General features: G+C 71.9%; 40 protein-coding genes and 1 pseudogene (2 of these 41 running past the window's edge). 18 read left to right on the forward strand and 23 right to left on the reverse strand.

All coding sequences use genetic code 11. From position 1 onward, the window contains the following. The 3 genes from ACTMS9_RS14795 to ACTMS9_RS14805 form a co-directional block, all read right to left on the reverse strand. Nucleotides 1-410, reverse strand: the 5' portion of a protein-coding gene (locus tag ACTMS9_RS14795) for a roadblock/LC7 domain-containing protein (protein ID WP_088961379.1). Its footprint begins 16 nt before the window's first position; the window shows 410 of its 426 coding nt (coding positions 1-410); its start codon is at nucleotides 408-410; its stop codon lies off the left edge, out of view. Then, a complete protein-coding gene (locus tag ACTMS9_RS14800) occupies nucleotides 407-2,950 on the reverse strand; it encodes a nitrate- and nitrite sensing domain-containing protein (protein ID WP_441165216.1) in 2,544 nt (847 codons plus the stop codon). Before ACTMS9_RS14800 ends, ACTMS9_RS14795 begins: the two co-directional genes overlap by 4 nt. A 97-nt stretch (nucleotides 2,951-3,047) precedes the next feature. Further along, the gene (locus ACTMS9_RS14805) at nucleotides 3,048-4,448 is read right to left on the reverse strand and encodes an FGGY family carbohydrate kinase (RefSeq protein ID WP_441146654.1); all 1,401 of its coding nucleotides are present in this window, start codon (nucleotides 4,446-4,448) and stop codon (nucleotides 3,048-3,050) included. Between the two features lie 270 nt (nucleotides 4,449-4,718). Here ACTMS9_RS14805 and ACTMS9_RS14810 point away from each other — a divergent pair, with 270 nt between their 5' ends. Beyond that, nucleotides 4,719-6,638, forward strand: a complete 1,920-nt coding sequence (locus ACTMS9_RS14810) for a chorismate-binding protein (protein WP_441146657.1) — start codon at nucleotides 4,719-4,721, stop codon at nucleotides 6,636-6,638. A 67-nt stretch (nucleotides 6,639-6,705) separates the two neighbouring features. Here the strand turns inward: ACTMS9_RS14810 and wrbA are convergent, their stop codons facing one another. Continuing rightward, complete coding sequence (wrbA, locus tag ACTMS9_RS14815; RefSeq protein ID WP_280838344.1) at nucleotides 6,706-7,326, reverse strand: NAD(P)H:quinone oxidoreductase; 621 nt, start codon at nucleotides 7,324-7,326, stop codon at nucleotides 6,706-6,708. 218 nt (nucleotides 7,327-7,544) lie between these two features. Between wrbA and ACTMS9_RS14820 the strand changes: the two genes are divergently transcribed. Both ACTMS9_RS14820 and ACTMS9_RS14825 read left to right on the forward strand, forming a co-directional pair. Then, nucleotides 7,545-8,435, forward strand: a complete 891-nt coding sequence (locus tag ACTMS9_RS14820) for an LLM class flavin-dependent oxidoreductase (protein WP_441146659.1) — start codon at nucleotides 7,545-7,547, stop codon at nucleotides 8,433-8,435. Between the two features lie 116 nt (nucleotides 8,436-8,551). Further along, nucleotides 8,552-9,439, forward strand: a complete 888-nt coding sequence (locus tag ACTMS9_RS14825) for an alpha/beta fold hydrolase (protein ID WP_441165217.1) — start codon at nucleotides 8,552-8,554, stop codon at nucleotides 9,437-9,439. Between the two features lie 213 nt (nucleotides 9,440-9,652). Here the strand turns inward: ACTMS9_RS14825 and ACTMS9_RS14830 are convergent, their stop codons facing one another. Then, complete coding sequence (locus ACTMS9_RS14830; RefSeq protein WP_357612643.1) at nucleotides 9,653-10,027, reverse strand: hypothetical protein; 375 nt, start codon at nucleotides 10,025-10,027, stop codon at nucleotides 9,653-9,655. A gap of 174 nt (nucleotides 10,028-10,201) precedes the next feature. Here ACTMS9_RS14830 and ACTMS9_RS14835 point away from each other — a divergent pair, with 174 nt between their 5' ends. Both ACTMS9_RS14835 and ACTMS9_RS14840 read left to right on the forward strand, forming a co-directional pair. Continuing rightward, nucleotides 10,202-10,924, forward strand: a complete 723-nt coding sequence (locus tag ACTMS9_RS14835) for a YsnF/AvaK domain-containing protein (protein ID WP_441165218.1) — start codon at nucleotides 10,202-10,204, stop codon at nucleotides 10,922-10,924. A gap of 168 nt (nucleotides 10,925-11,092) precedes the next feature. Beyond that, nucleotides 11,093-12,154: a winged helix DNA-binding domain-containing protein gene (locus ACTMS9_RS14840; RefSeq protein WP_441165263.1), complete on the forward strand. Its 1,062-nt coding sequence runs from the start codon at nucleotides 11,093-11,095 to the stop codon at nucleotides 12,152-12,154. Between the two features lie 380 nt (nucleotides 12,155-12,534). Here ACTMS9_RS14840 and ACTMS9_RS14845 read toward each other — a convergent pair whose 3' ends face one another. Genes ACTMS9_RS14845 through ACTMS9_RS14860 form a run of 4 tightly spaced genes read right to left on the reverse strand, consistent with a single transcriptional unit; the run spans nucleotide 12,535 to nucleotide 16,934 of the window. After that, nucleotides 12,535-13,743, reverse strand: a complete 1,209-nt coding sequence (locus tag ACTMS9_RS14845) for an ABC transporter ATP-binding protein (RefSeq protein WP_441165219.1) — start codon at nucleotides 13,741-13,743, stop codon at nucleotides 12,535-12,537. Nucleotides 13,744-13,752: 9 nt separating this feature from the next. After that, nucleotides 13,753-14,586: a carbohydrate ABC transporter permease gene (locus tag ACTMS9_RS14850; RefSeq protein WP_154936139.1), complete on the reverse strand. Its 834-nt coding sequence runs from the start codon at nucleotides 14,584-14,586 to the stop codon at nucleotides 13,753-13,755. A 1-nt stretch (nucleotide 14,587) separates the two neighbouring features. After that, nucleotides 14,588-15,583 (reverse strand): carbohydrate ABC transporter permease, encoded by a 996-nt coding sequence (locus tag ACTMS9_RS14855; RefSeq protein ID WP_154936138.1) that lies wholly within the window; start codon nucleotides 15,581-15,583, stop codon nucleotides 14,588-14,590. Nucleotides 15,584-15,641: 58 nt separating this feature from the next. Continuing rightward, complete coding sequence (locus ACTMS9_RS14860) at nucleotides 15,642-16,934, reverse strand: ABC transporter substrate-binding protein (RefSeq protein WP_441165220.1); 1,293 nt, start codon at nucleotides 16,932-16,934, stop codon at nucleotides 15,642-15,644. A gap of 230 nt (nucleotides 16,935-17,164) precedes the next feature. Here ACTMS9_RS14860 and ACTMS9_RS14865 point away from each other — a divergent pair, with 230 nt between their 5' ends. From ACTMS9_RS14865 to ACTMS9_RS14880, 4 genes are all read left to right on the forward strand, one after another. Next, a complete protein-coding gene (locus ACTMS9_RS14865) occupies nucleotides 17,165-17,743 on the forward strand; it encodes a mycothiol-dependent nitroreductase Rv2466c family protein (protein ID WP_441146668.1) in 579 nt (192 codons plus the stop codon). Nucleotides 17,744-18,044: 301 nt separating this feature from the next. After that, nucleotides 18,045-18,749, forward strand: coding sequence for a VOC family protein (locus tag ACTMS9_RS14870; protein WP_441165221.1), 705 nt, complete (start codon nucleotides 18,045-18,047; stop codon nucleotides 18,747-18,749). Between the two features lie 212 nt (nucleotides 18,750-18,961). After that, complete coding sequence (locus ACTMS9_RS14875) at nucleotides 18,962-19,393, forward strand: hypothetical protein (protein ID WP_210776490.1); 432 nt, start codon at nucleotides 18,962-18,964, stop codon at nucleotides 19,391-19,393. Nucleotides 19,394-19,440: 47 nt separating this feature from the next. Next, nucleotides 19,441-19,716, forward strand: coding sequence for a hypothetical protein (locus tag ACTMS9_RS14880; RefSeq protein ID WP_357618676.1), 276 nt, complete (start codon nucleotides 19,441-19,443; stop codon nucleotides 19,714-19,716). A gap of 149 nt (nucleotides 19,717-19,865) precedes the next feature. Here the strand turns inward: ACTMS9_RS14880 and ACTMS9_RS14885 are convergent, their stop codons facing one another. Then, complete coding sequence (locus tag ACTMS9_RS14885; protein ID WP_441165222.1) at nucleotides 19,866-21,755, reverse strand: BTAD domain-containing putative transcriptional regulator; 1,890 nt, start codon at nucleotides 21,753-21,755, stop codon at nucleotides 19,866-19,868. Nucleotides 21,756-22,354: 599 nt separating this feature from the next. Here ACTMS9_RS14885 and ACTMS9_RS14890 point away from each other — a divergent pair. Continuing rightward, nucleotides 22,355-23,014, forward strand: coding sequence for a hypothetical protein (locus ACTMS9_RS14890; protein ID WP_441146675.1), 660 nt, complete (start codon nucleotides 22,355-22,357; stop codon nucleotides 23,012-23,014). 79 nt (nucleotides 23,015-23,093) lie between these two features. Here ACTMS9_RS14890 and ACTMS9_RS14895 read toward each other — a convergent pair whose 3' ends face one another. From ACTMS9_RS14895 to ACTMS9_RS14940, 10 genes and pseudogenes are all read right to left on the reverse strand, one after another. Then, nucleotides 23,094-23,645, reverse strand: coding sequence for a hypothetical protein (locus ACTMS9_RS14895; protein WP_441146677.1), 552 nt, complete (start codon nucleotides 23,643-23,645; stop codon nucleotides 23,094-23,096). Between the two features lie 916 nt (nucleotides 23,646-24,561). Next, complete coding sequence (locus ACTMS9_RS14900) at nucleotides 24,562-25,110, reverse strand: hypothetical protein (protein ID WP_441146844.1); 549 nt, start codon at nucleotides 25,108-25,110, stop codon at nucleotides 24,562-24,564. A gap of 275 nt (nucleotides 25,111-25,385) precedes the next feature. Next, nucleotides 25,386-25,610: pseudogene (locus tag ACTMS9_RS14905) on the reverse strand (RHS repeat-associated core domain-containing protein); the annotation flags it as partial. Between the two features lie 135 nt (nucleotides 25,611-25,745). Continuing rightward, the gene (locus ACTMS9_RS14910; RefSeq protein ID WP_441146679.1) at nucleotides 25,746-26,201 is read right to left on the reverse strand and encodes an SUKH-3 domain-containing protein; all 456 of its coding nucleotides are present in this window, start codon (nucleotides 26,199-26,201) and stop codon (nucleotides 25,746-25,748) included. Further along, nucleotides 26,198-35,293, reverse strand: a complete 9,096-nt coding sequence (locus ACTMS9_RS14915; protein WP_441165223.1) for a golvesin C-terminal-like domain-containing protein — start codon at nucleotides 35,291-35,293, stop codon at nucleotides 26,198-26,200. The genes ACTMS9_RS14910 and ACTMS9_RS14915 overlap by 4 nt, the downstream gene beginning before the upstream one ends. Nucleotides 35,294-35,518: 225 nt before the next feature. After that, nucleotides 35,519-36,220 carry a L,D-transpeptidase family protein gene (locus ACTMS9_RS14920; RefSeq protein ID WP_210779498.1) on the reverse strand — a complete coding sequence of 234 codons (702 nt, stop codon included), beginning with the start codon at nucleotides 36,218-36,220 and terminating at the stop codon, nucleotides 35,519-35,521. 466 nt (nucleotides 36,221-36,686) lie between these two features. Next, nucleotides 36,687-37,478, reverse strand: coding sequence for a DUF4184 family protein (locus tag ACTMS9_RS14925; protein ID WP_441165224.1), 792 nt, complete (start codon nucleotides 37,476-37,478; stop codon nucleotides 36,687-36,689). Nucleotides 37,479-37,506: 28 nt separating this feature from the next. After that, entirely contained in the window at nucleotides 37,507-38,205 is a 699-nt protein-coding gene (locus tag ACTMS9_RS14930) for an HAD family hydrolase (RefSeq protein ID WP_441165225.1), read from the reverse strand. Between the two features lie 64 nt (nucleotides 38,206-38,269). Then, a complete protein-coding gene (locus ACTMS9_RS14935) occupies nucleotides 38,270-38,959 on the reverse strand; it encodes a WHG domain-containing protein (RefSeq protein WP_441165226.1) in 690 nt (229 codons plus the stop codon). A gap of 47 nt (nucleotides 38,960-39,006) precedes the next feature. Beyond that, nucleotides 39,007-41,715 carry an MGH1-like glycoside hydrolase domain-containing protein gene (locus ACTMS9_RS14940; RefSeq protein WP_441165227.1) on the reverse strand — a complete coding sequence of 903 codons (2,709 nt, stop codon included), beginning with the start codon at nucleotides 41,713-41,715 and terminating at the stop codon, nucleotides 39,007-39,009. 45 nt (nucleotides 41,716-41,760) lie between these two features. On the opposite strand from ACTMS9_RS14940, the gene ACTMS9_RS14945 reads away from it, so the two are divergent. From ACTMS9_RS14945 to ACTMS9_RS14970, 6 genes are all read left to right on the forward strand, one after another. Beyond that, nucleotides 41,761-43,701 (forward strand): amylo-alpha-1,6-glucosidase, encoded by a 1,941-nt coding sequence (locus ACTMS9_RS14945; RefSeq protein WP_441146691.1) that lies wholly within the window; start codon nucleotides 41,761-41,763, stop codon nucleotides 43,699-43,701. A gap of 142 nt (nucleotides 43,702-43,843) precedes the next feature. Then, complete coding sequence (locus tag ACTMS9_RS14950; RefSeq protein ID WP_441146692.1) at nucleotides 43,844-45,175, forward strand: glycosyltransferase family 4 protein; 1,332 nt, start codon at nucleotides 43,844-43,846, stop codon at nucleotides 45,173-45,175. Between the two features lie 78 nt (nucleotides 45,176-45,253). Beyond that, nucleotides 45,254-47,161, forward strand: a complete 1,908-nt coding sequence (locus ACTMS9_RS14955) for a serine/threonine-protein kinase (protein ID WP_441146693.1) — start codon at nucleotides 45,254-45,256, stop codon at nucleotides 47,159-47,161. An 87-nt stretch (nucleotides 47,162-47,248) separates the two neighbouring features. Then, nucleotides 47,249-48,946: a serine/threonine-protein kinase gene (locus ACTMS9_RS14960; protein WP_441165228.1), complete on the forward strand. Its 1,698-nt coding sequence runs from the start codon at nucleotides 47,249-47,251 to the stop codon at nucleotides 48,944-48,946. A gap of 101 nt (nucleotides 48,947-49,047) precedes the next feature. Next, entirely contained in the window at nucleotides 49,048-49,857 is an 810-nt protein-coding gene (locus tag ACTMS9_RS14965; protein ID WP_210779445.1) for a metal-dependent hydrolase, read from the forward strand. Beyond that, nucleotides 49,854-50,780 carry an amidohydrolase family protein gene (locus ACTMS9_RS14970; protein ID WP_441165229.1) on the forward strand — a complete coding sequence of 309 codons (927 nt, stop codon included), beginning with the start codon at nucleotides 49,854-49,856 and terminating at the stop codon, nucleotides 50,778-50,780. Before ACTMS9_RS14965 ends, ACTMS9_RS14970 begins: the two co-directional genes overlap by 4 nt. A 91-nt stretch (nucleotides 50,781-50,871) precedes the next feature. Here the strand turns inward: ACTMS9_RS14970 and ACTMS9_RS14975 are convergent, their stop codons facing one another. Together ACTMS9_RS14975 and ACTMS9_RS14980 are read right to left on the reverse strand one after the other, a co-directional pair. Next, the gene (locus ACTMS9_RS14975) at nucleotides 50,872-51,465 is read right to left on the reverse strand and encodes a nucleotidyltransferase family protein (protein ID WP_441146697.1); all 594 of its coding nucleotides are present in this window, start codon (nucleotides 51,463-51,465) and stop codon (nucleotides 50,872-50,874) included. A 133-nt stretch (nucleotides 51,466-51,598) separates the two neighbouring features. Continuing rightward, complete coding sequence (locus ACTMS9_RS14980) at nucleotides 51,599-53,308, reverse strand: bifunctional 3'-5' exonuclease/DNA polymerase (protein WP_441165230.1); 1,710 nt, start codon at nucleotides 53,306-53,308, stop codon at nucleotides 51,599-51,601. 202 nt (nucleotides 53,309-53,510) lie between these two features. Between ACTMS9_RS14980 and ACTMS9_RS14985 the strand changes: the two genes are divergently transcribed. After that, nucleotides 53,511-55,271 (forward strand): ABC transporter ATP-binding protein, encoded by a 1,761-nt coding sequence (locus ACTMS9_RS14985; protein WP_441165264.1) that lies wholly within the window; start codon nucleotides 53,511-53,513, stop codon nucleotides 55,269-55,271. Next, nucleotides 55,268-56,998, forward strand: a complete 1,731-nt coding sequence (locus ACTMS9_RS14990) for an ABC transporter ATP-binding protein (protein WP_441165231.1) — start codon at nucleotides 55,268-55,270, stop codon at nucleotides 56,996-56,998. Before ACTMS9_RS14985 ends, ACTMS9_RS14990 begins: the two co-directional genes overlap by 4 nt. A 96-nt stretch (nucleotides 56,999-57,094) precedes the next feature. Here ACTMS9_RS14990 and ACTMS9_RS14995 read toward each other — a convergent pair whose 3' ends face one another. Beyond that, nucleotides 57,095-57,671, reverse strand: partial view of a carbohydrate ABC transporter permease gene (locus tag ACTMS9_RS14995; RefSeq protein ID WP_441165232.1) — the 3' portion only. It continues 380 nt past the right edge of the window; only the last 577 of its 957 coding nucleotides appear in the window; its start codon lies off the right edge, out of view; the stop codon is at nucleotides 57,095-57,097.

Genomic DNA, 57,671 nt, shown 5'->3' on the forward strand with positions numbered 1-57,671 from the left:
TGCTGCAACTCGGCGCGCAGCGCCGGGGTGAGCATCTCACCGGCCTGCTTGGCGAGCCGGGCCATCTCGTAGCCGACCACGCCGATGTCGGCGTCCGAGGCGGCCAGCGTGGCGAGGATCGAGCCGTCGCGGATCTGCATCACCAGGAAGTAGCCGCGCCCCATCTCGACGACCGTCTGCTTGACGATGTCGCCGTCGAACATCTGGGCCGCTCCCGCGGTGATGCTCATCAGGCCGGAGGTCACCGCGGCGAGCTTGTCGGCGTGGTCGCGGGGCAGGTGCGCCGAGATCGCGACCAGCAGCCCGTCGGAGGAGACCACCACGGCGTGGGCCACCCCCGGCACCCGCTCCGCGAACGCGTTGACCAGCCAGCTAAGGTCCCGCGCCTCCTGGCTCAAGGTCGTCGTCACTGTCGTCCCCCTTCGCTGTGCCCACCCGACGGCGGCAAGATTATCTCCCGGGTCTCCTCGGCTTCGGCCCGGCGGACCCCGCTGTACAGCCGCGACAGCATGCCACCAACCGCCTCCGGGTCCGGGTCGTCCCGTGTGGTGGCAGCCTCCGGACGGGCCGGCTCGGTGACCGCGGAGAGCTGAGCCATCGGCACCCGCACCGGCAGGCCCCGTTCGTTGGTGCCCCCGATGACAGGCGTCGCGGGCGGCGCGGGCGTCACATCACCGGCCGGCACCGCGGCGGACGATGCCGGCCCCTGGCGGGACCACCAGCCGCCGCCGGCGGCCGGGGCGCCCGCGGCCGGCGACAGCACGTCCTCGGCGCGGACCGGCACCGGCCGCCCCTGCACGGGCACCACCGGAGCCGGGTCGGGACGACGGCCGGCCACCGGCAGCTCCGTCGGCGCCGGCGCACCGGCCGGCCGTCGCGGCCCGCCGGGCCGGGTCGCGCCGGCCACCGCCGTGGTCAGCATCCGCGGTGAGACCGGCCCGTCCAGCTCCGCCGGGGGCGCGGCGGCCAGCAGCGCGGTGGGCAGCTCGATCCGGGCGAGCAGGCCCTGGGCGCCGCCGCTGAGGCGGACCCGGATGCCGTGCCGGGCGGCGAGGTGGCTGACCACGAACAGGCCCATCCGCTCCGAGGCGGCCACGTCGGCGGCCGGCGGGGAGGCCAGCACGATGTTGGCCTGTTCCAGCGCCGCCGGGCTCATCCCCAACCCCTGGTCGACGATCTCCACCACCGCGCCGCCGCCCTCGGCCCGGGCGCCCACCCGGACCACGGTGTCGGGCCGGGAGAAGGCGGTGGCGTTCTCCAGCAGCTCGGCCAACAGGTGCACCAGTTCGCCGACGGCGTGCCCGACCACGTACAGGTCGGCCACCGACTCGCGGCGGACCCGCTGGTACTGCTCGATCTCGGCGCTGGCGGCCAGCAGCACCGCCCCGAGACCGACCGGGCGGTTCCACCGCCGGGTGGACTCGGTGCCGGCCAGCACCAGCAGGCTCTCGTCGTTACGGCGCATCCGGGCGGCCAGGTGGTCCAGCTTGAACAGGTTCTCCAGCTGGTCCGGGTCGGCCTCCTCCCGTTCCAGGTCGTCGAGCAGCTCCAGCTGCCGCTCCACCAGCACCTGGCTGCGTCGGGCCAGGTTGACGAACATCGCGTTGACGGTGCGCCGCGTCTCCGCCTGCTCCACCGCGACGCTGACCGCGCTGCGGTGCACCGCGACGAACGCCTCGGCCAGCTCGCCGATCTCGTCGGAGGAACGGACGACCGGGGGCGGCACGTCGATGGTGGGCACGCCGCCCTGCACCGAGCGGAGCCGGTCCAGCGCGTCCGGCAGCTCGACCTGGGCGATCCGCAGGGCCTGCCCACGCAGGCGCTGCATAGAGTTGGCGATGGACCGGCCGATGAGCAGGGCGAGCAGCACGGCGAGCCCGAGCACCACCACGATGCCGCCGACCACCAGCAGGGTGGTGCGCAGCCGGTCGCCGCTGACCGTGTCGGCCCGGGTCACCGCGTCGTCCAGCACCCGCGCCTCCAGCTGGCGCAGCAGCTCCTGGCGCTGCTCGCTGGCGGCCCACCACTGCGGCGCGGGCAGCACCTCCGCGCGGGCACCGCCGGTGGGCAGGCTCTTCTCCTCCAGCTTCATCGCCGCGACGAACGCCGGGTCGACCGAGGTCCGGTCGTAGAGCCGAACCTGATCGTTGGTGGCGGCGACCCGGAACGCGCCGAGCGCGGCCAGCTGCTGCGCCCGCAGGTCGGTGAGGGTCACCTGGTCGTCCAGGTCGTAGCGGCCGGCCCGGGCGGCGGCGTAGAGCTGCCCGCGGATCCGCGACGACAGCTCCTTGACCCGGGCGAGCTGCACGTACCGCAGCACGGCGTCGGTGAGCACGGGCTGCTGCTCCCCCGGCGAGGGCTCCGCCAGCAGGTTGAGCAGCGCCTCGATGGCCCGGTGGTAGTTGCTCAGGATGGTGTCGCTGTTGAGCACCGCCGGCGGCACCGCGGCCCGGATGTAGACCACCTGGTCGTACGCCTCCAGGGCCTCGCCGTACGCCACCCGCCAGGACGCGTCGGCGTCGGCCAGCGGCTGCGCGGCCCCGCGCAGCTCGCTGACGGCCTGGTCGGTGGCCGCCTGCAACGGCCGCAGCGCGCTGACCGCCGCGTCCCGGTCGGCCTCGCTCCCGGCCCGGCGCAGCTCGGCCAGCTCCCCCGCGGAGCGGTCCCGCTCCTGCTGGAGCCGGTCCACCACGGTGGCTATCTGCCGGCCGATGCCGACCTGCCGGGCGAAGTCGCTCAGCGCGGTGGTCTGCCCGACCAGCGCCGCGGTCTGCACGCCGGCCAGCACCAGGAAGGCCACCGACGGGATGACCAGCACGGTGGCGAGCTTGGTGCGCATCCGCCAGTCGCGCAGCCGGAACGGCGAGCGCCGCCGGTGGGGTACGACCCGGACGGTCCCCCGGCTCCGACCACCCCGCTCGCCCTGCCTCGGGTCGGGACCTGCGCCCACACCTGCCTCCTCGGTCCCCCGCCTCCCCCGCGTCAGGGAGCGGGGTCCATCCAACCAGGCCCGCGAGCTGTGTCAACGGGGCGTGGCACAGCTCCGGTCAGGAAGCGGCGCCGGAGCGCTCCGGAGCGCGTCCCTCGTCGGGCGGGTCGGTCATCGCCAGCCGCCCCGCCTCGGCCACCCGGCCCAGCGCCACCAGCGCCGCGCCGATCGCCCCGATCTCCGGCTCGGCACGGTGCCGCACCGGGCGGGGCGCCAGCGCCGTGGCGAACGCCGAGCGCCACCAGGCGGAGGCCGCCATCGCTCCCCCACCCAGCACCACCTCCATCGGCGTCTCGACGGTGGACTCCAGCACGGCCAGATCGTCGGCGACCATCCGGCACAGGCCGGCCATCAGTCCGGCCAGGATCTCCACCCCGGTGGTGGCGAAGCCGACCCCGCGCAGCTCGCCGGCACCGGCCGGAGCGAAGCCGGGTGGCCGGTCGCCGCCCAGGCGGGGGTCGGCCGTCACCTCGCCACCGTCCGGCGGCACCCGCGCCAGCGCGGCCGACAGCTCCGGGCCCTCGGGCAGCCGCAGCTCCCGCTTGGCCCAGGTGTAGAGGTTGCCGCCGCAGGAGTAGGCCGCCCCGGTCACCACGTACTCGTGGTCCACCCGGTAGCGCCAGAGTTCCTCGGGCAGCGGCGGCAGCGGCTCACCGGCCGGCAGCCGATGCAGCAGCCGGACCGCCGCGGAGGTGCCCACGGTCACCGCCGCGCGCCGCCCGTCCACACAACCGGAACCCACGTTGGAGGCGGCCCCGTCACCGACCGGGACGGACCAGGCCACGCCGGCCAGCTGCGGCCACCGACCGGCGTGCTCCGCGCGCAGTCGCCCGTTCCACCCCGTCGGCGCCAGCTCGGGCAGCTCGCCCGGGCGGACCCCGGCCAGCTCGCAGGCCTCGGCGTCCCAGGCCAGCGTGCGCAGGTCGAGCAGTCCCGTGCCGGAGGCCATGGAGACCGACATCGGCGCGGTGTCGAGCAGCTGGCCGAGGACGTACTCGGCCAGGCCGACGAACCGGGCGATCCGGCTGCCGCACCGCGCCCGCAGCCAGGGCAGCCGGAGCGGCCAGTAGCCGCGGTGCCACCACCCACCGGTCCGTTCGTGGTAGGCGTCCGGATCGGCCGGGCCGGCGTTGCCGGGGGCCGCCATGGCGCGGGTGTCCAGCCAGGTCAGGACCGGCCCGAGCGGCGCACCCGCGGGGTCGAGCGGCACCACCGAGTGCCACTGCGCCGAGACCGCGACCAGGTGCACGTCGCGCAGGTGCCCGGCGCCGGCGAGCTCGTCCAGGCACTCGACCAGGCAGGCCAGGTACTGCACGGGATCGAGGGTGCCCGAGCCGCGGTCGCCGATGCTCACGTGAACCTTGCGCCGCGCCAGCGCACCCGGCCGCGGGCCCGCGTCGGCGTCGAGCACGAGCCCGCGTACCGAGGAGGTGCCGAGGTCGAGAGCGAGAATGTTCATCGCCGGTCACGGTACCCGCCGACCGGCCCGGCGAAGCCTCGATCGCGGGCGGGCGCGCGACGCGTACCTCGGACGGCTTCCGCGCCCGGCGGGGGCCGCGTAGGGTGGTCGACATGCTCGCGCACCTGTCCTGCTGGTGGCCCGCCGACCCGGCGGCCACCTTCCGCGCGTAGCTTTCCACGCGGCCGCCCGACGAGGCGGCCGCCGGTCTCTCCCCCGGCTCCCGGGCCGCCCCGACGGGCGGCGCCGACGGCCCGGAGGAGACACCGAATGAACCGCCCGCACGACCTGCTCGCCGCCCTCGCGCACGACGCCGACCCCGGCCCGTTCGCGCTCGTCCGTCGCGAGGGCGCCGCGCACCTCGACCTCTTCACGGGTACGGTCCGCACCGCCGACCGGCTCGCCGACCTGCCGCTGCCGGACGGGGCGGCCGGCCCGCGCACGCTGGCCCTGGTGCCGTACCGGCAGATCGCCGAGCGGGGCTTCCAGTGCGTCGACGACGGCACGCCGCTGGAGTACCTGGAGATAGCCGGGCACGCACGGATCGCCCTGGCCGACGCGCTCGCCGCGCTCCCGCAGGCCCCGGTGGTCACCACGGGCGTCGCGTTCGACGTCGCCGACGAGGAGTACGCCGACACCGTCGAGCGGGTGCTGGCCCAGGAGATCGGCCGCGGCGAGGGCGCCAACTTCGTCATCCACCGCACCCTGCGGGCGACGGTGCAGGGGTCGCCGCTGCGGGCGGGACTGGTGGCGCTGCGCCGGCTGCTGCTCGGCGAGCGGGGCGCGTACTGGACGTTCCTGGTGCACACCGGGCACCGGATCCTGGTCGGCGCGAGCCCGGAGCGGCACGTCAGCGTCGACGACGGGCTGGTGATGATGAACCCGATCAGCGGCACCTTCCGGCACGCCGGTGCGACCCCGGACCGCGCCGCCCTGCTGCGCTTCCTCCGCGACCCCAAGGAGGTCGAGGAGCTGTACATGGTGCTCGACGAGGAGCTGAAGATGATGGCCACGGTCGCCGAGCACGGCGGCCAGGTGGTCGGGCCGTACCTGAAGGAGATGGCGCACCTCGCGCACACGGAGTACCTGCTCGCCGGGCGCGGCTCGAAGGACGTCCGGGAGGTGCTGCGGGAGACGATGTTCGCCCCGACGGTCACCGGCAGTCCGATGGAGAACGCCTGCCGGGTGATCGCCCGGCACGAGCGCTCCGGGCGGCGCTACTACTCCGGCGTGCTGGCCCTGCTCGGGCGCGACGGCGAGGGCCGGCAGACGCTGGACGCGCCGATCCTGATCCGGACGGCGGAGATCTCCCCCGCCGGTGAGCTGCGGGTGCCGGTCGGGGCGACCCTGGTGCGGCACTCCACCGCCGCCGGCGAGGTCGCCGAGACGCACGCCAAGGCGGCCGGAGTGCTCGCCGCCCTGGGGCTGGCTCCGCAGGCGGCGGCCGTCGACCCCGCCCGGGCGGTACGGCTCGCCGAGGACCCCGAGGTGCGGGCGGTGCTCGCCGCGCGGAACACGCCGCTGGCCCGGTTCTGGCTCGACCAACGGGTGCCCGGGGCGACCACGCTGGCGGGGCTGGCCGGTCGGCGGGCGCTGATCGTAGACGGCGAGGACACCTTCACCGGGATGCTCGCCCACCAGCTCGGGGCCCTGGGTCTCGCCGTGGACGTCCGGCCGTGGCAACGGGCCGCCCCGCTCGACGGGTACGACCTAGTGGTGGTGGGGCCCGGCCCGGGCGACCCGGGCGCGATCACCGAGCCGAAGATGGCGGCGCTGCGGGCGCTGCTGGCCGACCGGCTCGCCGCCGGCCTGCCCACGCTGGCGGTCTGCCTCGGCCACCAGCTGCTCGCCGGCCTGCTGGGGTTGCCCCTGCACCGGCGGGAGGCGCCGTACCAGGGACTGCAGCGGGACGTCCCGGTCTTCGGCACGTCCCGGCGGGTGGGCTTCTACTCCACCTTCACCGCCCTGGCCGACCGCGACCGGCTCGGCACCCGGTACGGGCCGGTGGAGCTGTCCCGCGACCCGGCCGACGGGGCGGTGCACGCGCTGCGCGGCCCCGGTTTCGCCGGGGTGCAGTTCCACCCGGAGTCGGTGCTCAGCCGGGACGGGCTGGCCGTCCTGGCGGACCTGCTCGGGCACCTGCTGGCCCGTCCGGCGCTGACCGCGCATGGACCGGCCGATCGCGGGTAGGGGTTGCGGCGACCGGTGGACCGGACGGGCCGAGAGCCCCCGCCCGGGCCGCCGGTCGCCCCGTACGTCAGCCCGCGGCCAGGCCGCGCTTGACCGCGGCGCTGATGCGCACCGCCCGCTTGGCGGTCAGGGCGGTGGCGCCGAGCGCCAGGTGGTCCGGGGCGGTCTCCCCGTTGTTGCTGGTGTGCGAGGCGCCGTACGGGTTGCCCGCGGCGAACTGGCTCGGGTCGGTGTAGCCGGGGGTCACCACCAGGCCGCCCCAGTGGTAGAAGGTCGTGAACAGGGACAACAGCGTGGACTCCTGCCCACCGTTCGAGGTCGCGGTGGAGGTGAAGGCGCTGTAGACCTTGTCCACCAGGGCGCCCTGCGACCAGAGCGGGCCGGTGGTGTCGATGAACTGCTTGAGCTGGGCGGCGATCATGCCGTAGCGGGTGGGTGAGCCGAAGATGACCACGTCAGCCCAGGACAGGTCGTCGAGCTGGGCCTCGGGGACGTCCTGCGTCTCCAGGTGATGGGCCTGCCAGCCCGAGTTGGAGCGGATCGCCTCGTCGGGCGCCAGCTCGCGTACCTTGCGCAGGCGCACCTCGGCGCCGGCCTCGCCGGCGGCCTCGCAGGCCGCCTGCGCCATCTGGTAGGTGATGCCGGTCGCGCTGTAGTAGACCACCGCTACCTTGACCTGGCCGTCCATCGGCACGTCCCTCCTCGGTTCGGATCAGCTCCCGCGACTACCCGTCACATGCGGTGTCAAACTGCAAGATCGAGCGGCCGCGTGGAGCCTGCCCTGGTCGACGCCGGCAATCCGGCACGCGGTCGATGGACTGCCCGCGGCCGCGACGGGAAGGAGAGGCGGATGAGCATCGGAACGCGCCGGCCCTCGTGCCCGCCCTACCCGGAGGCCGACCGGCGATGAGCGACTACGGTCACCCGCTGCTCTTCGGATCGTTCACCACACCGGCGAGCGACGACCCGGCGGGCACCGTCGCCCTCGCCGTCCTGGCCGAGCAGATCGGGCTGGACCTGGTCACCTTCCAGGACCACCCGTACCAGCCGAAGCTGCTCGACACCTGGACGCTGCTGAGCTACGTCGCCGCGCGGACCAGCACGGTCGGCCTGTCGGCGAACGTGACGAACCTTCCGCTGCGCCCGCCGGCGGTCCTCGCGCGCAGCGTGGCGAGCCTCGACCTGCTCAGCGGCGGCCGGGTCCGGCTGGGCCTGGGGGCGGGCGCGTTCTGGGACGCCATCGAGGCGATGGGCGGCCGCCGGCTCACCCCCGCGCAGGGGGTGCGGGCCCTGGCGGAGGCCATCGACGTCATCCGCCAACTGTGGGACGCCGGCGCGCGCGGCGGCGTGCGGGTCGACGGCGAGTTCCACCGGGTGCACGGCGCCAAGCGCGGCCCGGCCCCCGCCCATCCGGTGCCGATCTGGCTGGGCGCCTACAAACCCCGGATGCTCGCGCTCACCGGTCGGCGGGCCGACGGTTGGCTCCCGTCGCTGGGCTACCTGCAACCCGGCGACCTGGCCACCGGAAACCGGATCATCGACGACGCGGCCCAGCAGGCCGGCCGGTCGCCCCGGGACGTCCGGCGGCTGCTCAACATCACCGGACGGTTCGGCGCGGTCGGTCGCGGCCCGCTGGACGGACCGGCGGAGCAGTGGGCCGAGGAACTGGCGGACCTGGCGCTGAGCGACGGCGTCAGCGTCTTCATCCTCGGCAGCGACGACCCCGACGACCTGCGCCGATTCGCCGCCGAGGTGGCGCCCGCCGCCCGCGAGCTGGTCGCCGCCGACCGGCGCTGAACCGGGCGGCGCCAGCGGCACGGAATTCTGGGATCCGGGCCATCCGGGGCGGCCCTCCCGCGGTCGGCCCGCCGGGGGCGGGGTTTGTCCGGGTCGGGGGCGGGTAGGGCGGGGCCATGGGAGGCGTTGCCGTGGCGCACCGGGTCGTCGACGTCGACGGCATCCGCACGTTCTACCGGGAAGCCGGGCCGGTGGACGCCCCGGTGGTGCTGCTGCCGCACGGCTACCCGTCGTCGTCGTTTCAGTTCCGCAACCTGATGCCGGCGCTCGGCGACCGCTGGCGGCTGCTCGCCCCCGACCTGCCGGGCTTCGGCTACACCCGGGCCGACGCGGCGCCGTTCGCCTACACCTTCGACGGGTACGCCGACTTCCTGCGCCGGTTCACCGACGTCCTCGGGTTGCGCCGCTACGCCATCTACCTGCAGGACTACGGCTCCCAGTTCGGGCTGCGACTGGCGATGAGCGCGCCGGAACGGGTCGCGGCACTGGTCATCCAGAACGGCGACATCTACGAGGACCAGCATGGACCGAAGTACGCGCCGCTGAAGAAGATGTGGGCCGACCCCAGCCCGCAGGCGCTGGCCGAGGTGGCCGAGCACGTCTCGGAGAGCGGGTTCCGCGCCGAGTTCCTGGGCGAGGTGCCCGGCGAGATCGCCGAGCGGATCAGCCCCGACCTGTGGACGCTCTCCTGGGCTCAGGTGGGCCGGCCGCCGGGCCCCGACCACCTCGTGCACCTGCTCGCCGACCAGCGGAGCACCGTCGACTGGTTCCCGCGTCAGCAGGCGTACCTGCGGGAGCACCGGCCGCCCACGCTGATCGTCTGGGGGCCGCACGACGGGTACATGCCCGAGGGGGCCGCCCGCGCGTACCTGCGCGACCTGCCGGACGCGGAGCTGCACCTGCTCGACGGCGGCCACTGGCTGCTGGAGACCCACCTCGACGAGGTGGTGTCCCTGATGCGCGACTTCCTCGGCCGCGTCCACCCTCCCGGCGCCGGGAGGTAGCCGGCTCAAGATTTGCGCAAGTTCCCTGCCGGGCGGTGCCCGCCGGTCTCGCCGACCGGGATCCTGGTCGCACGGGTGCCGGCGGCCGGGACATCGCCGACGCCCGATGGACCTGAACGGGGGATCGCGCTCCGCCCGCGAGAGCGGGCGTAGCGCGATCAGGGCCCGTGTCAGCTGGGGAGCTGCGCACCGGGTCGGCGGACCGCGTCCGGCTCAGTCGTCGAGCCGGTCGCGTAGGTCGTCGACCTGTTGCTGGAGGCGGTTCACCGCACCCTCGTCGTTGACGAAGGTGCTGATCCCGGCCGCGAGGGCCAAACCGAGCAGCACCGCGAGCACGCTGAGCACCAGCCCACCGATCGCCACCCCCCGCCCGGTCACCCCCGGGCGGCGGCTCATCTTCAGCCCGACGATCCCCAGGATCACCCCGATGATCCCGAGCAGCAGACCGATCCAGGCGAGGATGGCGGTCAGCACGCTGAACAGCGCCGCCACGCCGAACACCAGGGCGAAGGTGGCGGCGGCACTGGTCTTGGCCGGGGTACCTCCGGCGGGGCGGGCGCGCGGGGCGGGCTCACTTGACGCGGTCATCTCATACCTCGCATTCTTCGCTACGGTCCCGGACGGCGCATCCCCGATGTCCCGACACTTATGCGTCCCCTCCGCCACCTCTCCTCCCGCTGCTGCTATCCACGGACGTCCCCACGAATGCGCTCTGGACGGGCCGGGTAGCCAGGTCGTGACCCACGAGAGGAAGGACGAACGATGCGACTCACCGAACAGCAGGTCCGCTCGCTGTACGGGCAGGACGTCCAGGACCGCTCGGGCGCCAAGATCGGCACTGTGGCCCAGGTCTGGGCCGACCCCGCCGGCGAGGCCACCTGGGTCAGCGTGAAGACCGGCGTGATGGGCCACCACGAGTCCATGGCGCCGCTGGCCGGGGCCGGGATGGCCGAGGGTCGCCTGCGGGTGCCGTACGACAAGGCGACCGTGCGCAGCGCGCCCGCCGTCGAGTCGGGCACCGAGGCGCCGCTCGGCGCGGACCAGCTCGCCCAGCTCTACCGGCACTACCAGCTCCAGCAGCAGCAGGAGCAGCCCCAGCGGCGGCCCGGTGCGCCGGAGATGACCCGGTCCGAGGAGCGGCTGCGGGTCGGTACCCAGAGCGAGCCGGCGGGCAAGGCCCGGCTGAGCAAGCACGTGGTGACCGAGGACGTGCACACCACGGTGCCGGTCGAGCACGACGAGGTACGGGTGGTGCGCGAGCCGATCACCGCGGCGAACCGCGGCGATGTCCGGCCGGACATCCGCGACGAGCAGCGTGAGATGGAGCTGCGCGCCGAGCGGCCGGTGGTCAGCAAGGACCAGGTGCCGGTCGAGCGGGTCCGGCTGACCAAGGACGAGATCGTCGAGGATGAGCCGATCGACGCGCAGGTTCGCCGCGAGCGGGTCGACGCGGACGTGCCGGAGCCGGCACGCCGACGGCGCTGACCGCGATCGCCACGGTCGATGATCGTGGACGTCGGGCGGGTGGGCCACGGCCCGCCCGCCCGGCGGCGTGTCCGGATCGGTGTCGGTGCTGCCGCCTAGGCTGACCGTCGTTTCCGGGCGAAGGGCGGCACTGTGCGGTTGACCGGCGGCGAGGCGTTGGCGTTACGGATGACCAGCCTGCTGTTGCGGGAGCACCCGCGCGGCCGGCCGCGGGATGTCGCGGGCGTGGTCGAGTGGTTCGGTGCGATGCAGGCGCAGGACGCGGCGAGCGGTCTGTGGTCGCTGGGCACCCGGCTGCCCGGGTGGACGGTGGCGGACGTGCGGGCGGCGCTGGAACGCCGGGAGGCGTTGCGGACCTGGCCGATGCGGGGCACCGTGCACCTCGTACCCCCGCGGGACGCCCGCTGGATGCTCGAGGTGACCGGCGTGCGGGCGCTGAGCGGCGCGGCGGCCCGCCGGGCCGCGCTCGGCCTCACCGAGGCCGACGCCGACCGGGCGGCCGACGTGCTCGGGGCGGCGCTGGCCGGCGGCGGCCGGCTCACCCGCGCCGAGTGCCTGGCCACCCTGACCGCCGCCGGCCTCGACCCGTCCGGCCAGCGCGGCTACCACCTGCTCTGGTACGCGAGCCAGCGCGGCGTCACCTGCATCGCCCCGCACGTCGGGACCGAGCAGACGTTCGCCCTGCTCGACGAGTGGGCGCCCGAGCCGCGCCGTCCCGAACGCGACGAGGCGCTCGGCCTGCTGGCGCTGCGGTACTTCCGGTCCCACGGGCCGACCACTCGACAGGACTTCGCCGGGTGGACCGGGCTGACCGCGACGGACACCCGGCGGGGCATCGCGGTGGCCGGCGACGACCTGGCCACGGTGGAGGTGGACGGGGTGCCGGCCGTGCTCGACGCGGCCCTGCTCGACGCGCCCCGCACCGCGCCCGACGACGTGTTGGCGCTGCCGGGGTTCGACGAGTACCTGCTCGGCTACAAGGACCGCACGCTGATGCTGGACCCGGCGCATCGGCAGGCCGTGGTCCCCGGCGGCAACGGCGTCTTCCAGTCCACGATCGTGCGCGGCGGCCGGGTAGTCGGCACCTGGAAGCGCACCATCGGCCGGGCCCGGGTCAGCGTGACCGTGCGGCAGCTGACCCCGTTCGACGACTCGATGCGCGGCCGGGTCGAGGCGGCCCTCACCCGGTACGCCGACTTCCTCGGCCTGCCCCTTCATCACTCCTGGTGACCTCGGCTCCGCGCGACCCGCATCGTCACGGTCCGTAATCGGGCTGACCTCCACCTGCAACCGGCGCCGCCGCCGAGACACGCGCCACCTCCGTGACCTGCCAGGATGCGGAACGCCTTCCCTGCCTCGCCACCCTCGCCTCGCACGCTTTGCTCTGCTGCCCTCCCGGCGACAGGGACGGACGGTAACTGTTGCCGGGGCGGCAGCAGAGCAAAGCGTGCGGCTTGGGTGTCGGGCGGCGAAGGCGGTGTGACGATCGGTGACGATACCGAGGCTGGGAAGGTGCTCCAGACTGAGCCGCAGAATGGGGGGCCGCGGCCGGGGCGGCAACGCGAGAGGGGCCGGGGGTACGACATCCACCGGCCCCTCGGCGACGACCGTCAGTCGGCCAACGCGCCCGCGGCCCGGCCCTCGTGCAGGGTCAGGTTGCGCCCGCTGGACGGGTCGAACAGATGGATCTTCTCCAGGTTGAACCAGACCCGGCGGCTCGTGCCCTCCGTCACCAGGGACTCGGCCGACAGGCGGGTGACCAGGCTGGCCCCAGTGCCGGTGAAGTCGGCGGCGCCGGCGTCGGCGGCCAGCTCCTCCAGCTCGGCGGCGCTGGCCCGCTCCCCCTCGACGGTGAAGTAGACGTACTTGTCCGAGCCCATCGACTCGACGATGTCCACCGGCGCCTCGAACTCCATGCCCCGGCGGCGGGTCTCGTCGTCCACCAGCTCGGCGTCCTCGAAGTGCTCGGGACGAATGCCGAGGATCAGCTCGCGGGGAGCGTCGGCCCCTTCGAGCTGCCGGCGGAGCCGGTCGCCGATCGGCACGTCGCCGAGCGCGGTCCGCAGGGTGCCGTCGGAGACCGCCGCGTGCAGGAAGTTCATCGACGGGGAGCCGATGAAACCGGCGACGAAGAGGTTGCGGGGGTGGTCGTAGAGCTCCTGTGGCGGGCCGACCTGCTGCACCGCGCCGCCCCGCATGATCACCACCCGGTCGCCGAGGGTCATCGCCTCGGTCTGGTCGTGGGTGACGTAGACGGTGGTGGTGCCGAGCTGCTTCTGCAGCCGGGACACCACGGTACGCATCTGCACCCGCAGCTTGGCATCCAGATTGGACAGCGGCTCGTCCATCAGGAACGCCTTGGGCTGGCGGACGATGGCCCGACCCATCGCCACCCGCTGGCGCTGGCCGCCGGAGAGGTTGGCCGGCTTGCGGTCCAGCAGCGCGGTCAGCTCCAGGACCTTGGCCGCCTCCTCCACCTTCTGGTTGATGGTCTCCTTGTCCAGCTTCTGCAGCCGCAGCGGGAAGGCCATGTTCTCCCGGACGGTCATGTTCGGGTAGAGCGCGTACGACTGGAACACCATCGCGATGTCCCGGTCCCGGGGCGCCTTGTCGTTCACCCGCTGCCCGGCGATGCGCAGCTCACCGGAGCTGATGTCCTCCAACCCGGCGATCATGTTGAGGGTGGTGGACTTCCCGCAGCCGGAGGGGCCGACCAGGATAACGAACTCGCCGTCGGCGATCTCCAGATCGACGTCCTGCACCGCCACGGTCCCGTCCGGGAACCGCTTGCTCACCTTGTCGAGCACGATGTCAGCCACGATTACCACCTATCCCTTGACTGCGCCGGAGGTCAGTCCGGAGACGATGCGGCGCTGGAAGAAGAGCACGAACAGGATGATCGGAATGGTGATCACCACGGCGGCGGCGCAGATCGCCCCGGTGGGATCCTCGAACTGCGACTCGCCGGTGAAGAACGACAGCGCCACCGGCACCGTGCGGGCCCGCTCGGTGGAGGTGAGCGTGATCGCGAAGAGGAAGTCGTTCCAGCAGAAGATGAAGACCAGGATCGCCGTGGTGAACAGGCCCGGCGCGGCCAGCGGGGCGATCACCCGCCGGAAGGCCTGGCCCTGGGTGGCGCCGTCCATCTTCGCCGCCTTCTCCAGGTCCCACGGGATCTGCTTGAAGAACGCCGACAGCGTGTAGATCGCCAGCGGCAGCGCGAAGGTGATGTACGGCAGGATCAGGCCCGGCCAGGTGTCGAAGAGGCCGAGCTGCCGCTCGATCTCGAACAGCGGCGACACCAGCGACACCTGCGGGAACATCGCGATCAGCAGGGAGACGCCGACCAGCAGCTTCTTGCCGGGGAAGTCCAGCCGCGAGATCGCGTACGCGGCCATCGCCCCGAGCACCACCGCGACCAGCGTGGCGATCAGCGCGATGCCGATGGAGTTGACCAGCGCCCGGACGAACTGGTCGGTGTCGAAGATCGTCCGGTAGTTGTCCAGCGTCCACTCGCGGGGGATGAATTTTCCGTCGGTGAGGGTTGCCGGGGTCTTGAACGACAGCGAGGCGATCCAGAGCACCGGGATCAGCGCGAAGACGACGACGATGACGTCCAGCAGACCCCAGCGCAGCTTCGCCCGGGTGGTGGTTTCGGCCATGTCAGCGCCTCTCCCCGTCGTCGCTGCCGGGGGCAGCGGTACCGAACAGCTTCACGAAGACGAAGGCGATGATCGCCACGGTGAGGAAGATCAGCACCGACATCGTCGAACCGATGCCGAGGTTGAGGCCCCGGATCAGGTTGTTGTAGGCGAGCATCGACACCGAGGAGGTCTCGTTGCCGCCCGCCGTCAGCACGAAGATGTTGTCGAAGACCCGGAACGCGTCCAGGGTGCGGAACAGCAGCGCGACCAGGATCGCCGGCTTCATCACCGGCAGCATCACCTTGGTGAACCGCTGCCAGGCGGTCGCCCCGTCGGTGGAGGCGGCCTTGAGCAGGTCCTCCGGGACCAGCGCCAGCCCGGCCATCAGCAGCAGGGCCATGAACGGGGTGGTCTTCCAGATCTCGGCCAGCATGATGATCGCCAGCGAGCTGGCCCGCTCGGTCAGCGGCGCGCTGCCGTCGAAGAGGTTGGCCAGGTAGCCGGTGCCGGGCGTCCAGGCGTACCGCCAGGAGAAGGCGGCGACCACCGTGACAATGCCGTACGGGATCAGCGCCGCGGTGCGGACGATGCCCCGGCCGACCAGCGTCCGGTGCATGATCAGCGCCAGTCCCATGCCGAGCACCAGCTCGACCGCGACGGTGACCACCGTGATCAGCATGGTGACGCCGAACGCGGTCCACCAGAACTCGTTGGTCAGCACGGTGACGTAGTTCTCCAGCCCGATGAACTCGCGCTGGTCCGGGAAGCGCAGGTCGAAGCGCTGCAGCGACAGCCAGACCGAGTAGATGATCGGGTAGGCGGTCACCAGCAGCATGACCAGCGCGGCCGGGGCGCAGAGCAGCCAGCCCAGCCGGCGCTCGGCCTTCTTGTTCTCGCTCAGCGGGGTCTTCGCCCGGCGGCCGGCCCGCTGGGCGGGCACCGCCGCGTGCCGGCCGGTGGGCCGCTCGGCCTCGGCCGCGACCTCCGCCCCGGTGGGAGTGGCGTTGATGCTCATGCCGTCACCTCCGGACTGTCGCCGCCACCGGTCGGCCGGCGGCGCTGGGTTCGCTCGGTCACGGCAGGACCCCCTTGGACTGGAGGGCGTCGGAGATCGCGTCGCGCAGCTCGTCGGCCGTCCGTTCCGGCTGGATCGCCGACGGCGGCGACAGGATCGCCGACATCACCGTGGAGATGCTCTGGTACGCCGGGGTCAGCGGTCGGACCGCCGGCTCCTTGAGCTCGTCGAGGATGGTCTCCTTCATCGGGTACGCCTCGGCCATCTCCGGGTCGTCGTAGACCTTCTCGATGGTCGGCGGCACGCCGTCGTTGATGGCGGAGAACTTCTGGTTCTTCTCGTTGCGGATGCACCTGGCCGCCTCGAAGGACTCCGTCGGGTGCTTCGAGTAGGCGCTGATCGCCATGTTCACCCCGCCGATGGTGACCTTGCTCGGGGTGTTCGCGTCGATGCCCGGCACCCGGGCCCACTTGACCTTCTTGGCCAGCTCCGGGTCCGCCTCCTGCAACGCCGGGTAGACGAAGGGCCAGTTGACCTGGAAGGCGCCGCCGCCGGCCTGAAACTCCAGCCGTACCGGGTCCTCGGTGGCGTTGCTGAACGACGGCGAGGCCACGCCCGACGTGGCGAAGCGCTTGAGCTGGTCGAGCGCCTTGACCGTCCCGTCGTCCATCACGGCCTGCTTGCCGTCGTCGCTGAGGATCTTCCCGCCGGCGCTCTCGGCCAGGGTGTTGTAGAGGACGACCAGTCCCTCGTACTGGGCGCCCATGGTGAGCACCTGGTACGGCTTGCCCTGTCCCTTGAGGTCCTGGGCTGCCTTGATCATGTCGTCCCAGCTGGTCGGGGCCTGCGGCACCAGGTCACTGCGGTACCAGAGCAACTGCACATTGGTGTTCTTCGGGGCGGCGTAGAGCTTGCCCTCGTACCGGGCGGTCTCCAGCGGGCCGGTCAGCGTGCCCTGCTCCACCTCGGCCTTGTCCTGGCCGGTCCACTCGCGGATCCAGTCGGCGCTGGCGAACTCCTGGGTCCAGGTGACGTCGAGGCCGAGCACGTCCATCCCGGGGTCCTGCGCGGCCAGCCGACGGACCAGCTGCACCCGCTGGTCGTCGGCCTGCCGCGGCAGCACCCGGTAGGCGATCCGGTAACGCCCCTGTGCCTGGGCGTTGCAGTCGTCGACCACCTTCTGGAGGTTCTGCTCCGGCGGGTAGTACAGGTTGATCGTGGGCGTACCGCCGCTTCCGCCATCGGACCCGCACGCCGCCAGTGGCGCGACCAGCGCCAGCGCGGCGGCCGCCGCCCCGAGCCGGACGCCCGCACGGCGCCGATGTCGGGTCGCTTCGGGGTCTGTCGTCATCGCCCTCCCCCTTTCTTCGGCGAGAGACCGGGGGAAGGCCCGTGCCCCGGCGCACGGCGAGACGGCCGGGACGGTGGGCGGCGGAATCGCGCCAAGTCCGGGCGTTTCGTGCGCCCACAGTGCCCGACCCGCGACGGCGCGAAACCTCAGCGTGACGACGCGCATTGCCCGCGCGGGTGTGCCGGAGATCACGCGGTGCGGGTCGATCAGCCCCGCCGTAGGCTCGGCCGATGGATGCGACCTTCTTCTTCGACCCCGCCTGCCCGTGGACCTGGCGAACCTCGCGCTGGCTGGTGCGGGTCGCCGAGGCCCGGGGGCTCAGCGTCGAGTGGCGGGCGTTCAGCCTGGCGATCCTCAACGAGGGCAACGTCCCGCCGCAGTTCGCCGACGTGCTGACCGCGTCGAGCCGGGCGCTGCGGCTGGTCGAGGCGCTGCGCGCCCAGGGCCGTCCCGAGGACGTCGCCCGCTTCTACGCCGAACTCGGCGCGCGCAGCCACGACGCGGGCAACCCGCTCGCCGCGTCGATCGTGACCGCGGCCGTCGACGCGGCCGGGCTGGGCGAGGCGGCGCCGGCCCTCGACGACGAGCGCTGGGACGAGGCGGTACGCGAGTCGCACGCCCTCGCGTACGCGTCGGCGGGCCCGGACATCGGCGCGCCGGTGCTGATGGTGCCGGGCGCGGAGCGCGGCATCCACGGGCCGATCCTGACCGAGGTGCCCGACCTCGACGACGCGCTGACCATCTGGGACTCGCTGCTGCCGCTGCTGCGGATGCCGGCCTTCCAGGAGGTCAAACGCGGCCGCCGCTGACCTGCCCCGTTTGCGGCTCACGGGCCACGGCTCCCCGCGCCGCGGGTCGCGTGTCACGGCTCGCGGTTTTGCGGCTCGTGCCTCGCCTGGTCGCGGCTCGGGGCTCGCGGTTCGCGGCTCGCCGGTCACGGCTCGCGGCACGCGGGTGACGGCTCGCGAGTCACGGTTTGCGGCGTGTCGCGGTGTCCCGCTCGCGTAAGACCGCAACACGCCGCAAACCGGGGATCATGAGGTGGGCGGGGCGGCTCGCAGCAGTGCGGCGGGGCGGCCTGTTGTCGGGGTGGGCGGGCATGATGACCGGATGATCGCGCGCTTCAAGGACCTCTGCATGGACGCCGCCGACCCCCGCTCGCTGGCCGGGTTCTGGGCCCGGATCCTCGATGGCGAGGTGGTCGACACCGGCGACGGTGACTTCCGGGTCGACCCGCGGCCGGGCGGGGCCGGGCCGGAGTCGATCTGGGTCAACCGGGTGCCCGAGCCGCGTACCGGCAAGACCCGGGTCCACCTCGACCTGCGACTGGCCGACGCCGACCCGGCGGCACTGCTGGCCGCGGGCGCCCGGCTGGTACGGGAACCCGACGCCGAGATCAGCTGGTGGGTGCTCGCCGACCCGGAGGGCAACCAGTTCTGCGCGTTCGCGCCTCGCGAGGGCAGGCGGTCCGGGCCGTTCGAGATGGTGGTGGACAGCGCCGACCCGACCGCCCAGGCCACCTGGTGGGCGGGCGTGGTGGGCGGCCGGGTGAAGACCACGGCGGAGGGCCACGCCTCGGTGGTCGGCGCAACCGGCTTCCCCTGGGACTACTGGGTCTTCGACCCGGTGCCGGAGCGCAAGCGGGTCAAGAACCGGGTGCACTGGGACGTCGACCTGACCGGCCCGGACGCCACCGCCCTGATCGCCGCCGGGGCGACGCTGCTGCGCGAGCCCGACGAGACGGTCGGCTGGTGGGTGCTCGCCGACCCGGAGGGCAACGAGTTCTGCGCCTTCGCCCCGCGTCGGCCGGCCTGACCTTCGGGCTTTCCCAGCAGGTGGGCGCGGTGGGGCTACCCCGCGCCCGCCGGGTCGACTAGCGTCAGGTGAGCTTCACCAGCCAGCGCGTCGCCGTCGAAGTCGATACGCCTCCGGCCGACCCCAGCCCGCCCGAACGGTTGGTTCTCGCGCGAACTTCCCTCCGCCGGTCCACCGGTTGGGCAGGATCGTCCCCACGAGGAGGTGCCGTCGTGCAGGACACCCGCGCTCTCGCCCTGACGTTCGAGGTGAGCGGCCTGCCACCGGTCAAGACCGAGGCGCTGTCCATCTTCGCCGCCGGACACCGGCAGGCGACGAGGGTCCGCGCCCTGCTCCAGGCGGCCTGCGCCGCGGCCCAGCGCACCGGCTGGACGCCGCTGGCCGGGCCCGTCGAGGTCGACCTGATCCTGCGCTGCCCGCCCGGGCACCGCACCTCGGACGCCAGCACCCTGCTCGGCGGGGTGTGCGCGGTGCTCCAGGACAAGAAGCGGGTCGCCAACATCGGGCTGGCCCATCTCGGTGTCCTGGTCGACGTCGCGCTCTACGACGACGACCGGCAGATCCGGCGGCTGTCGTACGCGGAGGAGCCCGCGGAGGACTTCTCGTACCAGGTCCGGGTGGCCGCCGTACCGGCCGGGGTTTGACCGACGACCGCGGTGGGGTACCGCGGACGCCGACGAAGGGAGCGCCGATGTCGGAGCCACATGTCACGCTCGATCCGAGCGCGCTTGATCCCGTGCAGGAGAAGCTGCGCGGCGCGCTGGAGGATCAGCTGACCTCGGCCCTGCAGGCGGCCACCGAACGGGTCCGGGCCAGCTACGCGGGCGAGCCGATCGAGCAGGTCTGCCAGCGGCTGCTCGACGAGACCCGCGCCGGGCTGCACCCGGACATCGCGGCCGGGTTCAACCCGGACATGGACGAGTTCTGCCGGGTGGCGGTGGCCATCGTCCGCGGCTCGGCTTCCTGACACAGGCGCCGTCCGACCGGGCCGGCCCCGCACTGGGCCCGTCGGTTTGCAGGGCGGTAATGCGCTGACGAGTCAGGGCTCGGGGTCACCGCCCGCTACAGTCCGCCAGAGCGAGATCGTCGGTGGCTGGCACTCCGATCGGCAACCTGTCAGGCGGCCAGCGGATCCACCCGCCAACCGGTCAACGGATGCGCCGCGACGGGCCGCGCCGCGGTCAGTTCCGCGGCGTACTCCCGGACCAGCCCCGGCAGCCGGTACCGGCCGGGCTCGTCGCGATGGACCAGGTGCGCGTCGACCAGATCGTCCAGGGCGCGACGCAGCCGGGAGGCGGAGACGCCGAGCTGCCGGGCCGCCCGGTCGGGCTGGAGCGGGGCGTCGGGCGCCGCGCCGAGCAGCACCAGGAGCTGCCCGGCCACCTCGTCCTCGGCACGCACCGCGGCGACGACGGCCGCAAGGCTGGCCCGCACCGACAGGTCCTCGTAGTCCAGCAGGTCCAACTGCTCCCGCCCGTCGGCGAGCTGGCCGATCAGGGCCTCCACCGACCTGCCCGGCCGGGCCGCCAGGCGCATGCCGGCGATGCGCAGGGCGAGCACCGAACCGGCGCAGAGGCGTACCAGTTCGGCGGTGGCCGTCGCGTCGGCGAGAAGCCGCTGCGGGCCGGCGAGCGTGCCGAGCAGGTTACGCGCCTCGGCGGCGCCCAGCGGGCGCAGCGTCACCCGCCGTACCCCGTCCAGGCTGCTCAGTCGGGTCTGGCCGACCACCAGGAGGGCCGGACCGGGTCCGGCCGGGAGCAGCGGTCGCACCTGGGCGGCCCGGGTGACGCCGTCGACGACCAGCAGCAGCCGGCGACCGGCGACCATCGACCGGAACCAGCCGGCCCGCTCGTCGGTGTTCTCCGGTACGTCGGCGGGGGCGACTCCGAGCGCGCGCAGCACCCGCGCCAGCACCTCACCCGGGCTCACTGAACGCTGGTGGCCGAGGTCGACGAAGACCTGCCCGTCCGGGAAGGCGTTCGCGACGGTGTGCGCGGCGCGTACCGCCAGGGCGGTCTTGCCGCTGCCGAAGGCGCCGGTGACCACCACCGTTGCCGGCGCCGTACCGCCGAGAGCCGTGACCACCTCGGCGGTCTCCCCGGCGCGGCCGACGAAGGTGACCAGGTCCGCCGGCAGCTCTCGGGGGACGGTCCAGCCGACGCTCCCGCCGGGCCACGGCGCAGGCGTCGGCGCGTCGCCCGGCGGCGCCGGGGGCGGAGCGACCGGCAGGGTCGTCGTCGTGACCGGGACGGCCGGCGGGGTGTACGCCAGCTCCGAAGCCCGGTCCAGCATCGCGCGGTGCAGGTTGGCCAGCTCCTCGCCCGGCTCGATGCCGAGCTCCTCGTCCAATATGGCCCGGGCGTCCCGATACACCGTCAGTGCCGCCGGGACGTCCCCGCAGCGGTAGAGAGCGAGCATGAGCTGCCCCCAGGCACGCTCGCGCAGCGGGTGCGCGGCAAGGTGTACGCGTAGCTGGGGCAGGAGCTGACCGTGCTCGCCGGCGGCGAGCCGCGCCTCGGCGAGTTCCTCGAATACCTGGAGCCGCTGCTCGTCGAGGCTCGCCCACCGGCTGTCCAGCACGGTGCCACGAGGCAGGCCGTCACCCGAAGCCCCGCGCCAGTGTGCGAGCGCGGCGGTCAAAGTGGTGACGGCGCCAGCTGGATCGGCCGTGGCGAGCAGTGCCCGCCCTTCTCCCGCCAGCCGGTGGAACTCGGTGACGTCCAGCTCGTGCGGCGACAACCTCAGCTGGTACGCGTTGGGCCGGGCGACCAATCGGTCGCCCAGCTCCCGGCGCAGGCCGGCGGCGTGGGAACGCAGATTCGCCACCGCGGAGGCTGGTGGGATGTCGGCCCACACCATGTCGGCCAGCCGCTGCAACGAGACCGACTGGTTCGCCTCCATTGCCAGGCCGGCGAGGACGGCTTGCCGCTTGGCCGCGCCCGGCGTGACGACCTGGTCGTCCACGCGCAGCTCCATGCTGCCCAGAAGCCGAATCTGCAGTTTCATCGCCGCTCCCCCGTTGAACCCGAGCGCGCCCAGGTTAGGTGGACGGTTGCCGGCGCAACAAGGGAGAAATCGGGCAACGGAAGGTGACGAATATCAATGGCCGCAGACGGTGTGTCACCGTAACGAAAAGGTAGCGGAGAGCGCTCCCGGCGCGTGGTCACATGGTGTGATCGTCATCGCCGCACGCCTGCTCGGTTGCCAATCAGTGAACTACCCCAATGTTGCCAGGTTGAAACAACGACGGGAGCGGTCCAGATCAGTCCACACCGGAGGAGGTCGTCCGCCAAGCAGCCGGACGGGCGAGGGGCGTGCGACTCCGGTGTGTCACGATCTACGTTCGGCCGGTCTGGTGATCCACTCGATCAAGCCCCGCTGACCTTCGGTGGGGCCCGCTTCATCCGATCGGCGGAGCAGGAAGTTTTCGCCGCATCCGTCGCGCCACTCCTGCCGACTCGGCCGCCGGCTTCCTGGCGACGGCCAGCGGACGTAGTGGGCAGAACACCCGTCGCACTCGGCGTCCGGGCCCGTCGATCACCGGCAGGTACTGCTCAGCAACCGACCACAACCTCAGGTCCAGCGCCGACTCGTAGCCTTGCCGGGTGACCGTCTACGACACTGCTGCCAAGCTGCCACCAATCGATGTGGTCCGCGACCGCTCCCGAGCCCTGGCGATGCTCGACTCCATCGTCGACGGCGTCTACTACGACTACAGCCGCAGACGGGGCGAGAGCGAAGCGGCGTCCATGCGCAACGGCAGCGGCGAGGAGTACGACATCGTCTTCACCGCCGACGGTGCTTTCATCCGCGGCGTCTACCACGATTCCCCCATGCACAACTACACCGGCGGCCAGCTGTGGCCCGGCCTGCTGGAGGGGTTGCCCCCACAGTTCGCGCCGCTGGTGCACGAGCCCACGTTCTGTTACGAGGACGGCGCGCTCAACGCCACGTTCGTGCTCTGGCGGCGCTCCGGGGACGACCGGTGGCACGCCGGCGAGGGGATCGACCTCTCCCCCGCCGACGACGAGGAGACTGATCCCGACGGGGCCTGGCTGCTCGACATCCTGTGCGACGGCGCCGCCGAGGAGTACCTGGAGTACGCCTGGTCGGTCTACGACACCGAGCTGGACAAAGCCGTGGTCGAGCAGATCCTCGCGCTGCAGCCCCTGACCGATGAGGTCATCCAGGCGCTCAATCCGCAGAAGCGACTGGCGGATCTGCGGGAGCGGGCGGCGGAGCTGGACTACCCGATCACGGCCTGACCGCCAGAAACGCGGATGCTTGCCCGCGAGGCGGTGCCCGTCCCCACCGGGGGACGGGCGCCGCTTAGATCAGCCCTCTTTACGAGCGGCCCGCATCTTCATCCGAATAGCATTTCTCGATCACATCAGCGTATTGCCGAGCAAAAGACTCACTGCGGGCAAGCAGGCTGGCAGGGTTCGGATCACGCCCGCCCTGCTGGGCGCTCCGCAGTTCGGCGAGATCAGCATGCCTGGCTTCATTCTCCAAGCCGACGAAATCCACGACCTCCCACTCACCACCCGGGAAGTCTCTCTCTCCCATCTCCCTCGCAGCTTCCGCCAACTCCTCGGCACGCTCGAATACCTCCTGCAACTCATCCAACTCGTCCGGAGCAGCCACGAAGTCCAGCACCTCGGTAGCCAGGACCAGATGATCAACGACCTCCGTCTCAAAGGGTGGCCCGTCCGGGTCACTTCCGTCGATCACTTCTCCCAAGCTGCCTCGGAGGGCAGGCACATCGTCCTCAATCTCGATAGATCGCTCGGCGCCCTGCCGGCAGATTCGCGTGGCGAGGTCGACCGACCTGGACAGGACCTCTCGAGCCCCTTCGATCGCCAACTCCGGGGAATCTCCTTCGTGCAGGTCGACCACCACCGGACCGTCGATGGAGTGCTGAACGCACACATAAACTGAATCGGGGGCGGAATGGACGACGGCGTCCCAAGCGAAATCGGTAACCGGAACGCGTTGTACGGCTCCTCACCCTCAGCCTGCGCACCCGGCTTGTCCACACCGGTGAACTCGACGTTGCATGACCCAACTTACGACTGGGCGTCTGAAGGAGTACACGTTGATGCAACAACACGGAGCCCGGACACCGAAGCACGACACATGTCGCACTCCGGAGTCCGGACCCCGTCGCTGGCGACACTGCTCAGCAGCTGGACCAGAGCGTCAGTCGCGGCTGCCTTCCCCGCGCCGCCAGCGTCTCCACATCAGTTGCCTCAAGGTCGCCGACGAAGGTGGCACCAGCCGCTTGTACAACCCATCTGAGGCTGTCATCTGGACACGGGAACCCATCTACGCAGAGCAGGATTTCGATTCTGTTCCCACGTGCCTCTGCATGCCACCACCGCCAACACCGTGATAGACCATCCGGATCTTCCGTTCGGTCAAACCACGCAGCCCACGACTCAAGTGGCCACGCGTCATCCTCCAGCTCACTCCCGTCCACAGGCGACTCATCAGAGTCGTCCGCGACAGCCTCACTGGCATCTACGAACCAGGATGGAAGGCGCCGCCGCCATGTGTCCAGCTCCGTCTTACCTTCAGCTTCGAGCTGAACTGCGACAGAAAGCACCTCACGCAGACGTAGGAGCGCCGGTTCCGCCTGACCATGTCGGGTTTGCGCAACGATACGCCCCAGGAGCCAGCCTGGCGGCAGGCTCTCCGCCAGGCTGGACTCGCCGCGACTATCCTCGTATCCCAATGCCCGCTCCACCTCACCCGGAGGTCCTCACCTATTTCAAGATCCCAGCCCTGTCACCAACGTCCATGGACAAAGCACCTAGATGAGCTGGGTTTCGGTGCGCAAGGGGTCAGGCGATTCGACCGGGTAGTCCAACTCCGCCGCCCTCTCTCGCAGGTCGGCCATCCGCCCGTCAGGGTTCAGCACGCGAACCACAGCGTCAGTGAGAGGGCGCAGCGCGACGATGTGCTCGACCGCACCCCTGTCGAGGTCAACCTCGTAAACCTCCTGGGCGTGCTGGATGTACTCGTCCACGATCTCGTCGCAGAGGATGTCGAGCAGCCAGGATCCGTCCGGGTCGACCTCCTCCTCGTCCGCTGGCGAGAAGTCGATCTCGTTGCCGGCGTGCCAGCGATCGTCAGTGACGCTCCGCCACAATAGGAAGGTGGCTTCCATGGTCCCGTCCTCGTAGCAGAAGGCGGGCTCGCGTACCAACGGCTCGAACTGTGCCGGCAGCCCGTCAAGGAGACCGGGCCAGAGCCGACCCCCGGTGTGCATGTGCATCGGCGAGTCGCTGTAGGTGCCCCGAATGAAAGCGCCATCCGCAGTAAAGACGATGTTGTACTCCTCCCCGCTGCCGTTGCGCATCGACGCCAGTTCGCCCTCGCCCCACCGTCGGTCAAAGTCATAGAAGTCACGATCTTCTTACCGGTCTTGGCCAGCTTGGCCGCGGCCACCGCGTTACCCGCGAGCGGGATAGCGGAAGCCATCGACATCGCCGCGTCGACGTAGTTGCCCTCGGCGAGGTACCAGATGCCGTTGGCAACGTCGGCAACCTCGCCGATCACCGGGACCATGCCCGCCACGTCCAGGGCGGCGTGACCGACATCCGACCACGACATCCCGAACAGGTGACCGTCCAACTCCACGAAGCTAACCGGGTTACCACCGGCGAACGCATACCGGTTACCGGTGAACGGATCCGTCGCCAGACCCATGTCCGCCATGGCGCCGCCGTAGGAGTCCCGCGTCAGGAACCGGTTCAGGCCCGGGTCGTAGTTACGGAACCCCACGTCGTACGTGCCAGAGCCGGCGTCCCAGCGGGAGGCGTCGAACCGGAAGGCGTTGTACGGCTTCCCGCCGCTCAAGAAAACGAGGGCCCCACCGGAAACGAATCCGATGGGGCCCCTTCCATTTCTTACCGTAGCTCGCTACGAGTCGCGATTCAGCTCAATCATTCCTTCCGGTCACCATTTTGCGCGTCCTCGGCGAGATTAGCGTTGTCAAGGAATTCGAGGTGGCTGAACCCGATTGATTATATTACTCAACGCCTCTCGCCAGTTTTCCCCGAACACAGCGAGGTACTTGTCGTACCCTGCGTACACCTTTCCAGACGGACCTATCACAAGAGTCATGTGGCCCGATGCCGCCCTACCTACGGGACATAGCTCCTCATGAACCCTCTCCTCGTACTCTCTCACCAAGGATTGACTGATCCCCCTGGTGCCAGAGACTGCATCAAGCGAAAGGCCATCAACGCCATCTTCGGGAAAATACCGAGGATACGCCAACTCAAGCCCGTTGAACTCCTGGACAAACTCTACGGCAGCACTGGAGGCCCTATAGCCTCCTTGCCTCCATACCGACAGCACGTCTTCAACGTCGACTCGACGACCCGGATGCCATCCGCTACGCGTCAGGAGCTCACTCAGATCAAGATGCTCGCCAGCCTCCGTCACAGCCGTGTCCTGTCACGCGCACCGCCCGGGCCGCCCAGGATGATTCGGCACCATCCGCAGGACGGGAAACCTTCGAGGGTATCCTTACGGACGGTACCGTATTCAATCTCGTCCAATTTGGCTCCGTTGTTCATAGCCTCGTTGCAGGCATGGAACTCCGCACACGTGCCCGGGTCCCAGGGCTCCACATGGTGGCCACTGGCCTGCATGTCCTGGGCCGCCTCAAGGCGAGGCCGGAGGTCCGGATTGACGTAGCTGGGCAGCGCCCCACTCTCACCAGTGAAAACCTCCCCGGTGTAGGTGTCCCGCGCGGCGGAGACGGCCGTGTTGTTAGTGTCGCTGTCACGCGCCTCCTCGCGGGCAATCTCGCACAGGTCTTCACCATCATTGTGCACCAGTAGCGGAGTGCCACCGGCGACGACGTAGTAGGTGTGGACGCCATCAACCGTGAGGTTGTGCACCCGCTGATGACGGCTGAAGTGCTTGATTGAAACAATCTGCACCCAGGCGCCCGACGCCGATTGCATCCAATCGCCAACGTTGAGCTTATCAACCGCTACCCATGCGCCTGCGTCCGGAAGCCAGATCCGGTGGCCGCCCGTCGCGGTGATCGTCTCGACCTTCGAGCCCGCTCGGCCGTCGACATCCACGGCGATGGTGTAAAGGTGCTTGATGCCATTCCCGGTGATCAGCTTCGTGATGGGACGACGCTGCAGGGAGCGTGACTCTACATCTTCAGCGGCAACCTGATCCCCGACCTTGAGATCTTCGATCCGCTTGGTATCTCCGTTCGCCAAAAGCACCTTTGTGCCGGGTACAAAGCTGTTGCATTCCGGCTTCTTCGGGGCGGTGGGGTTGTCGGCGGGCTTGGGTTGCGGCGTGCCGGTGGGTGATGTTCCCTTGGCTCCGGCGGTGCCCGCTTCGGCGGCCTTGCGGGTGTCGTTGGTCGTGTCGATGCCGTCGGCGATCTTCTTACCGGTCTTGGCGAGCTTCGCCGCGGCCACCGCGTTCCCGGCCAGCGGGATAGCGGAAGCCATGGACATGGCCGCGTCGACGTAGTTGCCCTCGGCGAGGTACCAGATGCCGTTGGCGACGTCGGCGACCTCACCGATCACCGGCACCATGCCCGCCACGTCCAGGGCGGCGTGGCCGACGTCCGACCACGACATCCCGAACAGGTGCCCGTCCAACTCCACGAAGCTGACCGGGTTACCACCAGCGAACGCATACCGGTTACCGGTGAACGGATCCGTCGCCAACCCCATGTCGGCCATGGCGCCGCCGTAGGAATCCCGCGTCAGGAACCGGTTCAGGCCCGGGTCGTAGTTACGGAACCCCATGTCGTACGTGCCAGAGCCGGCGTCCCAGCGGGAGGCGTTGAACCGGAACGCGTTGTACGGCTCCTCACCCTCGGCCTGCGCACCCGGCTTGTCCACACCGGTGAACTGCGACTCGTCGTCCTTGCCGTACGCCGTGTAGCCGTACGTCGCTCGGGTCTTGCCGTCCTCCTTCGTGATACCGACGACGTCGCCACGCGGGCGGTAGATGAACTGCGAGTACTCCCGACTGCCGTCGTCCTTGTGCTTGATCTGGGTTAGCTGCTGACCCCACGGCGCGTACTGGTAGGACTTGGTCGCCTTACCTTCGACCTCTTCCCGCAGCACCTGGTTGTCCATCCCCAGGTACGTGAACGCCGTCGTCTTCGAACCCGTCGTCTGCGACACCGTCCGGTCGAACGGGTCGTACACGTAGGTCGTCGACTTCGCCGTCGCACCGATACCCGCGGTGGTCTTCGCCGTCCGGTCGAACCCGTCGTAGTAGTACTTCTGCGCCCGCTGACCACCGATCGACATGGTGTCGAGGCGACCCAACGGGTCGTAGTTGTACGTCGACGTCACCCCACCGGAGGTGGTGGAGTGCAGCCGGTTCCGGTCGTACTTGCTGGTGCTGGTCGCGCCCTCGATCGTCTGCGCCACCGTGTTGCTGTTGGCGTCGTAGGTGTACGACTCCACCGAGCTGCTGTCACCGGTCTTGTCGAGCCGGCTGATCCGGTCCTGCGGGTCGTAGGAGAAGACGTACGTGTTGTCGATGTGGTCCGCCGAGTTGTCGGCGTTCATCAACTTCATAACGTCCCGGGACGGGTGCCCGTTGGCCGAGTACTCCAGGTTGTGTTCGGCGACCGTCGCCCCGCCGGAGGTCTTCTCCAGCTGACGCTTTGTGGCGCCGTCCAGGTAGTACTCGAAGTCCACCGTGTTGCCGTTGGGCTTGGCCTGCTTGAGCATCTGCCCACGGGCGGTGTAGGTGAACGTCGAGATCTGCTGGTTACCGGCGGTCGCCGAGTCGGCGTTGGTCACCTTGGCGACCATGTCCCGCTCGTCGTACTCGATCTTCGACCAGGTCAGGTCGTGGGTCGAGGTGAGCGGGTTGCCGTTCGGGTCGTACGTCAGCGACGTGGTGTTCTTCGGCGTCGTCGCCGTCCCGACGAACTCCTTGACCGAGTCGATCTGGTTGAGGTCGTCGTACCCGATCTCGTACCGGTCGATCTGCGCGCCTGGGCTGAGGTCCTTGACCTCGGCCATCATCCCGTTCGGGTTGTACTTGTAGGTGAACTCCTTCTTCTCGTTGTCGACGTCGGCGGCGTTGTCCCGCACCAGCTTGACCGCGTCGGCGAGCACCTTGCCTGTCGCCTGGTCGGTGACGGTGACCTTCTGGACACCGTCCTCGGTAAAGGCATAGCTGCCCAGGCTCACCCAGGCGCCGGCGTTCTGCGTCTGGTTCACCGTCCTGGTGACGCTGCCACCGCTGTGGGTGACGGTGAACTTCGCGTCCGTGGCGGCACCGGTCACCTGCGGGTGCCGGACGAACACCTCGTAGTTGCCGTCCCGCGGGATGGTCAGCTGCCAGTTGAACTGCGCGGACCCGCTGCCCGCCGGCGCCGTGCCGACGTCGTAGCCGTACGCGCCGGTGGCGGCGCCGCTCGTCCAGGTGCCCTGGGTGGCGGTGTTGTGGGTGTCGGAGTTGTCGACCAGGACCACGTCCTTGCCGACCGGCAGGCCGTCCTCCGACCTACCCCTCTGGTTGCCCGACGGGAAGTAGTCCCAGGTCATCGTCCGGGACTGCGACCCGCCGGCCGAGGTCAGCGTGGTCTTGGTCTGCTGGCCCAGGTCGTTGTAGTCGTACGACGTGGTGATGTCCCACGGGTCGGACGTGGTCTTGGTCCACCCGTTGTCGTAGTACGTGTAGGTGGTGTCGTTGCGGACCGTCTGCCCGTCCGACGGCGGCGCACTGACCTTCTCCAGGTTGCCCACCGAGTCGTACGTGTAGATGGTCTTGTTGGGCGTGTTGTAGCGGCTGTCGTCCTTGTCGTAGGCCGACCACTCCTCCGCGACCCGGTTGAGCTTGTCGTACACCTTCTGGGTGGCGAAGTCGTCGGCGTCGACGGCGTCGTCGGTGTTCACACCGCGCGGGCTGATCACCTTCGTCGCGTTGCCGACCTGGTCGTACTCGTACTTCGTGGTGCGGTAGGTGATGGTGCCGGCGCCGTCCTTGCTGTGCGGCACCTTCGACTCCACCAGCGCGCCGCGGGGGTCGTACTTCGCCAGCGACTCATTGCCGTCCGCGTCGGTGCTGCCGACCGTCAGGCCGTCCTTGTCGTAGCGGGCGGTGGTGAACTTGCCGAGCGCGTCCGTGGTCTTGACGACCCGGTGGTTCCAGTCGTAGTCGAACTTCGTGGTGAAGTCGTCCGCGGCGCTGGCGTTCTTCTTGGCGTCGTAGAGGACCTTGACGTTGCCGACGTTGTCGTACTCCGTGCTGACCTTCTGGCCGAGACCGTTGCTGACCTCGATCGGCTGGTAGATCACGTCGTACTTCGTGGTCGTCGTGAAGTCGCCGACCGTCGCGGTCAGGTTGCCCTGCGGCTCCGTGACGGTCAGGACGTTGCCGACCTTGTCGTACGTCGTGGTGGTCTTCCGCTCCGGGTCGGTCGTCTCGTCCTTCGGGGCCAGCGTCTCGAGGACCTGGTCCGCCCGGTCGTAGACCGACGTCGACGCCGTCCCGTTGGCCGCGTACGCCTTCGTGATGTTGTCGTTCGGGTCGTACTCCGGGGCCGTGGTGGTGATGAATCGGCCGTTGGCCGCGTCCACCGGCTCGACCTTGGTGGTCGGGCGGCCGAAGGTGTCGTACGCCTGGGTGACCTTGGCGTCCTTGCCGTTCTTGACCTCGGTGACGTTGCCCCGAGCGTCGTACGTGAAGTACGACAACCCCTCGCCGGCGTCCTTGATGGTCGTCGGGTAGCCACTGACGTGGAAGGGGCCGTACTGGGTGATGTTGCCCCTGGCGTCCTTGGCGGTGAGGAGCTGGCCCCACTCGTCGTAGGTGTTGGTGCTGGTGTAGTCGCCGGCGGTCGCCGTGGTGTTGCCCAGCGGATCGGTGACCGACTCGATGTCACCCTCGGCGGTGTACGCGAAGCTCCACTTGCGACCCTCCGAGCTGGTCTTGGTGAGCACCTCGGCGACGTAGCCGTTGAGCTGGCGCTGGTAGGTCAGCACCGTGCCCGGCCAGCCGTTCTTGACCGCCTCGGCGTCCTTCACCACCGTCGGGTAACCGGTCTTGGTGTCGTACTCCCAGGTGGAGACGGCGGTGTTGGCCTCCTCGAGCCGGGTGACGTTGTGATCGTCGTCCCAGCCGAGCTTGGTGACCTCGTTCTTGGCGTTGGTGGTCTGGATGGACCGTCCGTAGCCGTCCATCAGGTAGGTGGTGGCGTGGTTCTCCGCGTCGGTGACCGTCGTCTGGATGTTGTTGGTGGCATCCGGGTCGACGTAGCCGAAGGTCGTCGGGTGGCCGAGCCGGTCGGTGTAGGACTTGGTCCGCCAGTGCCACTTCGGGTCGTCGCCGGCCTGCGGGTAGTTGTAGACCAGGTCGGTGGAGTAGGCCTGGCCGGTGGCGCTGGCCCGCGGGTCGGTGACCTTGACCAGCTTGACGTTCTTGTTCCCCTGCGTCATGTCGTAGCGGAACTTGAACGTCTTCGGCGCGCCGTTGGTGGAGCCGGCGCCGTCGATCAGCTCACCGAGCAGACCCTTGTCCGTGTAGGTGAAGGTGAGCTTGCGTCCCGAGACGTCGGTGATCTGCGAGACGTGGTCGATGATCTTCGGGTTGGTCAGGTTGGTCGCACCGGACACCCGGGCCCAGGTGGTGTCGTTGATGTAGTCGTAGGTCTGACCCTTGGCGTAGTAGTCCAGGGTCAGGGTGATCCGGCCGGTCGGGTCGGTGATGTACTTGAGGAACTTGGTCGGCTTGTTGTTGCTCTTGCGCTCCTCGTAGGTGAAGAGCATCTCGTTGCCGTTGTTGTCCACCACGCTGGAGAGGAAGCCCTCGCAGTCGTAGAAGAACTGCGTGCGGTCCGGCTTGGTCAGCACCCAGGCCTTGCGCTCCTGCACGTTGGGCTTGCAGTCGACCGGGCTGTTCTTCTGCAGGTAGAGGTTGACCCCCTTGGGGCTCTTCCACTCGGAGGTGGCCGCGTCCCAGGTGAACCAGTGGCTGGTGCCGTCGCCGTCGGTCAGGGTGACCTTCGTCGGGTTCGGGTTGGGGTGGAAGTCCAGCGGGGTGCCCAGGCGCATCATCGACGACGCCTGCAGCGACCAGCCGAAACCGGCGACCGAGTCGGTGGTGTCCAGCGAGTTGTAGGACATCCGGACGAACGTCGACAGGCCACGCGACGGGTTGTTGATCGCGTTGTACGACCAGACGGTGTTGCCGGCGTACAGGTTGTTCATCAGGGTGCCGCCGGCGCCGGTGTTCTTGCCCGCGTAGGAGTAGAACTTTTCCAGGCCGAGCTGGTCGGAGGTCGGCTCCTCCACCGCCACGTTCTGCGGCAGACCCTTGATCGGGCCGGTGTCCGACAGCTTCCGGCCGTCGAGCTTGCTGCGCAGGTCCCAGCTGAGCACGTACTCGGTGCGCTTGTTGCCGTCGGTGGACGACGGCGGGGTCTTCACCTGGGCGGTGATGTCGACCGTGCGGCCGGCCAGCACGTTCGCCGGCAGCGGCGTACGCAGCTCGTAGCTGTCGTCGGGAAGGTCCTCGAGGACACCGGAGGCGCCGTACCGCTTCCAGTCGTAGGACAGCTCCCAGTCGGTGGTGTTCCAGGGCGCCAGCGTCGGATTCGACACGGTCACCGGGAGGGTGTACGTGGCGTTCGGCGTCAGCGTCTGCGGCGTCGAGGCCGCGTAGTACGTCGACTCGGCGGTCTGCTCGAGGTAGGTCACCTCCAGCGTCGGCCGCAGCAGCGGCTCCTTCGCCTCGGACGACAGCATCATCGCCCGCGCCGTCTGGTTGACCTCGTCACGCTGGCGCAGCAGGAAGCCGTAGTTGGTTTCCGGGGCGGTGTGCCAGCCCTTCACCGCGGTCGTGACGTCCCAGCTCTCCCACTCCGGGTCGTTGGTGAAGCCGTTGAAGCTCGCTTTCCAGGAGGTGTCGTACTCGCCGCCGGCGGTCGTCCAGAGGGCAGTCGCGTTGCGGCGGTTCCACGTCGCGGTCTTCTCGTCGAACGAGTTCTTCAACCGGTAGACGTCGACGTACTCGTCCTGGTCGGTGCCCGGATACAGGTAGGTGTTCCACATCCGCAGATCCGCGTCCACCACCTGCGCGTCGGTGGGGATTCCGCTGAGGGTGGGAAACTTGACCAGGCCACGGGTGTCGCCGTACCCGGTGGCGGGATCCGAGTTGTTGCCCACCGCCACGTACGGGTCACCGTCGTAGACGTCGACGTTGGTGTCCTTCATGGTGGTGCCGTTCGCCAGCGTGGTGTCGATGACACCGTCGGTGCCGGTCGAGTTGGTCGCCGCCGTGCGGTAGATCCGGGTGATCTGACCGGCCTTCGGCAGCATCACCGGCTGGGTGGGGCCGGCGATGACCTGCCCGTCCCTGGTCTTCGCCGCGACCATGTAGTAGTAGAACTTGCGCTTCATCGGGTCGGTCTCGGCCGCCGGCGTCGGGACCGCCGTGGTGTCCTGGTACGTCCGGGTGGCTGACGAGACCGGCGCGATCAGCGTCGTCGCCGACGGGGCGAACACCTGCTCCAGGCTGCGGTGCACCTGGTACTCGACGACGTCGTCGTCCGGGCTTGTCGACGGGTCGACATACGCTGGCCAGGTCAGGACCGCGCCGGTGGAGGTGACCGTGGTCGGCGGGCTCACGGCCACACCGGGCCGGCCGTAGGTGACGACCAGCTTCGGCAGGTTGTAGTCCCGCCGGTCGTTCATGTAGTTGTACTCGGAGCCCTCGAAGATGGCGCCGCCACGCTTCTTGGTGACCTCGTCCACGGCCTTGATCATGAAGCCGTGGTTGGGCGTACCGGTGAGCCACTGCTGCACCACGTCCCGGACGGCAAAGGAGCTCCAGGCGCTGGAGATGGCGCGGGGCTTGTTCGCCACGCCCCAGCGGGTGAAGCGCACCGCGTCGGCGATCACGGACTTGCCCGCGACGTCCTTGAGCACCACCCTGCCGGCGGTGCCGGCGTTGAAGCGGTACGTGCCGAGCGAGGCCCAGCTGCCGCGCGCCACCGGCGTGGTCTGGTTGACCGAGGGGGTCGCGGTACCGGTGGCGTGGATGACGTTGTACGGGGTGGGGTTGGCCCGGTCGCTTTCCCCGACGTAGTGCACCTCGACCTTGTAGTCGCCCGTCTCCGTGATGGTCGGGGTCCAGGTGTGGGTGTTCCCGGTGACCAGGTCGTCGTTGTACCGGTAGTCGGTCTTCACCGCCAGCGGGGTCAGCTCGGCGTTGGTGGAGTAGTTCCAGGTGCCGCTCACCGACGTGCCGGTGTCACCGTCGTCGAGTTGCACGAGGTTGCCGGCGGCGGTCGTCGTCATGTTGGTGTTCATGGACGCCCAGGTGGCGGTGGTCTCGTCCCAGGGGGCGATGACCCGCCGCGCCTCCATCAGGACGTCGTACTGCCAGGTGTACAGCGACTGGTCGTAGTACATCTCCAGGCGGGCGTCGTCGATCGCGGTGTTCTGCGGAACGATCTTCGGGTCGAGGGGGAACTTGACCAGCGACCGCCACGAGTAGCTGCTGTCCGTGCCGACCCCCAGCTGGTACGTGTTGCCGTGTGGGGTCGTCGCCGCACCCTGGTAGATCTGGGTGTCCTGGGCGTCGGTCGGCACTGGCTGGATCTTGATGGTCGGGTCGATCACCACCGGATAGACGCGGGCCGGGTCGGCCAGCCAGCCGGCGTCCGCGGACACCGTGACGCTGGTCTGCCCGTACATCTGCTGCACCCGCTGGGTGACCTTGTCGCTCCACACCTTGCCGTGCGGAGAGGCCTTGTCGTCCTTCGCGTCGTACATGAACGGCGCCGGCATCACGAACGCCGGCTCGCCGCCGCCGCGCGGAACGAACGCGATCGAGCCGTCCTGGCGCTGCTGCGCCGTCAGTCCGGCGGTGTCCAGGGTGAAGGTGTACGACACCGGCCCGGTCGGGGCGCGGTGCAGAACGATCTTCTCCTTGAGCGCGGTGGAGGTGACGTCGTAGACGACGTCGGCGCCGCCGGCGAGGCCCGGGTAGGTGACCGTGGAGCCGGAAACCTTCGGCGTGACGCTCTTGGCAGCGCCGGCCAGGCCCAGCTCGATGCTCCGGCCGTCCTTCTCGAAGCGGGCCAGCTCGTCGGAGCTGTCACCGAAGAGGCTGGTGAAGGTGTTGGTCCGGTTGCCCTGGACGTACCCCTTGTCCCTCGCCGGGCGGATGGTGGTGTCGATGGTCTGGAACTTGCCCTTGGCGTCCCTGTAGTGCAGCGGCACCATCGAGATCTCGGCCTGCGTCCGACCGTCCGCGAGCTGATAGACCTTGCCGTTGGCGGTCCGCTTGCCGGTCAGCTCCTTGACCCGCTTCTGCGGCGGCCAGTTCTTCGCCGGCGGCGGCTTCTCGTTCACCGCCAGGCCGGCGCTGACCGCCTCCGGCCGGGCCTTGCGCGGCCCACCGTCGACCATGTCGCGTGCCGCGTTACCCAGCTTGGAGAACAGACCTTCGTCCTCCGGGGCGCCCGCCGTCAGGTCGGCATCCGCCAACCGCTGGTCGGGTTGTCGGCCAGGCAGGGCCTCCATCCCGCCCAGCGTGGCCACCAGGGCCAGCACCAGTCCCCCGACAAGGGGACCTCGTGATCGTCCCTTCATCATTACCCTCCGGTCCTCGACAGACACGTCGGGTGGAGGCTAGGAAGCGTCGATATGCGCGCTGCTATCTTGCGGCTACTTCGCGACGACGCTGCACGGAGAACGGAAGGAGCCTCCGGCCGTTCGGCCGGAGGCTCCTGGTGGATCCGGAACTGGCTAGTAACGGCCCAGGTTCTGCACCGGGCACATGACGATGCGCGGCGAGCGGGCCGGGTCGAGCCACTTCAACACCGAGACCAGGTTGGCGTGGGACATGCTCACGCAGCCCGCCGTGGCGTTGCCGCCGGAGGTGCTGTACTCGTGCAGGAAGATCCCGCTGCCCTTCCCGGGAACGGGCGCGGCCACGTTCGGCGACATGTTGTACGTGATCACCGCGAAGTGCGTGTACGCCGGCTTCTCGGTCCACAGCGCCTCGCTCCAACCACCCGGGTTGGTGGTGGTGTGCTGGAACGTGTTGTACGCGGGCGAGTCCGGGTTCTCGTTCCACCAGTCGTACTGCACGACCTGGTGGTAGGGGTAGCGCACGCCGGGATTCGCGCCGATGCCGTACATGGTCGGGCCGAACGAGTAGACCCCGGTGGGGGTGTTCGGCACGCCCTCCAGGTGGTTGTCGCTGAAGCCCTTCGAGCCGATCCGGGCCGGCAGCGGCGCCGACACCGCCACCCAGTGGCCGTTGACCTTGTGGAACGTCTCCAAGGTGGCGTAGGTGGTGCTGTAGCCGTCGCCGGTCACGACGACCACCTGCGTGGTCGCGGCGGGCAGGGTGGTCAACCGGGAGGCCCGGTTGGGCGGCGGGATCGGCTTCGCCCGGCCCGTCGTCGTCCCGACGGGGCCACCGGCGATAGGAGTTGGTTCCATTCGCCAGATGATCGCATCCCGGCCGTCTTCCCGGTGTCCCGGAAATGGTGACGGATCTCGTCGCACAATTTCGGCGGGTCGATGTAACGCGGGAGAGGCTCGCGACGCTTTCTCTTTCCGGTGGAGAAGAGGGATCGGCGCTAAACAGTTCTGGTGGCGGGTCAGGACCGGGTCCGCAACTCCCCGGCCCTGACCACCAGCCGTCCGGTGTGGTAGCGGAATCGCCGCTGCGAGCACGGCGGGCGTGGCACGCCGCCCACGCCGGGCTCAGCACGGCGAGCCGGCCCGCCTGCACTCAGCTCCACGGTGCCCAACTACCGGACTTCGGTGCGTTCCCGACTCACCCCGAAGAGCCGTGAACGCGCGCCCAGGTTAGGCATCCGGCCGGCGCTCGGACAAGCATTCCGGGGCTCCGCCGAATGTGATTGATACCAATCAGGAAATGCGGCATGTCCGCGTAACGCGGCTACCCGGGTTGACGCTGTTTTTCCTCGAAGCGACCCGTCCGGCCAGGGTCCGTCGGGCCGACGGAGAGCGCTCCCGCCGCGGCGGCGCCGGCGATGAGCGCGAGGGCCGCCAGGTGCAGCAGTCGGACCCCGGCGGGAGCGGGCACGGTGGCGGCCGGCAGCAGCGGCAGCACCGTCGCCCCGGCGGCGGTGACCGGCAGGGCCACTGCCCAGAAGACGGCGGGCCGCGTCGGCGGCGCGGGCGGTCGTACCCCTTGGAAGATCTCACCCCGGCGGGCCGCCCGCAGCGCCAGGGCGACCACCACGACGCCGCCGACGGCGGTGCTGACCAGGTCCGAGAAGAACCACCAGTACATGCCGGTGTGCGCGTGGAAGTCCTCGATCCCGACCAGGCGCAGCCAGCGCTCGGTGTGCGTGGCCCGGTCCCAGAGCACGTGACTGGCCGCGCCGATCAGCGCCGAGCAGACCGTGACCTGCCAGGGGTGCCGGACCGCGCCGAGGGCGGCGTGATCCCGCCAGGCGAAGAGCCGGTCGCCGGGCAGGTGCACCGCGATCCCGGCCACCGTGCGGCGGACGATCCAGGCGTAGGCCAGCGCGACGGGCAGGCCCCACCAGAGCACCCCGCCCGCGGTGTGGGTGTGCCCGCCCAGCTCGATCCCGGTGCCGGTGAACAGGTAGGCGACGTCCGGCGACACCGCGCCGGTGGCCAGCGCGACCCCGTCGAACCAGCGCGGTCGCCACAGCTTGAGCGGCAGCACCGGCGCCAGGTGCGAGGGGAACGTCAGGGGCACCTACCGGACGTTACCGGCCCGCGCGGGCTCAGAAGTACCGAAGCAGGTCGGTGAACTCCTTGAGGCGCAGCACGCCCTCGTCGGCCGGGTCGAGTTCGTCCTGCTCCAGCACCCAGGTGTTGTCGTTCGGGATGAACACCGCGTTCATGCCCGCGGCCCGGGCGGGCAGGATGTCGGACTTCGGGGAGTTGCCGATCATCCAGGCGCGGGCCGGGTCGAAGCCGTGCTCCCGGGCCAGCCAGCGGTAGGTGTCGACGTCCTTCTCCATCACGATGTGCGCGGCGTCGAAGTGGTGCAGCAGCCCGCAGGCGTCGAGCTTGCGCTGCTGCTCCTCCCGGTCGCCCTTGGTCAGCAGCAGCAGGTCGTACCGGCCGGCGAGGGCGTCCAGCGTGTCGGCGACGCCGGGCATCAGCTCCACCTGGTGGGCGACGAGCGCGGCGGCCAGTTCGTCGATCTCCCGGCGCTCCCGCTCGGTGGCGGGCCGCTCGCGCAGCCGCTCCAGGCACTCGCCGAGGCTGCGCAGGAAGACCTTGCTGCCGTAACCGTGGGCCACCGCGTTGGCGCGTTCGATGTCGTCCAGCACCGCCCGGATCTGCGCCCGGTCCAGCGTCGGGTGCTCCAGCCAGTCCAGGAAGTCGTCGATCACCCGCTCGAAGACGACGTTGTTCTCCCAGAGCGTGTCGTCGGCGTCGAAGACGAGCACCGCCGCGTCCCGGCGCTGTTCCATCGGTTTCCCTCCCGGTCTGGCTCCGGGACACGCTACTGCGCGCCGCCGGCGACGGTCATCCGGGTTACGCCGCCGCGTGGCCCCCGGCACGCGACCCCGTCGGGCAGGGCGCGGCGAACAGCCCGGCCGCGATCAACTCCTCCCGCTGCTCCTGCGTCTCCGGTCGCAGCCGGCCGCCCCGGGTCAGCATGACCGTGCCGTGCAGGAGGGCCCAGCCGATCTCGGCGAGCGCGTCGGGGTCGCGGCCGACGGCCAACGGCGCCAGCGCGGCGCGCAGTTCGGCGAAGGCGGCACGGGGCGCGCCGGGCGCCGGGTCGCGGCCGAGGGTGAGGTCCGGGGTGTGGGCGAGCATGGCGTCGTACACCTCCGGGTTGGCGTACGCGAAGTCCAGGTACGTCGTCACCACCGCCGGCCAGGCGCCGTCGTCGCCGGCCGCTTCCCGGGCGGCGGCGAGGGCGGCGGCCAGGTCGGCGAAGCCGCGCAGCGCCACCGCGGCCACCAGCGCGGCCGGATCGGGGAAGCGGCGGTACAGGGTCTCGATGTCGATCCCGGTCCGCTCGGCCAGCCGGCGGCGGGTCACCGCCGCCCACCCCTCGGCCTCGGCCAGCTGCCGGGCGGCCGCCACGACCCGGGCCGGCTCGGCCGGCTCGTTCGGCGCGGCCGGCTCGTTGGACTCGGCCGGCTCGTTCGAACCGGCCGGCTCGGCGTCCGGGCCGTCGGTGGGCGACACCCGGTCGATGCTAGCGATGGTCACCCCCGGTCACCGTTAGGTGACGGATTGGCGACTCTCACCCCGGCCGGTCAGCGGCGCAGGGTGAGGATGAGGTCCGCGACCAGCGCGGTCCACCCGGTCTGGTGCCAGGCCCCCAGGCCGGCGCCGTTGTCGCCGTGGAAGTACTCCGGGAAGCAGATCAGGTCCCGCCAGTCGGGGTGGGTCTGGAAGAGCTGGGCGGCGCCGTAGATCGGCCGCCGCCCCCAGTCGTCCCGGGTGAACAGCGAGATCAGCCGGGCCGACAGGTCGTCGGCGATCTCGTCCAGGGTGCACTTGCGCCCGGAGCGGGTCGGGTACTCCACCTGGAGGTCGTCGCCGAAGAACGCGGCGTAGTCGCGCAGCGCGCTGATCAGCAGGAAGTTGGTCGGCATCCAGATCGGGCCCCGCCAGTTGGAGTTGCCGCCGAACAAACCGCTGGTCGACTCGGCCGGCTCGTACCCGACGGCGAACTCCTGCCCGCCCAGGGTCACCGAGAAGGGCTTGTCCAGGTGGGCGCGGCTCAGCGTGCGCAGGCCGTAGTCCGAGAGGAACTCGTCGGGGTCCAGCATCCGGGCGAGCAGCCGGACCACCTGCTCCGGGCCGACCATGGAGAGCAGCCGCTGCTGACGGCCGTCCGGGCCGAGCCGGCGGGCGCCGATCACGTCGGCGTACTCGGGGCGGTGGGTGAGGAACCAGCGCAGCCGGGCGCCCAGCTCGGGCAGGCGTTGCAGGGTACGCGCGGTGAGCCGGGTGGTGGCGGCCAGCGGCAGCAGCCCGACCACCGAACGCACCCGCAGCGGCACCTGGCTGCCGTCGGCGAGCCGCAGCACGTCGTAGAAGAAGGCGTCCTCCTCGTCCCAGAGCCCCTGCGAGTACGCGGCCGCCGCGATGTACGCGAAGTGCTCGAAGAACTTGGTGGCGGTGTCGACGTAGGCGTGGTCGTGCTCGGCCAGCACGATGGCCATGTCCAGCAGGTTGAGCGCGTACATCGCCATCCAGCCGGTGCCGTCGGACTGCTCCAGCACCCCGGCCACCGGCAGCGCGGCGGACCGGTCGAACGGGCCGACGTTGTCCAGCCCGAGGAAGCCGCCCTCGAAGACGTTGTTGCCACCGGTGTCCTTGCGGTTGACCCACCAGGTGAAGTTGAGCAGCAGCTTGTGCATCACCCGGGCCAGGAACTCGTGGTCACGCCCGCCGTCGATCTCGAACACCTTCAGCGCCGCCCAGGCGTGCACCGGCGGGTTGACGTCGCCGAACGCCCACTCGTACGCCGGGATCTGCCCGTTGGGGTGCAGGTACCACTCGCGGAGCAGGAGCAGCAGCTGGTCCTTGGCGAAGCCCGGGTCGACCCGGGCGATGCTGACGCAGTGGAAGGCCAGGTCCCAGGCGGCGTACCAGGGGTACTCCCAGGGGTCGGGCATGGAGAACACGTCGAAGCTGTTCATGTGCCACCAGGCGCTGTTGCGCCCGTGCCGGCGACCGGCCGGCGGCGGCGCGGAGCCGGGATCGCCCTCCAGCCACCGCTTGACGTCGAAGTGGTAGAACTGCTTGCCCCACATCAGCCCGGCGATCGCCTGCCGGGCGATCAGGGCCTCGTCGGCGCTGGCCGCCGCCGGGATGACCCCGGCGAAGAACCGGTTGGCCTCGGCCCGGCGGGCCCAGAGCACGGCGTCGAAGCCGTCGCGCAGGTCCGCCGGGGGCGGCGGGGAGGTGCCGGGCGGCGGGGCGGTGCGGGTCAGCCGCAGCCGGATCTGCCGCTGGCCGCCGGCGGGCACGTCGAGGACGTAGTGCAGCGCCCCCTTGGTCCCCTCCCGCGCCGGGTTGACCGTGGCGGCGCCGGTCACGACGTGGTCGTTGATGCCGTCCTTCGGGTACGGCGACCGCCCCGGCAGCCCCCAGAGCCGCTCGGCGTTGGTGTCGTTGTCGCAGAGCAGCGGGGTCGGCGCGCCGTCGCCCTCCAGCAGGACCTGGCCCAGCACCCAGTGCTCACCGACCAGCCGGGAGCCCTCGCCGACCAGCCGGGGGACCCGATCGGCGCCGGGCAGCCCCCAGGCCCAGGTGTTGCGGAAGAACAGGTGCGGCAGCACGTGCAGGGTGGCCGCCTCGTCGCCCCGGTTGGCGACCGTGACGAGGATGCACATGTCGGTCGGGGACGCCTTGGCGTAGTCGACGGTCACCGCCCAGTACCGGTCGTCGTCGAAGATCCCGGTGTCGACCAGCTCGTACTCGGTCTCGTCCCGCGCGCGCAGCGCGTTGACCGCGACCAGCTCGTCGTAGGGGAAGGCGGCCTGTGGGTAGTGGTAGCGCCAGCGCATCCAGGAGTGGGTGGGCGTGGAGTCCTCGTACCACCAGTACTCCTTGACGTCCTCGCCGTGGTTGCCGCCGTCGCCGCCGAGGCCGAACATCCGCTCCTTGAGGATCGGGTCGACACCGTTCCACAGCGCGAGGGAGAAGCAGAAGGTCTGCCGGTCGTCGCAGACGCCCGCCATGCCGTCCTCGTTCCACCGGTAGGCTCTGGACCGCGCGTGGTCGTGGGGGAAGTAGTCCCACGCCGTACCGTGCTCGCTGTAGTCCTCCCGTACCGTCCCCCACGCCCGCTCGGACAGATAGGGACCCCATGCGCGCCAGTCCTGCTCCCGGGCGTCGGCCTGGGCCAGCCGGAGCCGCTCGGCGTCGGGGGACGGTGCGTCGGAGGGCGAGGAGTCGGTGAACACGTGCACATCTTCGACGCCGCCCGGGTACTTCACCACAAGGGCCATTGTCGTCGTGGCGCGTCACACCTCGCGGCCGCAGGAGGAAAGTAGTTGATCGAGATCGGTTTCGGTCCGCAGGTCTGCGGCGAACTGGCCGGCGGGGCGACCCGGGAGTGGCTGGTCACCGACGGCCTGGGCGGGTACGCGATGGGCACGGTCAGCGGGTTGCGCACCCGGCGCTACCACGGCCTGCTGGTGGTGGCCGGCGAGACGCCGGCGTCCCGCCGGGTGGGACTGGTGAGCCTCGACCCGGCGGTGACCCTGCCCTCCGGGGCGCGGGTGCGACTCGGCGCGCACGAGTGGTCCTCGGGCGTGGTCGACCCGCGCGGCTTCGAGCTGCTGGAGCGCTTCGAGCTGGTCGACGGGCTGCCGCGCTGGCGCTGGCGGATCGGCGACGTGGTGATCGAGCGGGAGCTGGCGATGACCCACGGCCGCCCCGGCGTGGCGGTGGTGCACCGGCTGGTCGCCGGCGGCCCGGTCCGGCTGGAGCTCTCGGCGGCCTGCACCTGGCGGGACGCGCACGGCGAGCGCCGCGCGGACGGCCCGGCGCCCCGGATGGAGCCGGTCGACGGCGGCGCGGTGGTGGAGGGCTCGTTCCGGCTGGCCGGGCCGGACTGGACGCCCGAGGGGCAGTGGTGGCTCGGCGTGCACCACCGCGAGGAGGCCGCGCGCGGGCTGCACCCGGAGGAGGACCTCTGGTACGCGGGCCGCTTCGCCGGCGCGCTGGACCGCCCCGGCGACACGGTGTCGGTGCTGGCCTGGGCCGGTGACCTCGCTGACGAGCCGCCGTCGGCGACCGAAGTGGTCGCGGCGGCCCGCCGACGGCACCGGGCGGTGGTGGCGGCGGCGAAGCCGGCCGACCCGGTCGAGGCCACCCTCACCCTGGCCGCGGACGCGTTCGTGGTGCGCACGTCCGCCGGGCCCGACGTGGTGGCCGGCTACCCCTGGTTCGGGGCCTGGTCACGGGACACGATGACCTCGTACGAGGGACTGTTCCTGTGCACCGGGCGGGCCGACGAGGGGCGGGCGCTGCTGCGCTCGTACGGGGCCACGCTGTCGGAGGGGATGCTGGCGAACACCGCCGACACCGGCCGGGTGGAGTACAACACCGTCGACGCGACGCTGTGGTTCCTGCACGCGGTGAGCCGGCACGTCACGCTCACCGGCGACACCGACCTGGGCGACGAACTGCTGCCGGCGCTGCACGCGGTGGTCGAGGCGCACCTGGCCGGCACCCGGTACGGCATCGCGGTCGACCCGGCCGACGGCCTGCTCACCCAGGGCGGCATTCCGGGCACCGCGCTGACCTGGATGGACGCGCGGGTCTACGGAGTGCCGGTGACGCCGCGCACCGGCAAGCCGGTCGAGGTCAACGCGCTCTGGGTCAACGGCCTGGCCGGCCTGGCCGAGCTGACCGAGCTGGCCGGCCGGGACGCGGCCGAGCTGTGGCGGCTGCACGCCCGGGCCCGGGAGGCGTTCGGCAAGCGGTTCCCGTCGCCGGCCGGCTGGCTGCACGACGTGGTGGACGCGCCGGCGCCGGCCTATCCGCTGGGCGGGGCGGCGTACCACGACGACGACCTGCTGCGCCCCAACCAGCTGCTGGCCTGGTCCCTGCCGTACGCCCCGCTGGAGCCGGACCCGGCGGTGCTGCGCCGGGTGGCGGCCGGGCTGTTCACCCCGCTCGGCCCGCGCAGCCTCTCCCCCGACTCCCCGGACTTCGCCGCCCGGCACCGGGGCGGGCCGGCCGAGCGGGACACCGCCTACCACCAGGGGACCGTCTGGCCGTGGCTGATCGGACCGTTCGTCGACGCGTACCGGAAGGCCGGTCTGCCCACCGATGACCTTTTGGTCGGACTTGAGGGCCATTTGGGCGATTATGGCCTAGGATCGGTGAGTGAGACGGCCGACGGCGCCCCGCCGCACGCCGCGACCGGCTGCCCGTTCCAGGCGTGGTCGGTGGCCGAGCTGCTGCGGGTCCGCCGGCTGCGCTAAACAGGCGTTACATCCCGGCAACGACGGCGTCTCCGCTGGTTATCCAGCGATCGGCAGGATGGGCCCCGACCCAGGCGAGACGGCGGGCACCCGGTGGGGTGCCTTCCGCCGCACGTACGGGGGACAACTCAAAGGGGGCTTCATGTCACCTGACGCCGACGTGATCGACATCCACCCCGCCCGGCACCAACGGGTGCTGATTCTCTCCTGGGAATACCCGCCCGTGCTCGTCGGTGGACTGGGCCGGCACGTGCACGCGCTGTCGGTGGCCCTGGCCGCCGCCGGGCACGAGGTCACCGTCGTCACCCGGCACGCCGAGGGCGCGCCCCTGGAGGAGTACGCCGACGGCGTGCGCGTGCTGCGCGCCGCCGAGGACCCGGTGACCTTCCCGCTGGCCACCGGCTCCCTGCTGGCCTGGACGATGGCCTTCAACCACACGCTGACCCGCACCGCGCTGCGCGCCGCCGAGTCCGGCGACTACGACGTGGTCCACGCCCACGACTGGCTCGTCGCACACACCGCGATCACCCTCGCCGAGCACCTCGACCTGCCCCTGGTCACCACCATCCACGCCACCGAGGCCGGCCGGCACCAGGGCTGGCTGCCGGAGGAGATGAACCGCACCATCCACGGCGTCGAGCACTGGCTCAGCAATGCCTCCGCCCGGGTGATCGCCTGCTCCGGTTACATGCGCGAGCAGGTCAGCCGGCTCTTCGAGGTGCCGGCCGGACGGGTCGACGTGGTGCCCAACGGCGTCGACGACCGGGTCTGGCACGCCCGCCCCCGGGCGGTCGCCTCGGCCCGCGCCCGGTTCGCCGGGGACGGCCCCCTGGTCGGCTACGCCGGCCGGCTGGTCTACGAGAAGGGCGTCCAGCACCTGGTGCACGCGGTGCCACACCTGCGCCGGCGACACCCCGGGTTGCGGGTGGTGATCGCCGGCGACGGGCCGTACCGGGAGGAGTTGGTGGACCAGACGCGGCGGCTCGACCTGGGCGACACCGTCCGCTTCGCCGGCTTCATGGACGCCACCCAGCTCCCGGCGGTGCTGGCCGCCACCGACGCGACCGTGGTGCCGAGCCTCTACGAGCCGTTCGGCATGGTGGCCCTCGAAGCCGCGGCGGCCGGCGCGCCGCTGGCGGTGGCCAGCACCGGCGGGCTGGCCGAGATCGTCGAGCCCGGTGTCACCGGGGTGACCTTCCCGCACAGCGACCCGGACGCCCTCGCCGGCGCGGTGGACCAGCTCCTGCGGGACGAGGTCTTCGCCCGCCGGGTGGCCCGCCGCGCCCGCACCATGGTCAGCCGGCGGTACGGCTGGGCGACCATCGCGGCCCGCACCGCGGGCAGCTACGCCGCCGCCCAACGGGAGCACGGCGCCTTCCAGGCGCGGCGGGCCGCCGCGCTGCTGGCCGGCGGGCGAGCGCGGATCGCCATTCCGGAGGGCAACCTGCTGGCGATGGACGGGACGGCCTGCTGAACGGCCCGGTCCCGACGACGGATAGGTCTCCCCCGATCCATTGGCTACGGTGTACGTCGGCCAACGGTGAGGAGAACCGTGCAGCAGGAAGTGATCGCCGGCCGGTACCGCCTGGTGGAACTGGTGGGCCGGGGCGGGATGGGCCGCGTCTGGCGGTCCCGGGACGAGATCCTGCACCGCGAGGTGGCGGTCAAGGAGGTCGTCCCGCCACACTGGCTGGCCGAGGCGGAGCGCGACGAGCTGCGGCTGCGGACGCTGCGCGAGGCGCGCACCGCGGCCCGGCTCAACCACCCCAACGTGGTCCGGGTCTACGACGTGGTCCAGGTCGACGACCACCCGTGGATCGTGATGGAGTACGTCCCCTCCCGGACGTTGCAGGCCGTCCTGGAGGACACCGGCCCGGTCGACCCGGTGCGCGCGGCCGGCATCGGGCGGGCGCTGCTGGCCGCGCTGCGCGCCGCGCACGACGCCGGGGTGCTGCACCGCGACGTCAAGCCGCAGAACGTGCTGATGGCCCACGACGGGCGGGTGATGCTCACCGACTTCGGGCTGGCCACCTTCGACGGTGGCGACGGGTTGACGACCCGGCCCGGGATGATCCTCGGCTCGCCGCAGTTCGTCGCCCCGGAACGCGCCGCCGAGGGCGTGTCCAGCGTGGAGGCGGACCTGTGGTCGCTCGGCGCCACCCTGCACGCCGCCGTCGAGGGGCGCTCGCCGTACGCCCGCAGCACCGCGATGGCGACCCTGGCGGCGCTGGCCACCGAGCCGCCCGACCCGGCGCCGCACGCCGGCCCGCTGGGGCCGGCGCTGGAGGGGCTGCTGCGCCGGGACCCGCGCCGACGGATCCGCCACGACGAGGCCGACCGACTGATCGCGGCCGCCGCGCACCCGCCGGCCCCGCCCGCCGCCGAGCCGCCCACCGTGGTGCACTCCGTCGCCCGCTCGGCGACCATCGTGACTCCACCGCCGCCCTGGCCCGGCCTGCCGGACCGGTCCGGAGCCGGCGGTGGCGGTGGCGGCACGGGATCGTCCGGTGGCCGGTCGTCGCCGTACGCCCCGCCGGGCCGCTCCGGCGCCGCGCTGCCCGCCGCCGAGGAGAGTCCGGCCGGGTCCGGCGAAGCGCAGGGCGCGGCCACCCGCGCCGGCCAGTCCGCCACGGCGGCCGGTGACCGGCCGGCCCCGCGGGTCGACCTCGGCGCCGTGCTCGCGCGCGTCCTGGGCTGGCTGCGGCTCACCCCGCGCCGGGTGGCGCTGGTGGTGACGGCGCTGGGCGTGGCGGCGGCCACCGGGATCGGCACCGCCTTCGCGATCGTCGACGACGAGGCGGACGGCTCGCCGACCGCCACACCGACCGGCGGCTCCGCCTCCACTGAGGACGGCGGGCCGGACCGACCGTACGGCCGCGAACCGGGCCGGCCGCCGCCGCCGGACGGCGGCCATCCGCCGAACCCCCCGCCCTTCCCCTGCCTGCGGCCCCACCCGGTCGGCGAGCCCATCGTCGCCCGGCCCGGCACCGCCGACGGCGGCTTCCGCCCACCCGCCGGCTGGACCTGGCACGTGGAGGAGGGCTGGCGGGTCACGGTGCCGGTCGGCTGGCTCCGCTTCACCGAGAACGGGGTCGCCTGCTTCCGGGACCCGTCCAGTCGGCGCACCCTCAGCGTCGAGCCGGTCACCGCCGAGCATCCCGACCCGGTCGCCTGGCTGCGGTCTCAGGAGCGCCGGCTGGTCGACGCCGGCACGCTGCCGAACTACGCCAAGGTGCGGATCGGCGCGGCCACCGGCCGGGGTGCGCAGTGGGAGTGCCGCTGGACGGCCCCGTTCGGCGAACGGCAGCACGCGCTGCGGCTGCTGCCCGGCGACGAGGCCAGCGGGTGGTTGCTCGGCTGGAGCACGGCGGATGACGACTGGGCCGCGGCGACCGGGCAGCTCACCGTGGTGCGGCAGAGCTTCCGCGGCCGGGTCACCGAGGTGGTCTCACCGACCTGACGGCACCCCCGGACCGGACCGCGCTGTGGATGAGAAACCGCAGGCCGCTGGATATCGTGTATTCGGGGGTAGCCGAGGGGGAGCGTCGTGCAGCAACTGCTGGTCGCCGGGCGGTACCGGCTGCTCGAGCTGGTCGGCAGCGGCGGGATGGGCCGGGTCTGGCTGGCCCGCGACGAGATGCTGCACCGGGACGTCGCGGTCAAGGAGGTCGTCCCGCCCAACTGGCTCGACGAGGCCGAACGGGACGAGCTGCGACTGCGGACGCTGCGCGAGGCGCGGACCGCGGCCCGGCTGAACCACCCCAACGTGGTCCGGCTCTACGACGTCGTGCACGACCGGGACAGCCCGTGGATCGTGATGGAGTACGTGCCGTCCCGCTCGGTGCAGCAGATCCTCACCACCGAGGGACCGCTGGAGCCGGGGCGGGTCGCGGGGATCGGGCTGGCGGTGCTGGCCGCGCTGCGCGCCGCGCACGCCGCCGGGGTGCTGCACCGCGACGTCAAGCCACACAACGTGCTGGTCGCCGACGACGGACGGGTGATGCTCACCGACTTCGGGCTGGCCACCTTCGACGGTGGGGACGGCTTGATGACCGGCCCGGGCCTGGTGTTCGGCTCACCGCAGTTCGTCGCCCCGGAACGGGCCCGGGAGGGCGTCTCCGACCCGCGCACCGACCTGTGGTCGCTGGGCGCGACGTTGTACGCGGCCGTGGAGGGCCAGTCCCCGTACGCCCGGCCCACCGCGATGGCGACGCTGAGCGCGCTGGCCACCGAGCCGCCCGACCCGGTCCGCCGGGCCGGGCCGCTCCGGCCGGTGCTGGAGGGGCTGTTGCAGCGCGACCCGTGGCGACGGCCGACCGCGGTCGAGGCGGAACGGCTGCTGCGGGCGGCGCTCGCCGCCGCCGGTGGCGTCCCGGCCGCCGCGCCGCCCGCGTCGTGGGAGGCCGGCCGCCCGGCGGCGGGCGGCGCACTGACACCGGCGGACGCCCCGACGCCGACGGACGCGCCAGCCGGGGGCGGGGGCGAGCGGGCGGCGGGCCCGCCGACACCGGGGGACGCCGTCGTGCCGTGGACCGCCGCCGCACCCGCCCCGGTCGTCCCGGGTAGCCGGGGCGGCACGCGCCGCCGGCGGCAGGGGCTGGTCGCGGTGGCCGTGGCGAGCACGCTGCTGGTCGGCGCCGGGGTCACGGCGGCGCTGCGCGGCGGCGGCGACCGGGCGTCGCCCTCCCCCGGCGGCGGCGGGGGCGCGACCGCCGTCCGGCCCGTCGCCTTTCCGTGCGGCACGCCCGCCCCGGCGGACGCCACCCCGGTCCCCTCCGTGCCCCCGCCGACCGGCGAGCCCGCGCTGGTTGCCGGGTGGACCTGGTACGAGGACGCGACCGGCTTCCGGATCGCCGCCCCGGCCCGCTGGCTGCGCTTCACCGACGGCACGGTGACCTGCTTCCGGGAGCCGGGCGGTGGACGGGTGCTCAGCGTGGCCCCCGGCGTCGCGCCGGCGGACCCGGTCGCCCACTGGCGGGCCGAGGAGCGACGGTTGACCGGCGACGGGGCGCTGCCCGGCTACCGCCGGGTGGACATCTCCCGGCTGGACATGTTCCGGGGCGGGGCGCTGTGGGAGTGCTCCTGGCTCAACGCCGCCGGCGTGCAGGTGCACACCGCCCGGTTGATCGTGGCGGTCGCGGCGGGCCGGGCCTACACCGTCTCATGGTTGACAGAAGAGTTCGACTGGCAGGTCAACGCGACATACTTCCTGATGATCCGGCAGAGCTTCCGGCCCACCGCCTGACGCCCTCCCCTGTGGACCGTCCGGGTGATTGCCCCCTCGGCGGCGGCTCTGGCACAGTGGCGTAGCTTTGTCGATCAAGAACCTGGGGAGGGCGACGCGACATGATGGGACCATCCCACGCGCTGTCCGGCGCGGCGGTGTGGCTGACCGGCTCGTGGGCGCTGGACCAGTTCGCCGACTACCACCAGTCGCCGCTGGCGCTGGCCGTCGGCACCGCGGTCTGCGCCGGCGGGGCGCTCTTCCCCGACCTCGACCTCTCCGGCAAGGTCACCCGCAACCAGGGCGGCGCGACGGTGGCCCGCACCTTCGGGGTCTTCTCGCTCTTCATCGCCGAGGTGATGGAGAAGATCTCGCTCGGCGTCTACTACGCCACCAAGCTGAGCCGGGACCCGCGCCGCAGCAACGGCCACCGGACGCTGACCCACACCCTGCCGTTCACCGTCCTCGTCGGCTGGGGCACCACCGCGCTCTGCGCGGCGTACGGCAAGTGGGCCGTGGTGGGCATCCTGTTCTTCATGATCGGTCTGGCCCTGCGCGGGCTCTTCGACGAGTGGGCCGAGCGCGCCGGCTGGGTCATCGTCACGCTGGCCTCGGCCGCCGCCGCCTGGTTCACCTTCGCCAACCTGCCCGGCGACCGGGGCTATCCGATGATCGGCCTGGCCGTCGGGGTGGGCTGCTTCGTGCACATCCTCGGCGACATGATCACCAAGGCCGGGGTGCCGATCCTGTGGCCCATCCCGATCAAACGGCGGATGTGGCTGATGGTCGGCCTGCCGAACGGCATCGCGCTGCGGACCGGCAGCAAGGCCGAGGTGATCGTACTGCGCACCGCGCTGACCGTGCTCTCCGTGCTCGCCGCGGTCGGGCTGGTGGCGCCGTCGGTGCTGCACCGGTTCAATATCGAGGTGTGACCACCAGCGGGCCGGTGCCGGCCGACGACGACGACGTTCCGGCGTTCTGCCGGTACCTGGGCATTCCCGGGCTGGCCGACGTGCACGTGCACTTCCTGCCGCCCCGGCTGCTGCGCCGGGTGTGGGCGTACTTCGACGCGGCCGGGCCGCTGGTGGGCACCGAGTGGCCGATCCGGTACCGGTGGAGCGACGACGACCGGGTGGCGCACCTGCGGCGGATGGGCGTACGGGCGTTCAGCGCGCTGGCGTACCCGCACCGGCCCGGCATGGCGGCGGAGCTGAACCGGTGGACGCTGGACTTCGCCCGGGCCACGCCGGAGTGCCTGCCCTCGGCGACCTTCTTCCCCGAGCCGGACGCGCCCCGGTACGTCGCCGAGGCGCTGGACGGCGGCGCCCGGGTGTTCAAGGTGCACGTCCAGGTCGGCGGGTTCGCACCGACCGACCCGGCGCTGGACAAGGTGTGGGGGCTGCTGGCCGACGCGGCCGTGCCGGTGGTGGTGCACGCCGGGCACGCCCCGGTCGGCACCACGCACACCGGGCCGGCGGGCTTCGCGGCCCTGCTGGCCCGGCACCCGCGGCTGAGCGCGATCGTGGCCCACCTCGGCGCGCCCGACTACGCCGCCTTCCTCGACCTCGCGGACCGGTACGAGCGGGTGCGGCTCGACACCACCATGGCGTTCACCCCGTTCTTCGACCGGTTCGTGCCCTTCCCCGCCGGTGAGCTGCCCCGGCTGCGCGAGCTGGGGCTGGCCGGCAAGGTGCTGCTGGGCAGCGACTTCCCGAACATCCCCTACCCGTACGCCGAGCAACTGGCCGGGTTGGCCCGGCTCGACCTGGGCGACGACTGGTTGCGCGCGGTGTGCTGGGACGGCGCCGCCGCCCTGTTCGACCTGGACCGAACGATGGTGCCACCCGTCGTGTGATCCACTCCGGATCGCGGCACCAGGACCAGACTGGCCGACGGGGCCACCAGCACCGGTCGCAGCGGGCGGCGTGCCGGGTACCGGGGACGGCTCAGACGCCGACGCGCTGCGGCGGGACGGTCAGGCCGTAGAGCGCCATCAGCTCCGGCGTATCGACCCGGCTGCCGTCGGCCACCGAATCGCACGCGATGTCGACGATCTGGTCCTTGTGCGCCAGCAGGTACGGCCGGGCGCCGACGTCGGCGCTGGCCAGGGTCGCGATGCCGGACCAGTGCCGCCGGCCGAAGAGCATCGGGTAGCCGCGCAGCCCGTCGTAGGTGGCGCAGACCAGCACGTCCGGGTACGGCAGCGCGGCCACCCGGCGTACCGCGGCGGGCGTGAGGCCCGGCATGTCCACCGGGACGACCACCACCGCCTCGACCCCCTCGTCGGCGAGCGCGGCCAGGCCGGCCCGGATCGAGGAGCCGACCCCGGTGCCCCAGGCACGGTTGACCACCACCGTGACGCGGCTCAGGTCGGCGGTCTCCCGCACCTGGTCGGCGGCCGCGCCCAGAACCACCACGATCTGCTCGCAGCCCGCCTCGGTCATCGTGTCGATCATCTGGTTCACCAGGGGCGTGCCACTCTGGTGCAGCAGCGCCTCGGGTCCGCCGATCCGGCGTCCCCCGCCCGCTGCGATGATCATCCCTGCGATCCGGTTCAGCTGCGCCACCTCCGTCGTGAAGACGGACCGAGCAGAGCTGCCCGGCCCGTTGCGCACACCGGACCCAACGAGCGCCCCCGGCGCCGGGTAGCGGGGCAAATAGGAAAATTGTGCGCTATGCCGCGTCGGCGTAGCAGTCGACGATGGACAGATCCAGCGGGAACCAGACCGGAGTGTCCCCGAACAGCAGCGCCGAGGCCCGCTCGCCGGACCGGCCGACCGCGGCGGCGACCGCCTCGGCCTGCTCGGCCGGGCAGTGCACCATCACCTCGTCGTGCTGGAAGAACACCAGCTCGGCGGCGGTGCCGGCCAGCTCGCCCCGGAGCGTGGCGAGCAGCGTCGAGGCCCACTCGGCGGCGGTGGCCTGGATGACGAAGTTGCGGGTGAACCGCCCCCGGGACCGGGCCGCCCGGGCACGCGGGGACTGCGGGTCGGCGCCGACGTCCGGGTCGACGCCCGCCTCGTCGCCGTCGACGAACCCCGCCGTGCCGGGCGGGCAGGTGCGCCCGAGCCAGGAGCGGACCAGGCCGCCCGCCTCGCCGGTGCGGGCCGCCGCCTCCACGTAGCCGAACGCGGTCGGGTAGCTGCGCTTGAGCACCGCCAGCGCGGGCACGGCCGACCCGCCGGTCTGGCCGTACATCGCCCCGAGCAGGGCCACCTTGGCCCGCGCCCGGTCACCGGCGAAGGCGTCCTGGGCCAGGGCCGCGTAGAGGTCGCCCGCCCCGCCGGCCGCGGCCAGCCGGGCGTCGCCGGAGACCGCCGCGAGCACCCGGGGCTCCAGCTGACCGGCGTCGGCGACCACCAACCGCCAGCCCGGATCGGCCACCACCGCCCGCCGGATCACCTTGGGGATCTGCAACGCGCCACCACCCCGGGTGGCCCACCGGCCGGAGACCACCCCACCGGGGACGTACTCCGGCTGGAAGCGGCCGTCGGAGACCCAGGCGTCCCGCCAGGCCCGGCCGTGCGCCGTCCAGATCCGGTAGAGCTCCTTGTATTCCAGGACCAGCGGCACCGCCGGGTGGTCGACGCCGCGCAGCACCCAGGCCCGGGTGTTGGGCAGCTCCACCCCGGCCCGGGCGAACGCCCGCAGCAGCTCCGCCGGGGAGTCGGCGTGCACCTGACGTACGCCGAAGGCGTCGGCGATCCGGGCGGCCAGCTCGGCGAGCCGGCGGGGCGGCCCGCCGACCGGGGACGCCTCGCCGAGCAGCTCGTCGAGGATCGCGTCGTGCACGTCGACGCGCCAGGGCAGGCCGGCGGCGCCCATCTCCACCGCGATCAGCGCGCCGGCCGACTCGGCGGCGACCAGCAGCCGGAACCGGCCCGGGTGCTGCGTGGCCGCGATCCGGGCGAGCTGGTCGGCGTACACCTCGACCAGGGCTTCGATGCCCGGGCCCGGCGGCCCGGGGACGGCGTCGAAGAGCGCGACCTGGCCGTGCCCGGGCGGCGCGGGCGGCCGGGGCGGCGGGTCGGGCGGCACGGCCGCCCCGGTGAGCCGGGCGTGCGCGGCGGCGAGCGAGCGCGGCTCGCCCCAGCGGCCGGCGTGGCCGAGCAGCAGGGCCTCGGTCAGCTCGACGTCGTGGCAGCGCTCCACCCGCACCCCGGCGCGCAGCAGCGCGGGATAGAGCGCGACACCCGAGGCCCAGACCCAGCGCGGGTGCTCGGCGGCCTCCCGCGCGGCGACCGCGGCGGCGAGGTCGGCGACGGCGCCGGCCGCGCCGGCGGGACGCCCATGGGCGTCGAGGGGCTGGAGGACTCCCCCGCCCCGCTCGTCCGCCACCACCGCCACCAGCACGGATGCGATTCTGCCTCGCCCGTGTGACACCGACCGATCCGCCCGCCCGCGCCGCCGCCCCCGGCTTCCGGCGAGACCCGCCCCGGCCGGCCGGACAGGGCTGGCGGTGCGGGCCGGGACGCCGACGGACGGGTCGGTGGATCATCGCGCCGGTCGGTAGCGTGGGCGGGTGCCCCCGCAGATCCCCCATTCCGAGCCCGGCACTCCGGACATTAGGGGGCCGTTGCGCTACATGTGGTGGCTGGTCCGCTGCCAGCCCTGGCGGGTGCTGCGCGGCAGCCTGCTCGGCACGGCCTGGATGGTCGGGCTGTCGGTGCGGCCCTGGTTGATCGCCCGCGCGGTCGACGACGGGTTGCGCGCCCACGACAACCGCGCCCTGTGGCTCTGGGTCGCGGCGATCGTCGTCGCGGGGGTGGGCCTGTCCTACCTGGGCATCATGCGGCACCGCACGATGACCTTCATCCGGGAGGACGCCAAGGCCCGCTCGGCCGCCGTCGTGCTGCGGCAGCTGTCCCGGATCGGCGCGGTGCTGCCGCGCCGGGTCGCCGCGGGCGAGGTGGCCACCGTCGGCGGCTCCGACATCGACTGGACGGCGCAGGTGCTGACGCTGACCGGCCCGGGGGTGGGCGCGGTCGTCGCCTACGCGGTCATCGCCGTGGTGCTCTGGTCGATCTCCCCCTTCCTCGCCCTCTGCGTGCTGGTGGGCGTGCCGGCGGTCGGGCTGGTGGTCGGGCCGCTGCTGCGCCGCCTCGACCGCGCCGAGTCGGTCTACCGGCAGCAGCAGGGCGCCCTCACCGCCCGCTCCGGCGACATCGTCGCCGGGTTGCGCGTCCTCGCCGGGGTCGGCGGCCGGGACCTGTTCGCCCGCCGGTACGCCGCCCGCTCCCGGGACCTGCTCGCCGAGGGCTACCGGGTCGGCGCCGTCAACAGCTGGATCGACGCGGCCACGGTCGCGATCCCCGGGCTGTTCCTCGCGGCGGTGGTGTGGCTGGCGGCCCGGATGGCGGTCACCGGCGAGATCAGCATCGGCGAGCTGGTCGCCGTCTACGGATACGTGGCGACCCTCGTCGTGCCGGTCTGGTTCCTGCTGGAGGGCAGCCACGAACTGATCCGCGGCCGGGTCGCCGCCCGCCGGATCGTCGCCCTGCTCGACCTGGTCCCGGACGACGTCGGCGGCCCCCGGACCGCGCCCGGTGAGCGGGGTCGGGTGCCGGCGGCCCGCCGGTCGGAGGCGGTGCCCGCGCCCGGTGGTCCCGCCGACCTGCACGATCCGGTGACCGGGCTGACCGTGCGCGCCGGGCGGCTGACCGGGGTCGCCGCGGACGACCCGGCCGAGGCGCTGGCGCTCGCCGACCGGCTCGGCCGGTACGTCGCCTCCGACGTCACCTGGGGTGGTGTGCCGCTGACCGGGATCGCGCTGGACGAGGTCCGGGCCCGGATCCTGGTCGCCGACCACGACTCGTACCTGTTCGCCGGGACGCTGCGCGACGTCCTGCGCCCCCGACCGGGCGAGGACGACCGGGGCGGGCCGGGGACCGACGACGAGCCGGTGGTGGCGGCGCTGCGCGCCGCGTCCGCCGAGGACGTGGCCGAGGCGCTGCCGGACGGGCTCGACACCCCGCTCGACGCCCGGGCCCGTACGCTCTCCGGCGGCCAGCGCCAACGGGTGCGCCTGGCCCGGGCGCTGCTCGCCGAGCCGGAGGTGCTCATCCTCGTCGACCCGACCTCCGCCGTGGACGCGCACACCGAGGCGCGGATCGCCGAGCGGCTGCGGGCCGCGCGGGCCGGCCGGACCACCCTCGTGCTGGCCACGTCGCCGCTGCTGCTCGGCCGGGCCGACACGGTCGCCCACCTGCAGGGCGGCCGGATCGTCGGCACCGGCGGCCACGCCGACCTGCTCGACCGGGATCCCGACTACCGGCGGCTGGTGGCCCGGGACAGCGCCGACCCGGACGTCGACCGGCCCACCGACTCCGAGAGTGCCCTCCGGTGAGCCGACTGCCGGTGGCCGACCGCGGCGCCGTCCGCCGGGCGCTGCGCGACCTGATCGGCCGGCACCGGCGCGCCGTCCTGGGCGTGCTGGCGCTGCACAGCGCCGCCGCGGTCGCCGGGCTCGCCCCGCCGTGGCTGCTGGGCCGCATCGTCGACCGGGTCACCGGGGGTGCCGGGGTGGCCACCGTCGACCGGCTGGCGCTGGCGATCGGCGGGGCGGTCCTGGTGCAGGCGGTGCTCTCCCGGTACGCCCAGTACGCGGGCCACCGGTTCGGGGAGCGGGCCGTGGCGGAGCTGCGCGAGGACTTCGTCCACCGCACGCTCGAGCTGCCCGTCTCCGTCGTCGAGCGGGCCGGCTCCGGGGAACTGGCCACCCGAAGCTCGGTCGACGTGGCCATCGTCGGCACCACCGTCCGCGACGTGGTGCCCACCATGGTCATCGCCTCGGTGCAGTTGGCGCTGCTGTTCGGGGCGGTCTTCCTGCTGCACCCGCTGCTCGGGCTGGCGGCGCTGGCCGGGCTGCCGTCGATCGGGGCGGCGACCCGCTGGTACCTGCGCCGGGCCAGCCCTGCGTACCTGGCCGAGGGCGCGGCCGCCGCCGCGCTGACCGAGACGCTGACCAGCACCGCCGAGGGCACCCGCACCGTCGAGGCGTTCCGCCTCGCCGACGAGCGGATCGCCCGCGGCACCACGCGGATCGCCCGGCTGTGGGCCGCGCGGCGCGCGACGCTTGGGCTGCGGACGGTCTTCTTCAGCGTGGTGGAGGCCAGCTATCCGCTGCCGGTCGCCGCGGCGCTGCTCGTCGGCGGGTACCTGCTGTCCCGGGGGGACGTCTCGCTGGGCGCGGTGGTGGCCGCCGCGCTCTACCTGCAACAGGCCATCGAACCGCTGGACCGGCTGTTGCTGTGGACAGAGCAGGCGCAGCGGGGCTTCGCCTCGTTCGCCCGGGTGCTCGGTGTCGGCCTGGTGCCGCCGGAGACGCCCGGCACCGCGCGCAGCCCTCGTGATGAGCGACTCGTCGTACGTGGGGCCCGCTTCTCCTACGCCGCCGGCCACGACGTGCTGCACGGCATCGACCTGGAGGTCCGGCCCGGCGAGCGGCTGGCCGTCGTCGGCCCGTCGGGGGCCGGGAAGTCCACCCTGGCCCGGCTGCTGGCCGGGATCGACGCGCCCCGCCAGGGCGTGGTCAGCATCGGCGGCTGCCCGGTCACCGACCTCGACCCGGCCGAGCGCCGCCGCCGGATCGCCCTGGTGACCCAGGAACACCACGTCTTCATCGGCTCGGTACGCGACAACCTCGCCTTCGCCGCGCCGGACGCCACCGACGAGCAGATGCGCTCCGCGCTGCGCACCGTCGGCGCCGACTGGTACGCCGCGCTCCCCGACGGCCTGGACACCCCGCTCGGCGACGGGGCCCGGCAACTCGGCGCGGCCGAGGCCCAGCAGCTCGCCCTCGCCCGGCTGGTGCTCGCCGACCCGCACACGCTGATCCTCGACGAGGCGACCGCCGCCCTCGACCCGACCACCGCCCGGCGGACCGAGCGGGCCCTCGCGGCCGTGCTCACCGGGCGCACCGTCATCGCGATCGCGCACCGGCTCAACACCGCGCACGACGCCGACCGGGTCGCCGTGCTCTCCGACGGCCGGATCACCGAGATCGGCAGCCACCACGACCTGGTCAACGCCGACGGCCCCTACGCCGCCCTCTGGCGCTCCTGGCACCCATGACCCCCGGCACGGCCCCTCTTTCACGGAAAGAGTGGCTATCCGCGGCGGGATAGCCACTCTTTCCGGGAAAGTGCGTCGACCGGAGGTGGGGCGGGGTTACTTGCTGACGCCGGCGGTGAGGCCGGACTGCACCTGGCGCTGGAAGACGATGTAGACGATGAGCACCGGCAGCATCGCCATGGTGACGCCGGCGAACAGCCCCGACCAGTCGGACTTGTAGCCCTGGTTGACCGACAGCTCGATCAGCCCCTGGGCGATCACCTGGTGCTTCGGCTCGCCGGCGACCGACTGCATGAGCAGGGTCGGCAGGTACCACTGGTTCCACTGGCCCAGCACGTTGAAGATGCCGATGCTGATCAGGCCCGGCTTGGCCATCGGCAGCATGACGCTGAAGAAGGTCCGGGTGTGCGAGGCCCCGTCCACCTGGGCCGCCTCGGCGATCGAGTCGGGCAGCGTCCGGAAGAACGAATGCATGAAGAAGACGGTGAACGACATCGACCAGGCCACATAGACCAGGATCAGCGTGAGGTGCTTGTTCGGGCCGAGCAGCGGAAACACCACGTTCATGTTGTAGACGCCCTTGAACAGGGGCACCGCCGCGAGGTAGATCGGCAGAGTCAGCCCCGACAGGAACATCCAGTAGATCAGCCGGTTGCCCCGGAACTCGTAGCGG

The sequence above is a fragment of the Micromonospora sp. L31 genome (assembly GCF_052068075.1).
GTDB classification, from domain to species: domain Bacteria; phylum Actinomycetota; class Actinomycetes; order Mycobacteriales; family Micromonosporaceae; genus Micromonospora; species Micromonospora purpureochromogenes.

Coding starts and splice junctions, on each gene's coding strand:
- ACTMS9_RS14805 (WP_441146654.1), bottom strand. CDS start 4,448: ATGAACATTCTCGCTCTCGACCTCGGCACCTCCTCGGTACGCGGGCTC.
- ACTMS9_RS14810 (WP_441146657.1), top strand. CDS start 4,719: ATGAACCGCCCGCACGACCTGCTCGCCGCCCTCGCGCACGACGCCGAC.
- wrbA (WP_280838344.1), bottom strand. CDS start 7,326: ATGGACGGCCAGGTCAAGGTAGCGGTGGTCTACTACAGCGCGACCGGC.
- ACTMS9_RS14820 (WP_441146659.1), top strand. CDS start 7,545: ATGAGCGACTACGGTCACCCGCTGCTCTTCGGATCGTTCACCACACCG.
- ACTMS9_RS14825 (WP_441165217.1), top strand. CDS start 8,552: ATGGGAGGCGTTGCCGTGGCGCACCGGGTCGTCGACGTCGACGGCATC.
- ACTMS9_RS14830 (WP_357612643.1), bottom strand. CDS start 10,027: ATGACCGCGTCAAGTGAGCCCGCCCCGCGCGCCCGCCCCGCCGGAGGT.
- ACTMS9_RS14835 (WP_441165218.1), top strand. CDS start 10,202: ATGCGACTCACCGAACAGCAGGTCCGCTCGCTGTACGGGCAGGACGTC.
- ACTMS9_RS14840 (WP_441165263.1), top strand. CDS start 11,093: ATGACCAGCCTGCTGTTGCGGGAGCACCCGCGCGGCCGGCCGCGGGAT.
- ACTMS9_RS14850 (WP_154936139.1), bottom strand. CDS start 14,586: ATGGCCGAAACCACCACCCGGGCGAAGCTGCGCTGGGGTCTGCTGGAC.
- ACTMS9_RS14855 (WP_154936138.1), bottom strand. CDS start 15,583: ATGAGCATCAACGCCACTCCCACCGGGGCGGAGGTCGCGGCCGAGGCC.
- ACTMS9_RS14860 (WP_441165220.1), bottom strand. CDS start 16,934: ATGACGACAGACCCCGAAGCGACCCGACATCGGCGCCGTGCGGGCGTC.
- ACTMS9_RS14865 (WP_441146668.1), top strand. CDS start 17,165: ATGGATGCGACCTTCTTCTTCGACCCCGCCTGCCCGTGGACCTGGCGA.
- ACTMS9_RS14870 (WP_441165221.1), top strand. CDS start 18,045: ATGATCGCGCGCTTCAAGGACCTCTGCATGGACGCCGCCGACCCCCGC.
- ACTMS9_RS14880 (WP_357618676.1), top strand. CDS start 19,441: ATGTCGGAGCCACATGTCACGCTCGATCCGAGCGCGCTTGATCCCGTG.
- ACTMS9_RS14885 (WP_441165222.1), bottom strand. CDS start 21,755: ATGAAACTGCAGATTCGGCTTCTGGGCAGCATGGAGCTGCGCGTGGAC.
- ACTMS9_RS14900 (WP_441146844.1), bottom strand. CDS start 25,110: ATGCGCAACGGCAGCGGGGAGGAGTACAACATCGTCTTTACTGCGGAT.
- ACTMS9_RS14915 (WP_441165223.1), bottom strand. CDS start 35,293: ATGGAGGCCCTGCCTGGCCGACAACCCGACCAGCGGTTGGCGGATGCC.
- ACTMS9_RS14920 (WP_210779498.1), bottom strand. CDS start 36,220: ATGGAACCAACTCCTATCGCCGGTGGCCCCGTCGGGACGACGACGGGC.
- ACTMS9_RS14930 (WP_441165225.1), bottom strand. CDS start 38,205: ATGGAACAGCGCCGGGACGCGGCGGTGCTCGTCTTCGACGCCGACGAC.
- ACTMS9_RS14940 (WP_441165227.1), bottom strand. CDS start 41,715: ATGGCCCTTGTGGTGAAGTACCCGGGCGGCGTCGAAGATGTGCACGTG.
- ACTMS9_RS14950 (WP_441146692.1), top strand. CDS start 43,844: ATGTCACCTGACGCCGACGTGATCGACATCCACCCCGCCCGGCACCAA.
- ACTMS9_RS14965 (WP_210779445.1), top strand. CDS start 49,048: ATGATGGGACCATCCCACGCGCTGTCCGGCGCGGCGGTGTGGCTGACC.
- ACTMS9_RS14975 (WP_441146697.1), bottom strand. CDS start 51,465: ATGATCATCGCAGCGGGCGGGGGACGCCGGATCGGCGGACCCGAGGCG.
- ACTMS9_RS14985 (WP_441165264.1), top strand. CDS start 53,511: ATGTGGTGGCTGGTCCGCTGCCAGCCCTGGCGGGTGCTGCGCGGCAGC.